The organism is Pseudacidovorax sp. (assembly GCF_017991995.1).
GTDB lineage: Bacteria > Pseudomonadota > Gammaproteobacteria > Burkholderiales > Burkholderiaceae_C > Xenophilus.
The window spans coordinates 1-57,324 of record NZ_JAGOPN010000030.1; the positions used below are offsets into that span (position 1 = coordinate 1).

Consider the following 57,324-nt stretch of genomic DNA (forward strand, 5'->3'; position numbering starts at 1 on the left):
GGTTAGCACCCTTGCCTCTCGTGCGTCCGGCCACGCCCACGCTGGCACCAGCCGCCAGCCGCCAGCCGCCAGCCCCCAGCCACCAGCCACCAGCCACCAGCCACCAGCCACCAGCACCGACGCCGACGCCGACGCCGACGCCGACGCCGACGCCGACGCCATTCACCTCACACCCCCGGCCCATTCATTCCTTGAATCACCCCATGTCGCGAAGCAATTTGCGACCGCCACCCCCGGCGCGGACACTCGGCCCGAGACAACTCCAGCGTCACCGCCCGGCTGCCGCCCATCCGCCCTTGGCGCGGCGCCCGAGCGACCGGTGACCGCCCCACGATGGCCCAGACCCCCACACCGCCCAGCGGCCCCGCACGCGTTCGCAGCGAACGCGTGCTCGCCACCCCCGACGAACTGCGCGACCGACTGCGCCAGCTGGGCCGCGCCCCCGCCGAAGCCGCCGATCCGCGCCTGGCCACGGTCCGCGAGATCGTCGCGCGCCATGCCCTGCAGCGTGGCGGCCTGCTGCCCGCCCTCCACGACGTGCAGGACGCGCTGGGCTTCGTGCCGGCCGAGGTCGTGGGCGAGATCGCGCTGGGCTTCAACCTCTCGCGCGCCGAGGTGCACGGCGTCATCAGCTACTACCACCACTTCCGCAGCGAACCCGCCGGTCGGCATGTGCTGGAGGTCTGCCGCGCCGAGGCCTGCCAGGCCATGGGCGCCGAGGCCCTCTGGCAGCATGCCTGCGAGGGCCTGGGCCTGCCCGAGGCCGGCGGCACGCGGCCCGACGGCAGCATGACGCTGCAGCCCGTCTACTGCCTGGGCCTGTGCGCCCAGTCGCCGGCCGCCATGCTCGATGGCCGTCCCCATGCGCGGCTCTCGCCAGAGCGGCTGGACCGCGTGATCGGCGCCTGCATGGCGACGGAGGTGACGGCATGAACCCCACCACCCTCTACGTGCCGCGCGACAGCGCCGCCCTCGCCGTCGGCGCCGACGAGGTGGCCGCCGCCATCGAGCGCGAGGCCGCAGCCCGCGGCCAGCCGGTGCGCATCGTGCGCAATGGCTCGCGCGGCATGCTCTGGCTCGAAACCCTGGTCGAGGTGCAGACGCCGCAGGGCCGCATGGGCTACGGCCCCGTAGCGCCCGAAGACGTGCCGAAGCTGTTCGAAGCCGGCTGGCTGCAGGGCGGCGTGCACGCGCTCTCGCTGGGCGTGGTCGACGAACTGCCCTGGCTGAAGCGCCAGCAGCGCCTGACCTTCGCCCGCGTGGGCCTCACCGACCCGCTGTCGCTGGCCGACTACGAGGCCCACGGCGGCCTGCTGGGCCTGCGCCGTGCGCTCGCCATGCCCGCCACCGAGGTGGTGCAGCAGGTGACCGATTCGGGCCTGCGCGGACGCGGCGGCGCGGCCTTTCCGGCCGGCATCAAGTGGAGGACGGTGGCCTCGGCCGTCGCCAGCCACAAGTACGTGGTCTGCAATGCCGACGAGGGCGACTCCGGCACCTTCTCCGACCGCATGGTCATGGAGGGCGACCCCTTCGTGCTGGTCGAGGGCATGGCCATCGCCGGCATCAGCACCGGCGCCACGCGCGGCTACATCTACGTGCGCTCCGAATACCCCTTCGCCGTGCGCACGCTGCGCGAGGCGGTGGACATCGCCCGCACCGCCGGCATCCTCGGGCCCGACGTGCTGGGCAGCGGCCGCGCCTTCGACATCGAGGTGCGCATGGCCGCCGGCGCCTACGTCTGCGGCGAAGAGACGGCCCTGCTCGAAAGCCTGGAAGGCAAGCGTGGCATCGTGCGCGCCAAGCCGCCGATCCCGGCGCTGTCGGGCCTGTTCGGCCAGCCGACGGTGATCAACAACGTCATCACCTTCGCCTCGGTGCCCATCATCCTGGCGCGCGGCGCGGCCTTCTACCGCGACTATGGCGTCGGCCGCTCGCACGGCACGCTGCCGATCCAGATCGCGGGCAATGTGCGTCGCGGCGGGCTGGTGGAGCTGGCCTTCGGCGTCACGCTGCGCGAGCTGCTCGTCGACTGGGGCGGCGGCACCGCCTCGGGCCGGCCGGTGAAGGCGGTGCAGGTGGGTGGTCCGCTGGGTGCCTACGTGCCCGAGTCCCGGTGGGACGTGCCGCTGGACTACGAGGCCTACGCCGCCATGGGCGCCGTGGTGGGTCACGGCGGCATCGTGGTGCACGACGACACGGCCGACCTGTCGCGGCTGGCGCGCTACGCCATGGAATTCTGCGCGATCGAATCCTGCGGCAAGTGCACGCCCTGCCGCATCGGCTCCACGCGCGGCGTCGAGGTGATCGACCGCATCACGGCGCGCGCGGGCACGGCCAAGGAAGAGCAGGTCGAGCTGCTGCGCGACCTGTGCGACACCATGCTGGCCGGCTCGCTCTGCGCCATGGGCGGCATGACGCCGTACCCGGTGCTGTCCGCGCTCGACCATTACCCCGAAGACTTCGGGCTGCAGCCGGCCGCCGCCGCGCAGGCCACTGCTGGCGCCGTCGCCTGACGCGCCACCTCCGCACGAAGAACGAACGAGACCCGCAAGGAGCCCCCGATGCTCGACCACCTGAAGACCACCGACCACGGCACGCCGCTGCGCGAGTCCGCGCAGGCAGTCACGCTGGAAATCGACGGCCAGTCCGTCACCGTGCCGCAGGGCACCTCGCTGATGCGTGCCGCCGTCGATGCCGGCGTGCAGGTGCCCAAGCTGTGCGCCACCGACAGCCTGGAGCCCTTCGGCTCCTGCCGGCTGTGCCTGGTCGAGATCGAGGGCCGCAAGGGCTTCCCAGCCTCATGCACCACGCCGGCCGAAGCCGGCATGAAGGTCCGCACCCAGAGCCCGAAGCTGCAGAAGCTGCGCAAGGGCGTGATGGAGCTCTACATCTCCGACCACCCGCTGGACTGCCTCACCTGCTCGGCCAACGGCAACTGCGAGCTGCAGGACATGGCCGGCGTCACCGGCCTGCGCAACGTGCGCTATGGGTTCGACGGCGCCAATCACCTGAAGGCGGCCAAGGACGAATCCAACCCCTACTTCAGCTACGACCCGTCCAAGTGCATCGTCTGCAACCGCTGCGTGCGCGCCTGCGAGGAGACGCAGGGCACCTTCGCGCTCACCATCAGCGGCCGCGGCTTCGACTCGCGCGTCTCGCCGGGGCAGGACCAGCCCTTCATGGAAAGCGAATGCGTGAGCTGCGGCGCCTGCGTCGAGGCTTGTCCCACGGCCACGCTGCAGGAGAAATCGGTCATCGAGCTGGGCCAGCCCGAGCACAGCGTGATCACTACCTGCGCCTACTGCGGTGTGGGCTGCGCGTTCAAGGCAGAAATGAAAGGCACGCAGGTCGTGCGCATGGTCCCCTGGAAGGACGGCAAGGCCAACGAAGGCCACAGCTGCGTCAAGGGCCGCTTTGCCTGGGGTTACGCGACGCACCAGGACCGCATCACGACGCCCATGATCCGGGCCAAGATCACCGACCCGTGGCGCGAGGTCAGCTGGGAAGAGGCCATCGCCCATGCGGCCTCGGAGTTCCGCCGCATCCAGGCCAAGCACGGGCAGGATTCCATCGGCGGCATCACCTCCAGCCGCTGCACCAACGAAGAGACCTACCTGGTGCAGAAGCTCATCCGCGCGGCCTTCGGCAACAACAACGTCGACACCTGCGCGCGCGTGTGCCATTCGCCCACCGGCTACGGCCTGGGCCAGACCTTCGGCACCTCGGCCGGTACGCAGACCTTCAAGTCGGTCGAGAAGAGCGACGTGATCCTGGTGATCGGCGCCAACCCGGCGGCGGCGCATCCGGTGTTCGCCTCGCGCATGAAGAAGCGCATCCGCCAGGGCGCGCGCCTGATCGTCATCGACCCGCGCGAGACCGAGATGGTCCGCGGCCCGCACCTGCAGGCCGACTTCCATCTGGCGCTCAAGCCCGGCACCAACGTGGCGGTGATCAGCGCGCTGGCGCATGTGATCGTCACCGAGGGCCTGCTGGCCGAGGACTACATCGCCGAGCGCTGCGACGAGAAGTCCTTCCGGGCGTGGAAAGATTTCGTGGCGCGCCCGGACAACTCGCCCGAGGCCATGGAGGCCGTCACCGGCGTGCCCGCCGCCGTGGTGCGCGGCGCCGCGCGCCTCTATGCCACCGGCAATGCCGAGGGCGTGAAGACGGGCCGGCCCGTCAACAGCGCCATCTACTACGGCCTGGGCGTGACAGAACATGCGCAGGGCTCGACCATGGTGATGGGCATCGCCAACCTGGCCATGGCCTGCGGCATGGTCGGCCGCGAGGGCGTGGGCGTGAACCCGCTGCGCGGCCAGAACAACGTGCAGGGCAGCTGCGACATGGGCAGCTTTCCGCACGAGCTGCCGGGCTACCGCCACATCAGCGATACCACCACCCGCAGCCAGTTCGAGGCCGCCTGGGGCGTGGAACTGAGCCCCGAGCCGGGCCTGCGCATTCCCAACATGTTCGACGCCGCGCTGGGCGGCAGCTTCAAGGGCCTGTACTGCGAGGGCGAGGACATCGTGCAGTCCGACCCCAACACCCAGCATGTGGCCGCGGCGCTCTCGGCCATGGAATGCATCGTGGTGCAGGACATCTTCCTGAACGAGACGGCCAAGTACGCCCATGTGTTCCTGCCCGGCTCGTCCTTCCTGGAGAAGGACGGCACCTTCACCAACGCCGAGCGCCGCATCTCGCGCGTGCGCAAGGTCATGCCGCCGCTGGCCACGTATGCGGATTGGGAGGTGACGCAGCTGCTGGCCAATGCGCTGGGCTACCCGATGCGCTACACGCATCCGCGCGAGATCATGGCCGAGATCGCGGCGCTGACGCCCTCCTTCGCGGGCGTCAGCTACGACAAGCTCGACCAGCATGGCAGCCTGCAATGGCCCTGCAACGACAGCACGCCCGAGATCGGCACGCCGATCATGCACATCGACAAGTTCGTGCGCGGCAAGGGCCGCTTCATCGTCACGCAGTACGTGGCCACGGACGAGAAGGTCACGCCGCGCTTCCCGCTGCTGCTGACCACCGGTCGCATCCTGTCGCAGTACAACGTCGGCGCGCAGACGCGGCGCACGCCCAACAACCAGTGGCACAGCGAGGACCGGCTGGAGATCCATCCGCACGACGCCGAGGAGCGCGGCATCCACGACGGCGACTGGGTGGGCATCACCAGCCGCGCCGGCGAGACCGTGCTGCGCGCCACCGTCACCGAGCGCATCCAGCCCGGCGTGGTCTACACCACCTTCCACTTCCCGGAGTCGGGCGCCAACGTCATCACCACCGACAGCTCGGACTGGGCCACCAACTGCCCCGAGTACAAGGTGACGGCCGTGCAGGTCGCGCCCGTCACGCAGCCGCAGCAGCGCTCGGCCTGGCAGCGCGACTACGCCCGCTTCAACGCCGAGCAGATCGCCCACCTGGAGGCCGCCACCGATGGACGCTGACAACCTGGTGCGCATGGCCAATCGCATCGGCGACTTCTTCGCCGCGCAGCCCGACCGCGAGGAGGCGCTGGCGGGCATCGCCGAGCACCTGAAGAAGTTCTGGGCGCCGAGGATGCGGGCCGACTTCCTGGCGGCGCTGGATGCAGACGCGCCCGCCTTGCATCCCCTGGTGCGCGAGGCCGTGACGGCGCATCGCGCGCAGCTCGCACCGGTGGCCCGGGTTCAGGGTTAACCCCGGACGCGTGCGATCATCGAACGCTCAGGTGCGTTCAGCGAACAGCTGCGCACGGGCGACGTTGTAGGCGCAGGCCGCGTCTTCTTAAAGTCGCGGCCGTTTCGGCCACTTTGGGCCGACCCTCGACCTTCTTCGTCCCAAGCTCTGCCGCCATGCGCCGTTCCATCGCCACCGTTTCCCTCAGCGGCACGCTGCGCCAGAAGCTGGAGGCTGTGGCGGCGGCCGGATTCGATGGCGTGGAGCTGTTCGAGCCCGACTTCACGCACTTCCCCGGCTCGGCCGCCGACCTGGGCCGCATGGCCGCCGATCTGGGCCTGACGATCGACCTGTTCCAGCCCTTCCGCGACTTCGAGGCCATGCCGCCCGGGCCCTTCGCCCGCAGCCTGGACCGTGCCGAGCGCAAGTTCGACCTCATGCAGGCCATGGGCGTGCCGCTGATGCTGTGCTGCTCCAACACCTCGCCGCTGTGCGTGGACGCACCGGCGCTGGCCGCCGAACAGCTGCGCGCGCTGGCCGACCGCGCCGCGCGCCGCGGCCTGCGCGTGGGCTTCGAGGCCCTGGCCTGGGGCCGCCACACCTCGCTCTACGGCCAGGCCTGGGACATCGTGCGTCGCGCCGACCATCCGGCGCTGGGCCTGATCCTGGACAGCTTCCATACGCTCTCGCTGCGCGACGACCCGGCCGGCATCGCCGCCATCCCGGGCGACAGGATCTTCTTCCTGCAGATGGCCGACGCGCCGCTGATGAGCCTGGACGTGCTGCAGTGGGCGCGCCACCACCGCTCCTTTCCCGGCCAGGGCGACTTCGACGTCGTGGGCTTCTACGAGCAGGTGCTGCTGGCCGGCTACAGCGGCCCGCTGTCGCTGGAGATCTTCAACGACGTGTTCCGCGAGACGCCCAACCGCCGCACCGCGGTGGACGCGATGCGCTCGCTGCTGTACCTGGAAAGCCAGGTGCGCGAACGCCTGGCAGCCCGCGCCGCGGCGTCCGAGCCCGACGCCCGCGCTGCCTCGGCCCTGACGCTGCGCGGCCTGGCCGAGCCGCCGGCCGCGCCGGCCTTCGCGGGCGTTGCCTTCATCGAATTCGCAGCCGACGAGGCCACTGCGCCGCAGCTCGACGTGCAACTGCGCCAGTTGGGCTTCCGCCGCGCGGGCCGCCACCGGTCCAAGGCGGCCACGCTGTACCGGCAAGGCGACATCGCCATGATCGTCAATGCCGAGCCGGCTTCCTTCGCGCGCAGCCGCTTCGAGCTGCACGGGCCTTCGGTCTGCGCCCTCGGACTGCGCGCCGCGCAGCCGCAGGCCGCGCAGGACCGCGCCGTCGCCCTCTGCTCGCAGCGCCATCGCAGCCCGCTCGGGCCGGGTGAGGTGGAGGTGCCGGCCATCGTCTCGCCCGGCGGCAACCTGATGCATTTCGTCGACGCGGCGCTCGGCACCGACGGTCTGTTCGCCGCCGACTTCGTGCTGGACGAGGGGCAGGCGCCCGATGCCGGCCTGCAGCACGTGGACCACGTGGCCCTGGGCCTGAACCTGGACCAGTACGACACCTGGACGCTGTTCACCCGCGCCGTGCTGGGCCTGTCGCTGGCAGAGAGCCAGGAGCTGGCCGATCCCTTCGGCCTGGTGCGCAGCCGCGCTGCGGCCGATGCCGACCGCAGCCTGAGGCTGGTGCTCAATGCCTCGCTCAGCCGGCGCACGCTCACCGCCCGCGCGGTGAACCGACGCGGCGACGGCGGCGTGCACCACATCGCCTTCGCCTGCGAGGATATCTTCGATACGGTGGCCCGGTTGCGCGCGCGCGGCGTCGCCTTCCTGCCGATCTCGCCCAACTACTACGACGACCTGCCCACGCGCTTCGATCTCGACCCGGCATTGCTGGCGCGCATGCGCGAGGCCGGCGTGCTGTTCGACCGCTCCACGCAGGGCGACTTCCTGCACATCTACACGCGCGCCGCGGACGAAGGCCTGTTCTTCGAAGTCGTGCAGCGCATCGGCGCCTACGACGGCTATGGCGCCGCCAACAGCGCCGCCCGCATGGCGGCCCAGGCCCAGGCCTGAGTCAGCCGTCGCCTCTTACCCTCATCCGTTCCACAACCACACGCCACACCACAGCGGAGACCTCGCACCATGTCCACCTCTTCCCACGCGAACGAGCCCGAAGGCCGGCGCCAGTCCAAGAAGGCCGCTGCCAGCGGCTGGATCGGCTCGGCGCTGGAGTACTACGACTTCTTCATCTACGCCACGGCCGCCTCGCTGATCTTTCCCCAGATCTTCTTCCCCAAGGGCGACCCGGCCATCGCCATCATTGCCTCGCTGGCCACCTACGGCGTGGGCTACGTGGCGCGGCCCATCGGCGCCTTCGTGCTGGGCCACATGGGCGACACCCGCGGCCGCAAGCAGGTGCTGGTGCTGTGCATGTTCCTGATGGGCTTCTCGACCATCGCCGTGGGCCTGCTGCCCACCTACGACCAGATCGGCCTGTGGGCGCCCGCGCTGCTGGTGCTGTGCCGCCTGGTGCAGGGCTTCGCCGTCGCCGGTGAGATTTCCGGTGCCAGCTCCATGATCCTGGAGCACGCGCCCTTCGGCCGCCGCGGCTTCTTCGCCAGCTTCACGCTGCAGGGCGTGCAGGCCGGCCAGATCCTGGCCGCTGCCGTCTTCCTGCCGCTGGCGCACTACATGCCCACCGACCAGTTCAACAGCTGGGGCTGGCGCGTGCCCTTCATCCTGAGCTTCATCGTCATCATCATCGGCTGGATCATCCGCCGCGAGGTGGACGAGACGCCCGCCTTCACCCAGGAAGGCGCCGCCAAGCCGCGCTCGCCCGTGACCGAGGCCTTCAAGCACCACGCCCCCGACATGCTGCGCGTGGTGCTGATGTCGCTGATGAACGTGATCCCGGTCGTGGCCACCATCTTCGGCGCCGCCTATGCGGTGCAGCCGGCCTACGGCATCGGCTTCCACAAGGACGTGTACCTGTGGATCCCCGTGCTGGGCAACATCCTGGCCGTGCTGGTGATCCCGCTGGTCGGCAACCTGTCCGACAAGATCGGCCGCCGCCCGCCCATGATCGTGGGCTCGGTGCTGGCCGGCCTGCTGGCCTTCGGCTACCTGTATGCCATCAGCATCGGCAGCGTGCCGCTGGCCATCTGCATGTCGCTGCTGATGTGGGGCATCGTGTACCAGGGCTACAACGCCGTCTTCCCCAGCTTCTACCCGGAGCTGTTCCCCACCCGCACCCGCGTGTCGGCCATGGCCATCTCGCAGAACGTGGGCACCGCCATCACCGCCATGCTGCCGGCCGTCTTCGCCGCCGTGGCGCCTCCCGGCTCCACCAACATCTGGCTGACCGTGGGCGCGCTGGCCTTCGGCATCACCGTGATCTCGGCCGTGGCCTGCTACACGGCCCGCGAGACGTACCGGCTGGCGATGAACGACCTGGGCAAGCCCGAAGCGGCCCCGGTGCCCGAAGGCGAATACATGCGCCTGCGCGACGAGGCGCTGGCCCAGGCGGCGCGCGCCTGATCCGCGCCAAGCCCCCGGCGGCGGTGCGGCGGGTGGATCCTTCCACCACGCCGGCCGTCCCGGCTGGGCACAATCCCGAGGCCGTGGTGCTGCAAGCGCCATGGCCTTTTTTCATGGGCGTGACGCGTGCCGACAGGGCGGCGACGCCTGCCCGCCGTGGCGTCATCCGTCCGCCTCGGTCATCGCGCCAACGACCGCCCGCCTGCTTATCCCCGCCATGTCCGACACCGCCACCGAACCGCTGCTGCCTTCCCTCGTGCGCCTGCCCGTACGCGTGCAGGGCGAGGCCGGGCTGCCGCCCGAAGGCGCGGCGCGCGAGGACGTCCTGGCGGCCGAGGTGCCGGTGGCGCTGGTCTTCAATGGCATTTCGCATGCGGTGATGATGGCCACGCCGCAGGACATCGAGGACTTCGCCCTGGGCTTCGCGCTGAGCGAAGGCATCCTCGACACGGCCGCGGACTGCCGCGGCATCGAGGCCGAGGCCATCGACGCGGTAGCTGCAGGTCTGCCCGAGGGCATGCCCGGCATCGAGGTGCGGCTGGAGATCTCCACGCGCGCCTTCGAGCGCCTGAAGGGCCGCCGTCGCAGCCTGGCGGGGCGCACCGGCTGCGGCGTGTGCGGCGTCGAGAGCTTCGCCGCGCTGGACCTCACGCCTGTGCCGCTGCCCCCGCCCGACTGGCTGCCGCAGGTGGATCTGGCCACCGTGCTGCGCGGCTTCGCGCAGATGCCGCCGCGCCAGTGCCTCAACGCCGAGGCCGGCGCCATCCATGCCGCCGCCTGGGCCGCGGTGGGCGGTACGGTGAGCGACGTGCTGGAGGACGTCGGGCGGCACAACGCGCTCGACAAGCTCATCGGCCGCCTGGCCCGCGAAGGCCGGCTGGGCACGCCGGGCTTCGTGCTGCTGTCCAGCCGCGGCAGCCACGAGTTGGTGCGCAAGTGCGCGCGGGTGGGCATCCATGCGATGGCCACCATCTCTGCGCCGACGGCCATGGGCGTCCAGGTGGCGCGCGCCAGCGGCGTGCGGCTGTGGGGGCTGTGCCGGGCGCCGCGCGGGGTGCTCTACACGCCCTGAGGCGGCTTGGCCGCGGGCCCTGCGCCGGCTTGCTCGTTTTTCGCAGAAGCAGAGACGCAAAGCTTCTTTGTGCGTGGGGCGCGCACTGCCTAGATTCGTTCGTTTGGTCTCGCGGATGTACCGGGGCCGCCGTCCATGGATCAACGCATGATGCAGCCGCCCTTCCTTCCAAACCGTAGAAGCTTTCTTGCCGGCATGGGGGCGCTGGCCGGCAGTGCCGCCACAGGGCTGGCCGTGGCGGCCGAGTCCTGGGCCCCTGGGCCCCGGGTTGAGTTCCTGGTGCCGTCCGGGCCGGGTGCGGCACTGGATGCGGCGGCCCGCAAGCTGTCACGGCTGCTGGAGCAGCAGAACCTCAGCCCGCCGGTGGTCGTCTCCAACCGCTCCAGCGCGCATGGCATCGTGGTCCTTCAGGCGCTGCAGCAGGCCGAGCGCAATCCCAACGTGCTGGCCACGCTCAGCAGCTCCCTGGTCTACAGCGAGGCGCAGGGCGCGCTGCCGGTGCCCTACACCGAGTTCACGCCGCTGGCCACGCTGCTGACCGAATACGTCGTCGTGGCCGTGCGTGCCGATTCGCCGCTGCGCAGCGGCGGCGACCTGATCGCCCGGCTGCGCCAGGATCCGGCCGCGCTCAGCATCGGCATCGCCACCACCCTGGGCAACCACATCCACCTGGGCATCGCCCGGCCGCTCAAGGCAGGGCAGGTGGACGTGACCAGACTGCGGGTCATTCCCTTCAAGTCCTCCGCGGAGTCGCTCAACGCACTGCTGGGCGGGCATCTGGATGTGATCTCCGCCACCACGCCCAATGTGGTCGGCCAGCTCAAGGCCGGCGCCATCCGCCTGCTGGCCGTGGCCTCGCCACAGCGGCTGGGCGGGGTCTTCGCCGGGGTGCCGACCTGGCAGGAGCAGGGCATCGCCGCCGTCGGGCAGTCGGTGCAGGGCGTGATGGCGCCCAAGGGCATCAGCGCGGCGCAGCAGGCCTACTGGACCCGCGCCCTGCGCGAGGTCACGCGCACCGCCGACTGGACGGACTTCCTCGCGCTGAACCAGTGGCAGGACAACTTCCAGGGGCCGAAGGAGACCGCGGCCCAGCTGGCGACGGAATACCGCGAGGTGCGCGCCCTGCTGACGGAGCTGCGCCTCGTGCAGGCCTGACGGGCCGCGCCTGCCAGTCCACCCACCAACAACACCGGAGACCACCCATGAGCGACCGCCCCCCTCTTCATCCCGACAGCGCCGTGCGCGTGCAGCCGCTGTCCGCCCACACCGGCGCGCAGATCCATGGCGTGGACCTGCGCGCCCCGCTGCCGCCGCAGGATGTGGCCGCCATCCGCGCCGCACTGCACCAGTGGAAGGTGGTGTTCTTCCGCGACCAGCCGCTCAGCCATGAGCAGCACATCGCGCTGGCCCGGCAGTTCGGCGATCCGACCGTCGGGCATCCCGTCTTCGGCCACGTGGACGGCTATCCCGAGCTGTATTCGATCGCCAAGTACCGGCGCGCGAACAGCCACGAAGGCCAGCCCGAACTGCGCCCGTGGACGGGTTGGCACACCGACGTCACGGCCGCGCACAACCCGCCTGCGGCCTCGATCCTGCGTGGCGTGACGATCCCGCCCTATGGCGGCGACACGCAGTGGACCAACCTGGTGGCGGCCTATCGTGCGCTGTCTGCGCCCATGCAGCGCTTCGTCGATGGCCTGCGCGGGCTGCACCGCTTCAGCCCGCCGGCCGGCGCCAATGCCTCGCCGGAGTACCTGGCGCTGGTGCAGAGCAAGACGCTGGTGAGCGAGCATCCGCTGGTGCGCGTGCACCCCGAGACCGGTGAGCGGGCCCTGTTCGTCAGCCCCGGCTTCCTCAAGAGCGTGGTCGGCCTCACCCCGCGTGAGAGCCGCCAGCTGCTGGAGCTGCTGTGGGAGCACATCGTGCGGCCCGAATTTACCGTGCGCTTCAAGTGGGAGCCCGGCTCCATCGCCTTCTGGGACAACCGCGCCACCGCCCATGTGGCGCCCTTCGACATCTTCGACCTGGACTTCGACCGGCAGCTCTACCGCATCACGCTGGTGGGCGAGGTGCCTGTGGGCGTGGATGGGCAGCCGTCGACGGCGGTATCGGGCGATCCGCTGCTCGCGGCCCACGGCGCAGCGTACTGACGGCAAACACCCCCATGCCGCTTCGCGGCTCCCCCCTTCTCTTGCGCCTTCGGCTTGGAGGGGGGCGCACCCGGCGGCCTGGCGAAGCCAGTTCCGCGGGTGCCCTGGCATGGCCTGCTCCGCGGCCGTTAGATTCCTGTCGCTGGGGCGGTTTCAAGCCATGCGGGCGGCGCACAGCGCCATGGAAAGCCGACTCGCGGCTGGCCCGACTTCGGCGTTGAGAGGACTCCGCGCAGACGTGGCGCGCGGCAGGCCTGGCCTCAGCCTTCGTTGAGCACCGCCTCGGCGGCGGCATCGATGTCTTGCGGCGCCAATGCGGTCACTTCCACTGAACGTCGCGTGGCCCAGGCATGGAAGTGCTTTGCCTGCGAGCGCTCGTAGTGCGGGTCGTAGTGCAGGGCCATCAGCTCGCCGAAGAGCAGCGGCAGCGCGCCCTCGCGGGCCCACTGCTGCCAGCGCTGCACCGTCTCCTTGCCCTGCATCTCCTTGAGCGCGCCCAGGCGCTCGGCCAGGGCCTCGCGGTCGTCGCCCAGGTAGGCATAGTCGGTGAGCAGGTAGGCGAGGCGCGCCTCGGGCGTGGCGCGGATCTCGATGCAGTCGGCCGCACGCATGCGCTCCACCAGTGGCTGCGGCACGGAAAGACGGCCGATGCGCGGGCTTTCGCCTTCCACGTACAGCGGGCGTGAGGGATCGCAGGCTTCGAGCGCGGCGGCGATGCGGGTCTCGAACTGCTTCTGCGACGGCTGTGGCACACCCGGCCAGGCGCCCAGCAGCGAGCCCTTGTGGCAGGCCGCGGCCTCCAGGTCCAGCACCTGGGCGCCGCGTGCGGCCAGGGCCTGCAGTACGCGGGTCTTGGCGCTGCCGGTGGCGCCCACGATCACGCGCAGCTGCATCGCCGGCACCAGCTGGTCGATCTGCGTGACCACATGCTTGCGGAAGGACTTGTAGCCGCCGGCCAGCTGCTGCGCGTCCCAGCCCACCAGGCGCAGCCACTGCACCATGGAGCCGCTGCGCAGGCCGCCGCGCCAGCAGTAGACCAGCGGCCGCCACTTGATCGGCCGTTCGGCCATGACCGGGCTCTGCAGGTGCCGCGCCAGATTGGCCGCCACCATCGCGCCGCCCACGCGGCGGGCCTCGAAGGCGCCCTGCTGGTGGTAGAGCGTGCCGACGATGCGGCGCTCCTCGTCGTCGAGCACTGGGCAGTTGATGGCGCCGGGAATGTGGTCCAGCGCGAATTCGGAGGGGGAGCGTGCGTCGATGACGGTGTCGAAGGCGTGGCGGTCTTCCGGGCGGACGGGACGGGGCTGGCTCATGGGGCGCGATTGTCGGCGGGCGTCTCAGTGCTGCGGCGCCAAGGGGGATCGGCCATGAGCCGGTCCCGCCAGCGTTGGTCTGGACGGCTGCCGGCGCAGCGCGGCCGTCGTCACTTCAGGCGCCCCAGCGCCGCCGCACCCAGCCGCTGGCGCCGTCCACCCCCGCCACCAGCGCGAACATGCCCAGCAGCACCGTCATCGACTGCGCCTGCTGGAAGATCGACAGGTGGAAGTACAGCATCTGCCCCAGCCCGCCGCCGCCCACGAAGCCGAGCACGGCGGCCATGCGGATGTTCATCTCCCAGCGGTAGAGGCTGTAGGCCAGCCACTGCGGGGCCACCAGCGGCAGGCTGGCGTAGCCGAAGGCGGCGATGCGGCCGGCGCCGGCCTCGCGCAGGGCGCGTTCGGGCGCGGGCGGCGCGTTCTCCAGCGCCTCGGCGAACAGCCGGCCCAGCACGCCGGTGGTGTGCAGCGCCAGCGCCAGCGCGCCGGCGAAGGGGCCGATGCCAGCGGCCAGCACCATCAGCGCGGCCCACACCAACTCGGGCACGCTGCGCAGCAGGTTGAGCACGAAGCGCGCGGCCTGCTGCGCCGGCCAGCCTGCGCGACCGGATGCGGGCAGCGCCAGCATCGCCCCGGCGATCACGGCCAGCACGGTGCCCAGCGCCGACACGGCCAGCGTCTGCAGCGCGCCATGGGCGGTGCGCGCCAGGAAGTCGGGCGACAGGTCGGGCGGGAAGAACTCGGCGACGAAGCGGCCCATGTGGCCCATCGATTCGGCCGAGACCAGCGCCGACAGGTCCAGCCCCAGCCAGACGAAGCTGGCGACGATGGCGGCCAGCACGGACAAAAGCACGCCGCGGCAACGCCAGCAGGGCGCGGGGCGCGGGGGCAGGGTCTTGGCGACATTGCCGTTCATGCCAGCAGCTTCCGCAACCCATTCGACAGCGCATCCGCGAGCAGCACCAGCGCCAGGAAGACCAGCAGGATGCTGCAGGCCTCGCCGCCGTTGAGCATCTTCATCGACTGGTCCATCAGCTGGCCCAGGCCGCCGGCGCCGACGAAACCCATGACCACCGAGGCGCGCACCGCGCATTCCCAGCGGTAGACGGTGTACGAGGCTAGCTCCTGCGCCGCGTTGGGCAGCAGGCCGTAGGCCAGGGCGGCGATGCGGCTGCTGCCCGATTCGAGCAGCGCCTGGGCCGGCCGGTTGTCCACCGACTCCAGGATCTCGGCATACACCTTGCCCAGCATGCCGCCGTAGGTGACGGCCAGGGCCAGCACGCCGGCCGCCGGGCCCAGGCCCAGCGCGCGCACGAAAAGCAGCGCCCACACGATCTCGGGAATGGCGCGCAGGCCCATCAGCAGCAGCCGCGCCGTGCGGCGCACGATGCCACCGCGCAGCCGGCCCGGACCGGGGCCGAGGCGCGACACCGACAGCGCCCGCGTGGCAGCGAAGGCCAGCGGCACCGCGATCACAAAGGCCAGCGTGGTGCCGGCCGTGGCCATGGCCAGCGTCTCCAGCGTGGCGCGGCCGAGCAGGGCCAGGAAGTCGGGGGCCAGCGAGGGCGGCCAGAAGGCGGCGAGGAAGCCGCCGATCACGGCCAGGTTGCCGCTGGTCAGCAACTGCCAGGGCTGGAATTCGGAGAGCTGCAGCACCGGCCAGGCGATGGCGAGGGCCGCCAGTGCGCCGACCAGGCGGCGGCGTGCAGCCGGGTCGCGCAGCGGTGGTGCGTCCGACGGGGCCTGCGCAGCAGTCAGCGTGCGACTGGGCATTGGCGTTCCGAGCGGAAAAAGGTGGGCTGCGGCGTCATCGGAAGTCGGCGCGTATGCCGGTGGAACGCGGGGCCATCGGCCACCCGAAGGCAGGAAAGGCGGGCCGCCCGATCATCGGCAGCCCGAAGGAATGAAGGCCGCGGCCGGCGGCATCACCGCCGTTGCCGTGGCCTCGTCGGCGGCAGGCAGGCCGCCTTCCGCGGCATACAGCGCGCCCAGCCGCTCCGGCGTGACCTCGGCCGCCGGCAGATCGAACAGCACGCGCCCGGCCTGCAGGCCCACCACGCGCGGGAACCAGCGCAGCGCCAGGTCCACCGCATGCAGCGAGGCGCACAGCGTCGCGCCGGTGGCCTCGCTCTGGGCGGCCAGCGCGCGCAGCGTGGTGTCGGCCAGCGTGGGGTCGAGGGCGGAGACGGGCTCGTCGGCCAGCAGCAGGTCGGGCCGCTGGTAGAGCACGCGCGCCACCGCCACGCGCTGGAACTGCCCGCCGGAGAGCCGGTCGCAGCGCTCGAAGAGTCGGTCCTCGATGCCCACCTGTGCCAGTGCGGCATGCGCGCCCTGCAGGTCGCCGGGCCGCAGCAGCGAGCCCAGCGCGTGCAGCGTGGACCACTGACCCAGCCGGCCCGAGAGCACCGCCGTCACGGCCCGCAGACGCGGCGCGATGGGCGGCTGCTGGTGCACGGTGCCGATGCGCGCGCGCAGGGCGCGCAGGCGCCGCGCGTCGGCTTGCCAGGGTGCCTGGTCCAGCAGCGTGACGTGGCCTTCGCTCGGCCGCAGCGCCGCACCCAGGATGCGCAGCAGCGTGGTCTTGCCTGCGCCCGAGGGGCCGATGAAGGCGATGCGCTCGCCCGGCCGCGCGGCCAGCGTCACGCCTTCGAGCGCCCGCTGTCCGTTGGGATGGACCAGGCCCACGCCTTCCAGTGCAAAGCTCACGCTGCGCCTTTCAGGGGGGACTTACTTGATCAGGCCGGCCGACTTGCCGGCGGCCTCGATGCCGTCGTAGTTGGACGACTGCGTGGGCACGAACTTGCTGGCGCGCTGCAGCTGCATGATCTCCTTGTGCTCGGGCTTGGCCGGGTCGAGCTGCAGGAAGGCGTCGGTCAGCTTCTTGGTCAGCGCCGGGTCCAGGCCGGGGCGCACCGTCCAGTTGTAGTCGAAGTAGGGCGGCGTGGTGGCCAGCACGCGCACCTTGGCGGCGTTGGGGTTCTTGGCCTCGACCAGCTTGTCCCACACCGAGGCGTTGAGCACGCCGGCCTCGGCCCGGCCCGCGGCCACGAAGGCCACGGTGGCGTCGTGCGCGCCGGAGTAGGCGACGGTCTTGAAGTCCTTCTCGGGGTTGATGCCGTCCTTCAGCAGGAAGAAGCGCGGCATCAGGCTGCCCGAGGTGGAGGAGGGCGCGCCGAAGGCGAAGGTCTTGCCCTTGAGGTCGGCCAGGGTCTTGGCGGTGCTGTCGGCCGGCACGATGAACTTGCTGGTGAAGGCCTCGTCCTCGGCGCGCTGCACGATGGGCCTGGCACCGCCGTTGGTGCGGATCTTGGCCTGCACGTAGGTGAAGCCGCCCAGCCAGGCCAGGTCGATCTTGTTGGTGGCCAGGCCCTCGACCACGGCGGCGTAGTCGGTCACGGGCGTGAACTGCACGTTCATGCCGGTCTGCTGCTTGAGGTATTCGCCCAGCGGGGCGAACTTGCGCTGCAGCTCCGTGGGCGCTTCGTCGGGAATGGCGGACACGCGCAGGGTGCCGGTCTGGGCATGGGCCGGGAGCGTGGCGACGGCGGCGGTGGCGAGCAGGGCGGCCAGGGTGGCGCGGCGAGAGAAGGTCATGGTATTGGCCTCGTTGAAAAGACAGGATGGCAAGGGCAGGAATGGGGGCGCTTCGATAATCCGACGCTTACCCAATCCGCCTTCAGGAGAACACTGCGATGCAGCAGCAGCGACCGATGAACCCGCTGGCGCCGATGCGCCTGACCAGCTTCTCGCACGGCGGCGGCTGCGGCTGCAAGATCGCACCGGGCGTGCTCAGCGAGATCCTGCGCAGCAGTGGCGCTGGCCTGATTCCGCCGGAACTGATGGTGGGCATCGAGACGGCCGACGATGCAGCGGTCTATCGCCTGAACGACGAGCAGGCGCTGGTGGCGACCACCGATTTTTTCATGCCGATCGTGGACGACCCCTACGAGTTCGGCCGCATCGCCGCAACCAATGCGATCAGCGACGTGTACGCGATGGGCGGCAAGCCGATCCTGGCGCTGGCGCTGGTGGCGATGCCGGTGAACCAGTTGCCCGTCGAAGTGATCGGCGACATCGTGCGCGGCGGGCAGGACGTGTGCCGTGCGGCGGGCATTCCGATCGCGGGCGGCCACACCATCGATTCGGTGGAGCCGATCTACGGCCTGGTGGCGCTGGGGCTGGTGCACCCGGACCGCGTGCGGCGCAATGCCGATGCGCGGCCGGGCGATGTGCTGGTGCTGGGCAAGCCGCTGGGCGTGGGCGTGCTGTCGGCGGCGCTCAAGAAGGAGAAGCTGCCGGAGTCGGGCTACCGGCAGCTGATCGCCAACACGACGAAGCTCAACACGCCGGGGCCGAAGCTGGCGGCGTTGGACGGCGTGCATGCGATCACCGACGTGACGGGCTTCGGTCTGGCCGGCCATGGGCTGGAGCTGGCGCGGGGCGCGGGGCTGCGGGTGGTGATCGAGTGGCCGCGCGTGCCGCTGCTGGAGGGCGTGGCGGCGATGGCGGCCGATGGCTTCGTGACGGGGGCGTCGGGGCGCAACTGGGCGGGCTATGGGGCCTCGGTGTCCTTGTCCGCTGGGCTGCCTGAGGTTGCACAGGCCCTGGTGACCGATCCGCAGACGGCGGGTGGGCTGCTGGTGAGTTGCGCGCCGGAGGCGGTCGATGCGGTGCTGGGCGTGTTCCGCGAGGAGGGCTTCGAGTCGGCGGCTGTGATCGGTCGTTGCGAGGCGGGTTCCGCGGGATTGGCGGTCGAAGGCTGAGTTCTTTGCGCGGCGCTGCGCTGCCGTGGTGTTTGGCGCCACGATTGCCCTGCGTTCGTAGGGCTGGCCTGCTGTCTGGCCTGTGTGGACTGTCTGCGCTGTCTGCGCTGTCTGCGGTCGAGGGGTCGTCTGGCCTGCGCGTTCAGGGAGGTCCGCCTCGTGCGGGGCGCCCGCGGGCGTCACCCACAGGCTGCGCCGCTCGCTGAACGCTCGCGGAACCTGCGGTGCTCGCCGGATGAGCGCGCGGCATAACTCGCTGCGCTGCCGCAGGCAGCTCCGCTCGGACAAATGCCGCGAGTCAGAAGGAACGGCCCGCGGGGACCGCGGGCCTCGCTCATCCGGCTGCGCGCCTCGGCGCATCCTGAGGGCGCCACCCGCGGGCACCCCGCACCAGGCTCTGCGGTGGGCGTGGGACGGGCTCCCCTTCGGGATTGCCCGCCGGGGGCGGCCCTGGGGTGCGTCGGCGGTCTGGCTCCTCTCCCCGCTGGGGAGAGGCTGGGTGAGGGGCCAGCGGCGGTGGATGCGCTGCACGTGAGCCACCGCCCGGGCCCTCACCCCAACCCTCTCCCAGAGGGAGAGGGAGCAAGAGCGCGCCGTCCTCGACGCTTGAACTTGCAGCAAACCTGACTCCGATACGCCTTTCGGGGGATAGCCGCCGTCGCGAGCGGGTCGAGGTTGCGCCGAGAAGCGCAGCCGTACATGGGTACGGCGAGCATCGCAGGTGCAAGATCGACCCGCGCAGCAGGCGGATGCCCCCGAAAGGGCGGAGGGGAGAGGGAGTCGAACCCTCCCAGCGACGCGTGGCGCCACCCACCGGGTTTGAAGCCCGGCCGCCCCACCAGGGACGTTTCCCCTCCGAATGGGCGGCCGCTGCGCGGCGCCCATGGAATGTTGTCTTGCGCGGCCCCGCCGCTGCCCGGTCGCCTGCGGCGCCAACCCTGCCACCTTCGTGGCCGGCATTGCACGGACTCTCATGCGCCCCGCCCCCCGAACATCGCCGTATCCGGCCGCAGCAGGTGCGTGTCCTTCACCCGCCGCGTGTAGCCCACGCGGTCGAAGAACTCCAGGATCTGGATCGCGCGCTTGCGGCCGAGGCCGGTGGCGTCGCGGAAGCTGGCAGCCTGCAGGCCGGCCGGGCCGTTGATGCAGTCGCGGGCCAGGGCCGCCAGCCGCTCGACGGTGGGCAGCGGATAGTACAGGTCTTTGACCACCTGGAAGGCCGCGCCACGCCGGGCCAGGCTGGCCAGCGTCTGGCGCACCATGGCCTCGCTGGCGGCCAGATCCTTGGCCAGATCGCGCACCCAGGGCGGATCGAAACCGCCATTCGCCAGCTTCGGCAGCAGTTGCTGCGCGAGCTTCTCTTCGGCCGCATTGAGGCGGGCCGCATGGTCGGGCAGGTGCAGCCAGTGGGCGCTGCGCATCAGTCGGCCTTCGGCCACCAGCGATTCGACCAGCGCGCGCCACAGCCCATCGTCGGTGCGCGGGCCGGCCAGTCGGCGCAGGCGGCGCGCATCGGGGCCGATCTCGGCGGGCTGGGCCTCGTGGAAGGCGCGCAGGCGTTCGATGGCCTGGGCCTGCAGCGCTTCGAGATGGCGGCGCGTGATCAGCATGCTGTCGATGCGCAGCGCATCGGCGGGCAAGGGCGCCAGTGCGTCGGGGCCAGGCAGGGCCAGGGCGCGGGCCAGGCGGGCGGCATCGAGGCCCAGCGGGGCGGCCTGCAGCAGGCCATCGAGCAAGGCGGCACGGTCCGGCAGCGCCCAGGCTGCCAGTTCGGCCAGGCGTTGGGGCGTGCGGCGGTAGCGCACGGGGGCGAAGGGGTCGAGCACGCGCACGCCGGCCACGGTCCGTGTGGCGCTGGCATCGCGCAGCACGCCGCGGTCGCCGTGCCAGGCGGCGACGGGCTCGCGCAGTACGAGCTGGGCCAGGGCGGTGTCGCCGGGCAGCAGGCTGTCGCGGTCGAGCAGGGCGATGGATGCCATCACGTCGCTGACGCCCAGGTGCACATGCACCGGCACGCCCGAGCGCAGCGCCTGCGCTTCGCCGGGCCACAGCGTGAGCTGCACGTCGATGCGCGTCGTGGCGAGGGCGATGGCCGGGTCGCACAGCCAGTCGCCGCGGCGCACGTCCTCCTTGGCCAAGCCGGCCAGAGCGAGCGCGCAGCGCTGACCGGCGCGCGCTTTGTCAGCGGGCAGGTTCTGCGCGTGGATGCCGCGCAGCCGGGCGCTGCGTTCGCCGGGCACCAGGCGCAGTTCGTCGCCGATGCGGGCGGTGCCGGCGTGGACGGTGCCGGTGGCCACGGTGCCGACACCCGCCAGCGTGAAGGCGCGGTCGGCTGCCAGGCGGAAGGCGAGGGCGTCGTCGTGGGCGCGCACGTCACCTGCGGCCTGCAGCAGGTGCTGGCGCAGCGGCTCCAGGCCCTCGCCGGTCTGGGCCGAGACCGGGAACAGCGGTGACCCAGCCAGCGGTGTACCCGCGAGCAGTTCGGCGATCTCGGCGCGCAGCTGGGCGATGCGGGCCTCGCGCCCGGCAGGATCGATGCGGTCGATCTTGGTCAGGGCCACGCTGCTGCGGTCCAGGCCCAGCAGTGCGACCACGGCCAGGTGCTCGCGGGTCTGGGGCATCACGCCGTCGTCGGCGGCCACCACCAGCAGCGCATGGTCGATGCCGGTGGCGCCGGCCAGCATGGTGTGCAGCAGGCGCTCGTGGCCGGGCACGTCGACGAAGCCCAGGGAGATGTCGCCGGCCTGCAGGTAGGCATAGCCCAGCTCGATGGAGATGCCGCGGCGCTTCTCCTCCGGCAGGCGGTCGGTGTCCACGCCGGTCAAGGCGCGCACCAGCGTGGTCTTGCCGTGGTCGATGTGGCCGGCGGTGCCGATGATCATGCGAGGCGCTCGCGCAGGCGCGGCAACTGGCCGAGCAGATCGGCGGCGTCTTCCAGGCAGCGCAGGTCCAGCAGCAGGCGGTCGTCGGCGATGCGGCCGATCACCGGCAGGGGCAACTGCCGCAGCGCCTGGGCCAGCTGGTCGAGGGCACGGCCGGTGCCTTTCTTGGCGATGCCGGCCGGGGCGAGCGCCAGTCCGGCCGAGGGCAGGCGCTCCACCGGCAGCGAGCCGCTGCCGATCTGGCCCTGCAGCGCGACGGCTTCCACCGTGAAGCGCGGCGCCACGGCCTCGGCCAGCGGGCCGTGCACGGCGCGGGCGGTGGCCTGGATGGCTTCCAGCGGGCGCGTCAGCAGCCGCAGCGTGGGCAGGTCCTGCGCCAGGCGCTCGGGGCGCAGGTAGAGCATCAGCGTGGCCTCCAGCGCGGCCAGCGGCAGCTTGCTCATGCGCAGGGCCCGCTTCATCGGAAACTTGCGGATGCGGCCCACGGCCTCCTTGCTGCCCACGATCAGGCCGGCCTGCGGGCCGCCCAGCAGCTTGTCGCCGGAGAAGGTGACCACGTCGCAGCCCGCGGCCAGCTTCTCCTGCGGCAGCGGCTCGCGCGGCAGGCCGTAGGCGGCCAGGTCCACCAGCGAGCCGCTGCCCAGGTCGGTGGCCATGGGCAGGCCGCGCGCATGGGCGATACCGGCCAGCACCGATTCGTCCACCGACGCGGTGAAGCCCTGCACGGCGTAGTTGCTGGTGTGCACCTTCAAGAGCAGCGCGGTGCGTTCGGTGATGGCCTGCTCGTAGTCGCGCGGATGGGTGCGGTTGGTGGTGCCCACCTCCACCATGTGCGCGCCGGCCGAGGCCATCACGTCGGGCATGCGGAAGGCGCCGCCGATCTCCACCAGCTCGCCGCGCGAGACGATCACTTCGCGGTCGCGTGCCAGCGCGCCCAGCGTGAGCAGCACGGCGGCGGCGTTGTTGTTGACCACTGTGGCGGCCTCGGCGCCGGTGAGCGTCGTCAGCAGTTCTTCCACCACCGTGTCGCGGTCGCCGCGGCCGCCGGTGACGAGGTCGTACTCCAGGTTGTTGGGGCCGGCCATCAGCCGCAGCAGATGAGCCAGGGCCTCGTCGGCCAGCAGCGCGCGGCCGAGGTTGGTGTGGATGACGGTGCCGGTGAGGTTGAGCACCCGCTGCATGCGCGGCGCCAGGCGGGCCTGCACGCGCTGCAGCAGTGTGGCCTGCAGCGCGGCAGGCTGCACGTCGGTGATGGGCAATTGGCCGGCGATGGCGCGCGGGCGCAGGGCATCGAGCAGGGCGCGCGCCGCGCCGGCCACCAGCGTGTGGCCGTGGGCGGCGATCAGGGATTGCGTGTCCGGGGCACGCAGCAGCCGGTCGACGGCGGGCAGATCCTGGGGACTTGCCTTGGAGCCGTGGACCACGGACTCGTCGGGCATGGCCATCAGCCGCCTCCGCCGTCGTCAGGGGGTGGATTCGCCGAGGTCGCCTCGGGCTCGGGGTCGCCGAAGAGCAGCATCAGGTTGTGGCCGATGCGCTCGTGTCCGGCTTCGGTCACCAGCAGGTCCAGCGGCAGGCTGGCCAGGTCGTCGGCCACGGGCTCGACCTCGGGGTCGCGGTCCATGGCCACGAGCTTGAGGTAGTGGCCGCATTCGTCGCAGCACTCGGCGCGCACCGCGCCGGGCTTGAGGCCCACCGGCCGCTCGGGCGCGGCCTCGCCCTCGGGCTCCAGCGACTGGTAGTGGATGCCCTTGGTGCTTTCGCAGTGGGCGCATTTGATGCGCACGTAGTGCCACTGGGTGCTGCACAGCGCGCAGTGCAGGTAGCGCACGCCGGCATCGTCGGCGCCGATGCGGATCACGCCGGCGGTGGGCGCGCTGCCGCAGCAGGGGCAGCGCGTGAGCGGCTCGGTCACGCCGAAGGCACGCAGCAGCCCATGCTGCTCGGCCGTGGCGAGGGTCATGTGCGTGAAGTAGACCTGCAGGCCGGCGGCCACCAGCGGCGCAGTGCCGAGGTCCAGGCCGAACATGATGCCCTGCGTGATCAGGCCGGCCTGGCGTTCCAGCCAGTCGCTGTCGGCATCGAGCACGCGCTGCACCGTCTCGCGTGCGGGGCCTTCGGGCAGGCGGCCTCGCAGCGGTGTCAGCACCTGGCGCAGCACGGCGCGCCAGGCCGGGTCGCGCGGCCACAGATCGGCCGGCAGGGGCGGGCGCATCGCCTGCGAGGCCGCCTCGATGGCGGCCAGGTCGGGCAGTTTCACGTCGGGATGGTGCTGCAGCGCCTCGTGCTGGGCCTGCGCGATGTCAGCCACGAAGAGCAGGTAGTCGCGCATCGGATGGCCGGCCGCCAATTGGCGAAGGCGCAGGCTGCGGTCGGCGAACACGGAGGCGCGCTGCGGCAGCCGCAGGAAGGGCACCCGCTGGCCGGCCTGCATCGCGATCTGCTCGGGTTCGAGCACCCGCGTGCTGGCGAAGAAGGCGGCGGGGTTGCTGGGTTCGGTCATCGGGCGCAGATGCTAGGGCAAAGGGGTGACAGGGCACAGGCCAGGGGTATCCCGGCCCTCGCCACAAACACGAACCCCACGGTCCGCATTCGGCACCGTGGGGCGGTGGGCTCGCACGCCACAGGGGCGTGCAGGAACGCGTGGCCGGCTCAATCGCGCCCGGTCATCTCGCGGTGCCACACCGGATGATTGAGCCGCGCCCAGCCTTCGGTGACGGTGCCGCGCGTCATGGCCCGCATGGTGCCCTTGACCCAGATGGCGGCATACACATGCATGATCACCGACAGCACCAGGAACACGGCCGAGGCCGCATGCAGCACCACGGCGATGCGCCGCAGCGTGATCGGGAAGTAGTGCACGAACCACGGGCTCCAGAACAGGAAGCCCGTCGCCAGCAGCACCAGCAGCGACAGCGCCATGACCCAGAACACCAGTTTCTGGCCGGCGTTGTACTTGCCCACCGGCGGCATGTGCTCCTTGTGGCCGGCCAGCATCTGGCCCGAGCGCTTCATCCATTCCACGTCGTTGCGGTCGATCAGGTTCTCGCGCCAGAGGCCGAAGAACATGAAGACGAAGCCCAGCACCATCAGGAGGCCCATGAAGGGATGCAGGATGCGCGTCCACTGCCCGCCGCCGAACAGGTTGGTCAGCGGAAACAGCGCCGGATGGAAGAAGGCCAGTCCCGAGAGGGCGGCGCAGAAGAACATGACGACGATGAACCAGTGGTTCATCCGCGTGCCGTCCTTGTAGCGGCGCAGGTAGACACGGCTCATGGCTGGGCTCCTTCACGGCGGTCTGCGACGGGTTTCTCGATCACGACGACCTCGTGGTCATCCGCCACGCCATCGGCGTCCTGGTCGTCCTTGGCCTCGACCGGCCCCACCTTCATGTAGTGGAAGAAGCCGCCGATCACCGCGCCCGCCATGGCCAGCAGGCCCAGCGGCTTGGCGATGCCCTTCCAGAGCGAGACCAGCGGGCTGATCGTCGGGTCCTTGGGCAGGCCATGGTAGAGCTCGGGCCGGTCGGCATGCTGCAGCACGTACATGACGTGCGTGCCGCCCACGCCCTGCGGGTCGTAGACGCCGGCGTTGGCATAGCCGCGCTCCTTGAGGTCGACGAGGCGCTCGGCGGCGTACTCGTGCATGTCCTCCTTGGTGCCAAACTGGATGGCGCCGGTGGGGCAGACCTTGGCGCAGGCCGGCTCCAGGCCCACGCCCACGCGGTCGGAGCACAGCGAGCACTTGTAGGCCCGGTTATCCGCCTTGTTGATGCGCGGCACATTGAAGGGGCAGCCCGTGACGCAGTTGCCGCAGCCCACGCAATGCTCGCTGATGAAGTCGACGATGCCGTTGGTGTACTTGACGATGGCGCCGGGCGCCGGGCACGCCTTGAGGCAGCCCGGGTCCTCGCAGTGCATGCAGCCGTCCTTGCGGATCAGCCACTCCAGCTTGCCCTCTTCGGGCTCGACTTCCGAGAAGCGCATCACCGTCCAGGAGGCCGGCGAGAGGTCCATCGGGTTGTCGTAGGTGCCGTGGGTGGTGCCGACCTCGTCGCGCAGGTCGTTCCACTGCATGCAGGCCACCTGGCAGGCCTTGCAGCCGATGCAGGCCGACACGTCGATCAGCTTGGCCACCGGCTGCACCTGCGGCTGGTGGCGCACCACGGGCGGCTGCACCGTGGTGGCCGAGCGCTTGGCGATGTCCAGGGATTGGAGTGAAGACATGGGTGCGCTCCTTCCCTAGGCTTTCTCGATGTTCACGGTGAAGGACTTGTATTCGGGCGTCTGCGTGTTCGCATCCCCCACGAACGGCGTCAGCGTGTTCACCAGGTAACCCGGCTTGGCCACGCCCACGAATCCCCAGTGGTTCGGCAGGCCGACGGTGTGCACCGTCTTGCCGTCCACCTGCAGCACCGAGATGCGCTTGGAGACCAGCGCGACGGCCTTGATGTAGCCGCGCTTGCTCGACACCTTGACCCAGTCGCCATTGGCGATGCCCTTTTCCTTTGCCAGCACATCGCTGATCTCCACGAACTGCTGCGGTTGGATGATGGCCGAGGTCATGACGTTCTTCGTCCAGTAGTGGAAGTGCTCCGTCAAACGGTAGCTGGTCGCCACGTACGGGAAGTCCTTGGGCACGCCCAGGCGCTCCAGGTCACCCTTGAAGATGCGCGCCGCCGGGTTGGCCCGCGCCACCTTGTTGTTGGGGTGCAGCGGGTTGTTCGGCAGCGGCGACTCGAAGGGCTCGTAGTGCTCCGGCAGCGGCCCTTCGGCCATGCCGGTGGGCGCGAACAGGCGCGCCACGCCCTCGGCGGTCATGATGAAGGGGCGCACCGCGTCCGGGTCGGCCGGGTTGGCGTCGGGGCGGATGTCCGGCACGTCGGCGCCGGTCCACTTGGCACCGTCCCAGAACACCAGCGGGCGCTTGGTCACCCAGGGCTTGCCGGTCTTGGGGTCGGTGGAGGCGGCGTTGTAGAGAACGCGACGGTTGGCCGGCCAGGCCCAGGCCCAGTCCTGCACCATGCCGATGCCGTAGGGGTCGGCATTGCCGCGGCGCGCCATCTGGTTGCCGGCCTGGGTCCAGGCGCCGGCATAGATCCAGCAGCCACTGGCCGTGGAGCCGTCGTCGCGCAGCAGGCCGAAGCCGGCCAACTGCTCGCCGGCCTTGGCCAGCACCTTGGTCGGGTCCTTCGGGTCGGTCAGGTCCGACAGCGCCTTGCCGTTGTATTCCATCGCCAGCTCCTCGGGGGAGGGCGAGGTCGGAATCTTGTAGTTCCAGGCCAGGTTGACGATCGGATCGGGGAACGCACCGCCTTCCTTGGTGTAGGCCGCGCGCAAGCGCGTGAACAGCTGGCCCACGATCTCGGTGTCGGCCAGCGCCTCGCCCGGGGGCTCGGCGCCCTTCCAGTGCCACTGCAGCCAGCGGCTGGAGTTGGTGACCGAGCCGTTCTCCTCCGCGAAGCAGGTGGAGGGCAGGCGGAACACCGTGGTCTGGATCTGCTTGGGGTCGACGTCGTTGTGCTCGCCGAAGTTGCGCCAGAACTCGCTGGTCTCGGTCATCAGCGGATCGATGGTGACCAGGAACTTGAGCTTGGACAGGCTGCGCACGATCTTGTGCTTGTCCGGGAACGAGCCGACGGGGTTGAAGCCCTGGCAGATGTAGCCGTTGAGCTTGCCCTGGTCCATCAGCTCGAAGGCCTGGAGCACGTCGTAGAGCTTGTCGATCTTGGGCAGGTAGTGGAAGGCCCAGTCGTTCTCGGCCGTGGCCGCCTTGCCGAACCAGGCCTTCTGCATGCTGACGAAGAACTTGGGGTAGTTCTGCCAGTAGCTCATCTGGTTGGGCCGCAGCGGCTTGAGGGCGCGGGGCCTGTAGTAGTCGTCCAGCGTCTGCTCGGTGTCGCGGGCCAGCGAGAGATAGCCGGGCAGCGAGTTCGACAGCAGGCCCAGGTCCGTCAGGCCCTGGATGTTGCTGTGACCGCGCAGCGCGTTCATGCCGCCGCCGGGCGCGCCGATGTTGCCGAGCAGCAGCTGCACGATGGCGCCGGTGCGGATCATCTGCGAGCCCTGGCTGTGCTGCGTCCAGCCCAGCGCATACATGATGGTCATGGTGCGACCGGGCACGCTGGTGCTTGCGATGTACTCGCAGACCTTCAGGAACTTGTCCTGGGGCGTGCCCGTGATGCGGCTGACCATCTCGGGCGTGTAGCGCGAATAGTGGCGCTTCATGACCTGCAGCACGCAGTTCGGGTCCTGCATGGTCATGTCGACCTTCGCATGGCCCTGCTCGTCGAGCGCGTAGCCCCAGCTCTTGTTGTCGTAGCTGCGCTTTTCGGCGTTGTAGCCGCTGAACAGACCGTCCTCGAACTTGTAGTCCGGGCCCACGATGAAGGGGGCGTTGGTGTAGTTGCGGACGTACTCGGTCTGGATCTTGTCCTGGCTCAGCAGGTAGTGGATGACGCCGCCCAGGAAGGCGATGTCGGAGCCCGCGCGGATGGGGGCGTAGTAGTCCGCCACGGCGGCCGAGCGCGTGAAGCGCGGGTCCACCACGACGAGGCGTGCCTTGTTGTGCTTCTTGGCCTCGATGACCCACTTGAAGCCGCACGGATGCGCTTCTGCGGCATTGCCGCCCATGATCAGGACCAGATCAGCGTTCTGGATGTCCTGCCAATGGTTGGTCATCGCACCGCGGCCGAACGTCGGGGCCAGACTGGCCACCGTCGGTCCGTGTCAAACGCGGGCCTGGTTGTCGAAGACGAGCATTCCGAGCGAGCGGAATGCCTTGTGCGTGAGATAGCCGGTTTCGTTGGAGGAGGCCGAGGCACACAGCATGCCCGACGAGGTCCAGCGGTTGACCACCTGGCCCGCGGTGTTGGTGGCCTGGAAGTTGGCGTCGCGGTCGGCCTTGAGCAGCTTGGCGATGCGGCCGAAGGCTTCGTCCCAGCTCACGCGCTTCCATTCGGTGCTGCCGGGCTCGCGCACCTCGGGGTACTTCAGCCGCATGGGGCTGTGCACGAAGTCGAGCAGGCCGGCGCCCTTGGGGCACAGCGTGCCGCGGTTGACGGGATGGTCCGGGTCGCCCTCGATGTGAAGGATGGATGCCTTCACGTTCTTGGCCTTGTCGCCCAGGCTGTACATCAGAAGGCCACAGCCCACGGAGCAGTAGGTGCAGGTCTGGCGCGTCTCGGTGGTGCGGGCCAGCTTGAACTGGCGGGTCTCGGCCAGCGCGGCGGTGGGCGAGAAGCCCAGCGCCACCAGGCTGGAGCCGACCAGGCCGGCACCGCTGACGCGGAAGAAATGGCGGCGGTTCATGTCCATGACCGAACCTCCTGCAATGACACGGGTTTCGTGGGCTTCATCGTGGGTCGCGCTGTGATGCGTCTGTCGTGGGAATTCTTCGGGCCGCCGCCGGGGTGCTCGTCAGTTCTTGGGCGCCGCACCGTCGCCGCTGGACGGTGCCGGTGCGGGGCCATCGACGGTGTGGCCGCCGGCCGCCTGGCCTGCCGCCACCCCACCGATGGCCGAACTGCCTTCGGCCGGGCCCTTGTGGGCGCCGGAGTCTACGCCCGCATGGGAGGGCGCGGGGTTGATGCCCTGGGGTGTCCCACTGGCGCCGGAGGTTGATGCGGCGGTGGGCGTCTCGGCCTTGGGTTTGGGGTCGCAGCCGGCCAGCATGCCGCCGGCGGCGACCAGGGTGGCGATGGCAAGGGCGGATCGGGCGAGGGCGTTCATGGGCTTCCTTGGACGTCGTATCGGTTGGGCCGCCATGGTTGCAGCGCCCGCCGCATGGCAGCGTCGGAAGACGCCGCGTCCGCCAGACCATCATGGCCGCCGGCCGCCCGGATGCGCATGCGGGAAATCCCTTCGGGATTGCCCCGCATTCCCGCGCGGCCGGAAGCGCTCGGCTATCGTGCGCCACTCCTATGAAAGACGCTCTCTTCCTCGGCTGGCGCACGCTGCGCCGCGACCTGCGTGCGGGCGAACTGCGCCTGCTGATCGTGGCCGTGCTGCTGGCCGTGGCGGCGTTGACGGCGGTGGGCTTCTTCGCCGACCGGCTCAAGGGCGGTCTGGCGCGCGACGCCCGCCAGTTGCTGGGCGGTGACGCAGTGCTGGTCACGGACAACCCGCCGCCCCAGGCGCAGGTGGACGCGGCGCACGGGCAGGGCCTGCAGTCGGCCATGACGTACGACTTTCCGACCATGGCCCGGGCGCCCGACGACCGCGGCGGCGCCAGCCGGCTGGTGGCGCTCAAGGCCGTGGCGGCCGGCTATCCGCTGCGGGGCAGCCTGCGCGTGGCCGATGCCGCCGGCGCGCCGGACGCCGCCACCCGCGAGGTGCCCGCGCCCGGCGATGTCTGGGTCGATGCCAGCCTGCTCGAAGCCCTGGACCTGAAGGTGGGCGACACCCTGCTGCTGGGCGACGCCTCGCTCACGATCCGCCGCGTGCTGGTGATCGAGCCCGACCGCGGTGCCGGCTTCCTCAACTTCGCGCCGCGGGTCATGATGAACCAGGCCGACGTGGCCCGCACCGCGCTCGTGCAGCCGGCCAGCCGCGTGCGCTACCGGCTTGCCGTGGCGGGCGAGGCACCGGCGGTCAAGCGCTTCTCGGACCAGGTGCAGCAGCGCCTGGACGCCGGCGAGCTGCGCGGTGCCCGGCTGGAGTCGCTGGACAGCGGCCGGCCCGAGATGCGCCAGACGCTGGACCGGGCCGAGAAATTCCTGAACCTCGTGGCCCTTCTGGCCGCGTTGCTGTCGGCCGTCGCCGTGGCGCTGGCGGCGCGCGGCTTCGCGGCCCGGCACCTGGACGGCGCCGCCATGCTGCGTGTGCTGGGCCAGCGTCAGCGCACCATCGCCGGTGCCTACGCGGTCGAGTTCGGCGTCATCGGCCTGGGCGCCAGCCTGGCGGGCGTGGCCATCGGCTATGCGGTTCACCATGTGTTCGTGCGCCTGCTGGCCGGGCTGGTCGACGGCGACCTGCCCGCGGCGACGGCCTGGCCCGCGCTATTCGGCGTGGGCATGGGGCTGACGCTGCTCTTCGCCTTCGGTCTGCCGCCGGTGCTGCAACTGGCCCAGGTGCCGCCGTTGCGCGTGATCCGCCGCGAGCTGGGCGCACTGCGGCCGGCGTCGGCGGCGGTGCTCGGGCTGGGCGTGGCCGGCTTCGCGGCCCTGCTGCTGGCCGCCAGCAGCGACCTCAAGCTCGGCCTGATCGCGGTCGGTGGTTTCGCCGGAGCGGTGGCGGTGTTCGCCGTGCTGGCCTGGCTGGCCGTGCTGATGCTGCGTCGCGTGGTCCGCGAAGGCAGCGCCCCGCGCTGGCTGGTGCTGGCCACGCGGCAGGTGTCGGCGCGGCCGGTGTATGCGGTGCTTCAGGTCAGCAGCCTGGCCGTGGGCCTGCTGGCGCTGATGCTGCTCGTGCTGCTGCGCACCGACCTGGTGGACAGCTGGCGCAAGGCCACGCCGCCCGATGCGCCCAACCGCTTCGTCATCAACGTCATGCCCGATCAGGCGCAGGCCTTCCAGGACGCGCTGCGCCAGGGCGGCGTGGCGCAGTACGACTGGTACCCGATGTTCCGGGGCCGGCTGGTGGCCATCAACGACAAGCCGGTCACGCCCGACGACTACAGCGAGGACCGCGCCAAGCGCCTGGTGGACCGCGAGTTCAACCTCAGCAACGCCGCCGACCGGCCCGGCCACAACAGCATCGTGCAGGGCGCGTGGACCTCGGGTGAGGCCGATGCCGTGAGCGTGGAGGAGGGCCTGATGGAGACGCTGGGCCTGAAGCTCGGCGACCGGCTGCGCTTCGACATCGGCGGCGTGACCAGCGAGGGCCGCATCACCTCGACGCGCAAGGTGGACTGGGGATCGCTGCATGCGAACTTCTTCGTGATGTACCCGCTGGCGGCGATGCCCGCGGAGGTGCCCGTGACCTACCTGGCGGCCTTTCGGGCCCCAGAGCAACGGGGCTTCGACAACGCGCTGGTGCGCCAGTTTCCGAACGTGACCAACGTCGACATGAGCAGCACCATCGCCCAGGTGCAGCGCGTGCTGGACCAGGTGATCCGCGCGGTGGAGTTCCTGTTCGGCTTCACGCTCGCGGCGGGCCTGGTGGTGCTGTTCGCCGCGGTGAGCGCCACGCGCGAGGAGCGGGCGCGCGAGTTCGCCGTGATGCGCGCGCTGGGCGCCCGCGCCGCGCTGCTGCGCCAGGTGCAGCGCGCGGAGCTGGCCGGCACCGGACTGCTCGCCGGCCTGCTGGCGAGCATCGTGGCCTCGGCCATCGGCTGGGCGCTGGCGCGCTGGGTGTTCGACTTCCGCTGGACCGCCTCGCCCTTCGTGCCGCTGGGCGGCGCGATCGTGGGCGCGCTGCTGGCCCTGGGTGCCGGCTGGTGGAGCCTGCGCGAGGTGCTGCGCCGGCCGGTGGCCGCCACGCTGCGGCAGGCGGCCGAGTGAATGCCGGGCGGCTGGCACGCCGGGTGCTAAAGTCCTTGCGCCGTTGGCCGGGGTGCACTCGCGATGGCCCATCCGCTCGCCCATCGTGACTGCCTCCTCCCCCCAGCCCGACGCCCCTTCCGAAGATTCCAAGCAGGTGCGCGCCGCGCGCCGCGCCCTCGACATCATCGAGCTGGTGGCCGAGGCCCGGCTGCTCAAGCATTCCGACATCGCCGCGCGGCTGGGCATTCCCAAGAGCACCACCACGCTCATCCTCGACACGCTGGTGCGCTCCGGCTACCTGCGCCGCGACGCCTTCAGCCGTGCCTATTCGCTGGGCTCGCGCATCCTCGGCATTGCCGGACGCTATCTCTCCGAAGCCGACATCGTGCAGATCAGCCAGCCGGTGCTCAGCCGGCTGGTGCTCGATGTCGATGAAAGCTGCTTCCTGGTGCAGGCGGAAGGCGACGAGGTGCTGGTGATGTGGCGCGAGGTCTGCCGGCGGCGCCTGACCTACATGTTCTCGCTGGGTGAGCGGGCCTCGATCACGGACACCGCCGGCGGCCTGGCGATGCTGGCGCTGCGCGGCATGGCGCAATGGGCGCCCACGCTGGCGCGCTGCGGCGTGCACGCGGGGGCAGAGGCCGATGCGCTGCTTGCGCACCTGCGCGAGGTGGCCGATGGCGCCATCGCGTTCCGCGCGCCGGGCCGCATTCCGGAGGTCGCCTCGCTGGCCTTGCCGATCGTCAATGCCATGGGCGTGCCGCTGGCGGCGGTGTCGGTGGCGGTGCCGGCCCATCGACTCGATGCACCGCTGCGACAGCGTGTGGAGGCCGCGCTGCGCATCGCGCAGGAGGACATCGCAGGCCAGGCCCGCGCACTGGGGCCTCAGCAGCCCAGCGCGTAGAGGCCGGCGAGCACGGCGCCGGCGACCAGTCCGCTGCGCAGCACGAAGCCCCGGTTCCATCCCAGCGCGATCTCCCGCGGCGGCACGCCGGTCATGGCGCCTGCCAGCAGCAGCGTGGCGCTCACCGGCGAAACCGTGATGGCCAGCGACCAGCCCAGCGTGAGCGCCAGCGCATGCGTGAGCGGCGCTGCCAGGGCCGAGGCGGTGCCCGCGAAGACCTGGGCCCAGATCAGCACGGCGATGGTGGGCGCCACGGAGAGCGAGGCCACCAGCGGAATGGACACCAGGCACAGCAGCGGCAGCAGCCAGCCGGGCAGGCCACCGCCGCCCGCGCCCAGGCCCGCCGCATGCGCGACGGCCAGCACGCCCTGGCCGATGAAGATGGCGGCCGAGAAGATGAAGATCTCGCTGCGGGTCTCGGTGAGGACCTCGAAGAAGTGCGACAGCGCTGCACGCGCGCCGGCGCGGCCGTTCCGTCCGGCCGTGCGTGGGGCGGGGGATTGCGCCAGCGCCCACGCGAGGCTGAGCGCCGGAATGGTCAGGGTGGCGCAGGCCATGAAGCTCCAGCCGGTCGAGCCGTGCAGCAGCAGCGTGGCCAGGAAGAGCAGCACGCTCATGCCCAGGATGAGCCAGAGGGCGCGCCGGTCCGAGCGCGATGCCGCCACCGGCGCGGCGTCCGCGTCGGCGCCGGCGGGCGCGGCGCGGCGCTCGCTCCAGGCCTCCGCGCCCAGCACGAGTGCGGCCACCAGCATTCCGGTGCCGACGAAGGGCAGCACGCCCAGCTTGGGAAAGACCGCGCTCACGATGGCGAAGCTGATCGCCATGGGCGACCAGGTGGTGGTCATGGCCAGGCCGCGGATCACGGCCGCCAGCATGCCGCGGGCGACGGGGCTCGTGCGCACATGCAGGCCTGCGCGCTCCAGCAGTTCACCCATCATGGGCACCACGCCGAAGCTGAACATCAGACTCAGCCAGTGGCTGCCGAACAGCACGGTGCCGTGCCGCGCACCGGGGCTGGCGGCGAGCAGGGACGCGGCGGCGCGGCCCATCAGCGGCGAGCGGCGCATCGGCAGGCGCAGCGTCGCCAGGGCGGCCAGCAGCGCGGCGAACTGCGTGCTCTGCGCCACCGCGGCTTGCAGCACAGGGGCCGGCGCGGGCGCCAGCAGCCACACCAGCAACGCGCCGGGCACGGCGAGGCCGGCGAACAGCCGCGCCTGTCTGCTGACGCGCGGCCAGGCCGCCGCAATGAACACCGCCAGACCCAGCGCGGCGGCCACCTGCCAGGCACGGCCGCCCAGCACGGTCTGCAGGATGGTGCAGGCCGCCGTGATGGCCAGGCCGGCCTGGGCCAGGCGCTCGTGTGCCTTGGCGGGGCGCGCGAGCACGGTTGAACCTCCGGCTTCGCCTGCGACGCGGGAGCGCTCGGGAATGGCTGCGCCGCCGCTCACGCCGCTTCGAGGATGTTCACGGCCAGCGGCGGCCAATGCGCCCACACCTCGGTGCCGACGGAAAGCGGGGCCTGGCCGGCGCTCTCCTGCCGCACCAGCAACTGCTGCCCGTCGGGCAGCTGCACGGTGTAGTCCGAGGCATGGCCGTGGTAGATCGCCTGGGTCAGGCGGCCGCACACGCGGGCCGAGGTGTCCTGGGCCTGCGGGGCCAGCCGGATGCGCTCGGGCCGCACGGCGATCTCCACCTCGCTGCCCGCGGGCAGCGCGCTGGCCGGCGCCTCGAAGCGCTGGCCGAAGGCACTGAGCACGCTGCCCTGCGGGCCAGCCTGCTCCAGCCGCGCGCGCACGAAGTTGCCCAGGCCCATGAACTCCGCGACGAAGCGGTTGCGCGGCTGTTCGTACAGCTCGGCCGGCGGGCCGACCTGCTCGATGCGGCCGCGGTTCATCACGGCCACGCTGTCGCTGAGCATCAGCGCCTCTTCCTGGTCATGGGTCACGAACAGGGCGGTGATGCCCAGCTCGCGCGTGATGCCGTAGAGCTCGGTCTGCATGGCCTCGCGCAGCTTGCGGTCGAGCGCGCCGAAAGGCTCGTCGAGGATCAGGATGCTCGGCTCTACCACCAGCGCGCGGGCGATGGCCACGCGCTGCTGCTGGCCGCCCGAGAGCTGCTGCGGAAAACGCTCGCCGAAGTCCTCCAGCCGCACCTGCGCCAGGGCACGCCGCACGCGGCGCTGCTGTTCGGCGCCGGAGACCTTGCGCATGCGCAGGCCGAAGGCCACGTTCTCGTTCACCGACATGTGCGGGAACAGCGCGTGGCTCTGGAACACCATGCCGATGTTGCGCTTCTGCACCTCCAGCCGGGTGACGTCGCGCTCGTCGATCAGGATGCGGCCGGCATCGGGCGAAGAGAGCCCGGCCACGATGCGCAGCGTCGAGCTCTTGCCGCAGCCGCTCGGGCCCAGCAGCGTGAGGAACCGGCCGCTGGGGATGTCCAGCGAGATGTCGTCGAGCACCAGCTGGCTGCCGTGGCTCTTGCGCAGGCGTTCGGCGCGGACATGGGCCATGCTCAGCTCCCCAGGATCTTCTTGAGGCCGAACACGCGCTCGACGCCCAGGGCGATGGCCAGCGTGGCGAGGATCAGCATGGCGGAGATCGCCGCGATGGACGGGTCGAAGTTGTATTGCATGTAGGACATGATGGCGATGGGCAGTGTGGTGTGCTGGGCGCTGCCGAGGAAGAGCGAGACCGAGACGTCGTCGAAGGAGAGGATGAAGCTCAGGATGGCGCCGGCCGCGATGGCGCCACGCAGCTGCGGCAGCAGGATGTGGCGCAGCACCTGCCAGCGCGAGGCGCCGAACACCATGCCGGCTTCCTCCAGCGTCGGGTCCATGCGGGCGAGCGTGGCCAGCACGGTGCGCAGCGTGTAGGGCAGCACGATCAGCGCATGGCCCAGCAGCAGCCGCAGCGGCGCGTTGCCGATGCCCAGGCCCGCCATGGCCACCAGCACCGCGATGCCGATCACGATGCCCGGCACGATCAGCGGCGACAGGAACAGCGACTCCACCAGCGTGCGACCGGGCCAGCGCCCGCGCGCGATGGCGAAGGCTGCGGCCACGCCGACCGGCAGCACCACCAGCGTGGCCGCCGCGGCCAGCCAGAGGCTGGTGACCAGGCCGCCCATGAAGTTGTCCGAGGCCAGGGCCTCGCCATACCAGCGCAGCGACAGGTCGGTGGGCGGAAAGCTGGGCACCGGCCCGCCGTTGAAGGACACGATCACCACCATCGCCAGCGGCGCGAGAAGGAAGACGTAGAGCAGCACGGTCAATGCGCGCATGCCGGCAGAGAGAAGGCAGTTCATCGGGCCAGGCTCCATTGGCGCGTGTACCAGCGGCTCCAGCCCACCACGGCCAGCAGCAGGGCCAGCGTGGCGGCCAGCAGCACGGCCACCATGGTGGCGCCGAAATGCCAGTTCATCGTGACCGAGAACTGCTGGTAGATGAAGGTGGTCATCAGCCCCGAGCGGCTGCCGCCCATGAGCGCCGGCGTCACGTACGAGGACATCGACAGGCTGAACACGATGATCGTGCCGCTGGCCAGGCCCGGCACCGACAGGGGAAGGATCACATGCCGGAAGACATGCCAGCGCGAGGCGCCGAGCGTGGCCGCGGCCTCGGTGAGCGAGGGGTCGATGCGGTCCAGCGCACCCAGCAGCGAGAGCACCATGAAGGGCAGGAACACATGCACCAGCCCGATGAGCACGGCGGGCTGGGTGTACATGATGCGCAGCGGTTCGTCCGTGAGGCCGAGCGCCATGAGCGTGGTGTTGAGCGCGCCCCTGTCGCCCAGCAGCACGACCCAGCCGTAGGTGCGCGCGACGATGCTCACCAGCAGGGGCGCCAGGATCATCACCAGCAGCATGCCCCGCACCGACGGCCGTGCCCGCCAGACCGACAGGCCGAGCACCATGCCGAACACGGCCGTGAGCAGGGTGGTCAGCGCCGACAGCCACAGCGTGCGGCCGACGATGCCCAGGTAGAAGTCGCTGCGCATCAGCCGGGCGTAGTTGGCGAGCGTCAGCTCGCCAACCGGCGCGATGACGCCGGGCTCGGCCGGATTCAGGCTCATCCACAGCACCTGGCCCAGCGGCAGGAAGAGGCCGAGCACCAGCAGGGCCAGGCCCGGCAGCACCAGCAGGCCCACCGGCGGCGCGCGCCGGGCCGGCGCGACGACGGTCAGGGAGTCGGGCGCCAGCACGGCGGCGTGGGCACTCATGGACTGGCCTCTGCCGGCAGTGCGTGGCTCTGCAGCGCCTGCGCGATGCGGGCCACGGGTTCGACCCGCGCGAAGTAGGTGCGCATCTGCTCGAGCGACGCCTCGTGCAGCGCCACCACCGAGTTCTTCACGCCCACGGCGTCCTCCGCGACCACCACGTGGAAGTCCAGCATGGAGGCATCGCGCACCGTGGACTCCACGCAGCAGTTGGTGGTCACGCCGGCCACGATCAGCGTGCGGATGCCGCGGGCGCGCAGCATCACCTCCAGCGGCGTGTCGACGAAGGCGCTGAAGCGGTGCTTGGTGATCTGCAGCTCTCCGGGCTGCGGCGCCACCACTTCCAAGGCGCGGCCGCCCCAGCTGCCGGGCAGGCAGACCTCGACCTCGCCGGGCGCGAACTGGTGCGCGTCGTCCACCTCGGCGGCCGACAGGCTCCAGACGGCGCCCTCGCGCGTCAGCGCGCTCGGAAAGCGGTAGGGCGAGCCGACGTGGCGCACGTGCTGGCCGTACTCGGCATGCACATGCACGACGGTGCAGCCGGCGGTGCGCGCCGCCTCCAGCAGGGCGGGCATCCGCGCCACGGCGGCCTGCACCAGCGGCATGGCCTCGCGTCGCCCGGTGGCGCCCTCGGGGCTCACGAAGTCGTTCTGCACATCGATCAGCAGCAGGGCGGTGTGGGCGGGGGCCAGGCGCTGCTCCAGCGTGCGCAGCCAGCGCGCATGCTTGACCTGCGGCTGCCAGCTGCGCGGGGCATCCGATCCTGCAGGCCATCGCTGCACGATGGCATGCATCGTCGGGACGTCCACAGCGGCCTGCGCCTGGAGGCCTCGCGCGCGGGCATCGCGCAGCAGGCTGGCCAGGGCCAGGTCCAGCTGCAGGCCCGCCACCACCAACTGCTCGATCGCGTTGGCGCGCAGCAGCAGGTTGAGCGTGCTGGCGCCGAAGGCGCCGGTATCGGGCGCGCGGACCACGAACTCGTGCGGCCCGGGCTGCGGGGCCAGCGTCGGCGGCCAGGCGAAGGCCTGCTCCACCGGGGCGATGAACACGGTGAAGACCTGGGCGGCACGCGCGGCCTCCAGGAGCCCTGCCAGGTCCGCCAGCGCGGCCGGCTGCGCGTCGCGCAGCGTGGCCGTGGCGGGAATCACCAGTGCCGTGGCGAAGGGTGCGGCGTCCTGCACCACCTCTTGCGTGAGTTGCGCGGCGATCAACCTGCGATCTCCTGGTTCCAGCGGTCGGTGATCTCCGACATCTGCGGAATGACCTTGCCCCAGTCGAAGAGCTTGAGCTGCTCCAGCGCCGGCACGCGCTCGGCCGCCTTGCCGCTCAGGCGGGCCAGGCGGTTGGTGGGGCCGGCGATCACGGCGTTGCAGAAGGCCTCCTGCGCCTCCTTGCTCAGCGCATGGTCGATGAATTGCATGCACAGCTCGGCATTGGCCGTGTTGCGGGCCACGTGGTAAGAGACCATGCCCACCATCGAGCCGTCCTTGGGAAAGACGAACTTGACGGGTTTGCCGCTGTCGATGAGTGCGTAGGCCGGGATGTTGGTGGTCATCGCCACCACCGAGACCTCGCCGGTGTCGAGCATCTGCATCGCGTCGGTGGAGCCGCTGAAGAAGCGCCGGATGTTGGGACGCAGCTCGCGCAGGGCCTTGAAGCCAGGGTCGAGGTTGCTCTCGTCGCCGCCGCGCGTGCGGGCGGCGGCGACCAGCATCTCCCAGCTGCCCCAGACGCCGATGTGGGGCACCGTGACCCGGCCCTTGAGGGCCGGGTCCCACAGGTCGCTCCAGGCTTCGGGCGGCTTCTTCACCAGGTCGGTGCGGTAGGCGATGCCGTAGGCCACGTAGTCCAGGCCCACCGCCTCCTTGCGGAACTGGTCGAACCACATCGGGTGCACGTTGCGGATGTTGGGGATCTTGTCGGGCGACAGCGGCATGCCGATGCCCGCACGCACCGCCTTGATGCTGTCTGGATAGGGCAGCAGCAGCATGTCGATCTCCGGCCTGGCCCGGTTGACCATGCCGTTGGTCAGCCATTCGCTGGCGGTGCCCAGCTTGAGCGCGACCTTCACGCCCAGCTTCTTCTCGAAGCTGTCGACGATGGCGGCGCGGTAGTTCTTCTCCCAGACGCCGCCGAAGACGGTGGAGGTGAAGCCTCCCGCGGCCCGCGCCGGCAGGGCAAGACCCACCGTCAGCGAGGAGGCGGCGCCAAGGAAATGGCGTCGGGAGAAAGCGTCGCTCATGGTCATGCTCATCACTCCTTGTTCAATATATTGAACTGATTTCAATATGAAGAACTAAAACGAGCAAAACATGTGCCAGTGGCCAGCGGCGTTGGGGGCGTACGCGCGCACTGAATCTGGGCATTTGGCTGGGCGGCCGACAATCCACCGATGCAGATTCAGGAAAAGCCGCCCTACGACACCGTCTTCGAGTGGATCGGCGGCGAAGACAAGATCCGCGCCATGGTCGAGCGCTTCTACGACCTGATGGAACTGGAGCCCGGGTACGCCGATCTGCGCGCCGCCCACGGACCCAGCCTGGACAACGCCCGGCAGCGGCTGACGTGGTTCCTCACGGGATGGATGGGCGGGCCGCAGCACTACACCGAGCGCTTCGGCCACCCGCGCCTGCGGGCGCGGCACATGCCCTTTCCCATCGGCATCAAGGAGCGCGACCAGTGGCTCGCCTGCATGGACCAGGCGATGGGCGAGACCGCCGTGCCCGAGGCCCTGCGCGCGCGCCTGCGCGACTCCTTCTTCCAGACGGCGGACTGGATGCGCAACAAGGGCGTGTGAGCGCCCCGCCTTCCTTCAGCGCCCCGCCGGCGCCAGCAGCACCACCAGTGCGCCGGCGCCGCCTTCGGCCGGCTTGGCCTGCACGAAGGCCAGCACTTCCTTCTTCTGGATCAGCCAGCGCTGCGCCTTGGTCTTGAGCACCGGCTGCTTGCCGGGCGAGCCCAGGCCCTTGCCGTGCACCACGCGGACGCAGCGCACGCCGTGGCGGTGGGCCTCGCGGATGAAGCCCCCCAACGCCTCGCGCGCTTCGTCGCTGCGCAGGCCATGCAGGTCCAGCTGGCGCTGGATGGACCAGTCGCCCGAACGCAGCCGGCGCGTCACGTCCAGGCCCACGCCGGGGCGGCGGAAGCTCATCTGGTCGTCGGCGTCCAGCAGCGTCGTCACGTCGAACTCGTCGCTGATCGCTTCGCGCAGCGCCTTGGCCTCGTCCAGGTGGAACTGCGTGGCCACCGGCGCCGGCCGCTCCTTGGCCAGCACGACCATGGGCTTGTGCTTGAGCGGCTTGGTGGCGCCCGTGTCGGCGCCGATGGCGCGGGCAAAGAGGTTCTGGCGCGCCTGGCGCTGCTCTTCCAGCTGCTTCTGGCGCAGGGCCTCGGCCGCCTCGCGCGCGCGGTCCTCGGCCAGCTGGCGCTGGACCTGCTTGAGGTCGGCCAAGCTCTTCAGGGCCGGGGTCTTTGGGGGCATCGGGGCAGTGTCTCACGGCCCCGCGGCAGGGGCGCCGCGGGTCAGACGAGTCCCTGCTGCGCCATCGACAGGAAGCGGCCCGGGCCCACGATCACATGGTCCAGCACGCGGATGTCGAGCAGGGCCAGCGCGGCCTTGAGCGCGTCGGTGAGCTGCTGGTCGGCCCGCGAGGGCTGCACGTCGCCGCTGGGGTGGTTGTGGGCCAGCACGACGGCCGCGGCGCCATGGTGCAGGGCGCGCTGCACCACCTCGCGCGGGTAGACGCTGGTCTGTGCCAGCGTGCCGCGGAACAGCTCCTCCATCGCCAGCAGGTGATGGCGGGTGTCGAGAAACAGCACCGCGAACACCTCGTGCGGCTTGTGGGCCAGGTGCAGCTGCAGGTACTGCGCGACGGCGTCGGGCGTCTCGAAGGCCGGGCGCTCGGCCAGCCGCTGCGCCATGGCGCGGCGGGCCAGCTCCATCACCGCCAGCAGCTCGGCCCGCTTGGCGGTGCCGCCCAGGCCGCGGATCCTGCGCAGCGCCTCGCCGTCGGCATGCAGCAGGCCGGCAATGCCGCCGCAGGCGTCGAGCACGTCCTGCGCAAGCTGCAGCACATGCCGGCCCGCCAGGCCGGTGCGCAGCAGCAGCGCCAGCAGTTCGGTGTCGCTCAGGGCGGCGGGCCCGCGCGCGAGCAGCTTTTCCCGCGGGCGCGCATCGGCCGGCAGGTCGTGGAATGCCATGAGGTTCCTCCCTTGGGGGTTGCGGCGTCGACGGCCCTACGGCACGGCGGCCCAACCCCCCTCCTTTAAACTCGCGGGCCAGTTTATCGGGGGCCTCCCTTGTCTTCGTCCACCCAAATCCCCGTGGTGCAGCCCGGCTCCTTCCTCACGCTGCACTACCGCCTGGCCGGCCCGGCCGGCGACATCATCAACACCTTCAACGACAAGCCTGCCACGCTGTCGCTGGGCGCAGGCGAACTCTCGCCTGCCGTCGAACAGCGCCTGCTGGGCCTGGAAGAAGGCACGCACACCACCTTCGATCTGCCGGCCGGCGAGGCCTTCGGCGAGCGCAATGCCGAGATGCAGCAATGGGTGGCGCGCACGCTGCTCGCGCAGCTGGGCGACCCCGACGAGCAGTACACCGTCGGCGACGTGGTGCAGTTCCCCACGCCCGATGGCGCGGGCAGCTATGCGGGCGCCGTGATCGCGCTGTCGGACAGCGCGGTGCAGTTCGACTTCAACCATCCGCTGGCAGGCCAGCCGGTGACTTTCGAGGTGCGCCTGATCGGCGTCCTGTGATGACCACCGGTACCGCGCTCAACGAAATCCTCCTGGCCGAGCCGCGCGGCTTCTGCGCCGGCGTGGACCGCGCCATCGAGATCGTGGAGCGGGCCCTCGCCAAGTTCGGCGCGCCGATCTATGTGCGTCACGAGATCGTGCACAACACCTATGTGGTGAACGAGCTCAAGGCCAAGGGCGCGATCTTCATCGAGGAGCTCGACGAGGTGCCGCCCGGCGCCACGCTGGTCTTCAGCGCCCACGGCGTGAGCAAGGCGGTGGAGAACGAGGCCCGCGCGCGCGGCTTCTCGATCTTCGACGCCACCTGCCCGCTGGTGACCAAGGTGCATGTCGAGGTGGCCAAGTTGGCGAAGGAAGGCTACGAGTTCATCATGATCGGCCACAAGGGGCACCCCGAGGTCGAGGGCACGATGGGCCAGCTCTCCAGCGGTATCCATCTCGTCGAAGACGTGGAGGACGTCGGCCGCGTGCAGCCGGGCCAGACCGACAAGCTCGCCGTGGTCACCCAGACCACGCTGAGCGTGGACGACGCCGCCGAAATCGCCGCTGCCGTGCGCGCGCGCTTTCCCAAGGTGCGCGAGCCCAAGCAGCAGGACATCTGCTACGCCACGCAGAACCGGCAGGACGCGGTCAAGCTGCTGTCGCCGCAGGTCGACGTGGTGATCGTGGTGGGCAGCCCCACCAGCTCCAACAGCAACCGCCTGCGCGAGCTGGCCGAACGGCTGGGCACCGCGGCCTACATGGTCGATTCCGCCGCCGAGCTGAAGGCCGAATGGTTCGAGGACCGGACGCGCGTGGGCCTCACGGCCGGTGCCTCGGCGCCCGAGGTGCTGGTGCGCGAGGTGATCGACCGCATCAGGTCGCTGGGCGCCGTGTCGGTGCGCAGCCTGCCGGGCGTGGAGGAGCACCTCAAGTTCCCGCTGCCCAAGGGCCTCAAGCTGGACGACCAGCCGCCGCCGCAGCACATCTCCTGATCCTTCCCGGACGCCATCCGCAGCGCGCAGGCGCGCGGCGCGAGGTCTCCCGCCAGCCGGCCGCATGATGCGGCCGGTGCCACTTATGGACCACCCATGACGACTTCGACCTCTTCTTCGCACGATTCGCCCGACTCCGTGAGCTGGCGCGCCGACATCGAGGCGGCCGCCCAGCGCCTGCAGCGGCAGGGCCGCGGCTTCGTGCGCGAGACGCCGCTGTGGCGACTGCCCGCCTCGGCCCTGGGCCTGGACGCGCCCGGCGCCGAGGTCTGGCTCAAGCTGGAGCACCTGCAGTCCGGCGGCAGCTTCAAGGCCCGCGGCATGATGAACCGCCTGCTGGCCAACCCCATTCCCGAGGCGGGTGTGATCGTCGCTTCCGGCGGCAATGCCGGCATCGCCACCGCGGGTGCGGCGCGCGCGCTGGGCGTGCCCTGCGAGGTCTTCCTGCCCGGCGTCTCGCCCGAAGCCAAGCGCCAGAAGCTGCGCGACCTGGGTGCCACGGTCAACGTGGTCGGCCAGCTGTATGCCGATGCGCTCGAAGCCTGCCTGGCCCGCCAGCAGGCCACGGGCGCGCTGCTCACCCATGCCTACGACCAGGCCGAAGTGGTGGCGGGCGCCGGCACGCTGGGCCGCGAGATCGAAGCGCAGGCTGGCGGCGTGCCCGATGCGGTGCTGGTCAGCGTGGGCGGCGGCGGCCTGATCGGCGGCCTGGTCGGCTGGTTCGAGAACCGCACGCGCGTGATCGCACTGGAGCCCGAGGGCTCGCCCACGCTCTACCGTGCCCGAGAAGCCGGCGAGCCGGTCGACGTGGCCGTGGGCGGCCTGGCCGCCGATTCGCTGGGCGCGGGCCGCATCGGCCGCATCGCCTGGGAGATCGCGAAGCAACATGTGCCCGAGGCGCTGCTGTTGACCGAGACCGCCATCCGCGACGCGCAGCAATGGCTGTGGAAGGAGATGAAGCTGGCCGTCGAGGCCGCCGCCGCGCTGCCGCTGGCGGCGCTGCACAGTGGCGCCGTGCGCCTGCAGCCCGGCCAGCGCGTGTGCCTGATCGTGTGCGGCGCCAACGTCGATCCGGCGACGGTCGCCTGAGTCCGGCGCCCGCACCATGAGCCTGCCTTCCTGGCGACTGCTGCTGCGCCGCACGGCGCGGCGCATCTGGTTCCGCTCGGTCGTCTTCAGCCTGGTGGCCGTGCTGCTGGCGGTGGCGGCGCGCTACCTGGCGCCCTGGCTGCCGGAGCACTTCGAGGGCAACATCGGCCAGGACTCGGTGGGCGGCATCCTGCAGATCCTGGCCTCGTCGATGCTGGCGGTGACCACCTTCTCGCTCACGGCCATGGTGTCGGCTTATTCCTCCGCCACCACGCTGGCCACGCCGCGCGCCACGCAGCTGCTGATCCAGGACCCGACCTCGCAGAACGCGCTCTCGACCTTTCTGGGCGCCTTCCTGTTCTCCATCGTCGGGATCATTGCCCTCTCGACCGGCTTCTACGGCGACCGCGGCCGGGTGATCCTGTTCGTGGGCACGCTGGCCGTGGTGGCGCTGATCGTGTTCACGCTGCTGCGCTGGATCGCGCACCTCACGGCCTTCGGCCGCATGTCCGACGTGATCGACCGCGTGGAGCGCGCGGCCATTGACGCCATCCGCGACTGGCGCGAAGCGCCGCACCTGGGTGGGCATCCGGCCGTGGTGGTGCCGGCCGAAGCCTGGCCGGTCTTCGGCGAGCGGACCGGCTACGTCACCCATGTGGACGTGGGCGCGCTGCAGCGCATCGCCGCGCAGGCCGACCTGCGCCTGCACGTGGCCGTGCTGCCCGGTACGCTGGTGCATCCACAGCGGCCGCTGCTGCGGGCCGAAGGCGCTGGCGACGACGACTGCCGCGCCGCGCTGGCCCGTGCCTTCACCGTCGAGCGCCACCGCAGCTTCGACCACGACCCGCGGCTGGGCCTGGTCACCCTGGCCGAGATCGGCAGCCGCGCGCTGTCGGCGGCGGTCAACGACGCGGGCACCGCCATCGAAGTGATCGATGCGCAGCACCGCGCCTTCCGGGCGGTGCTCGAGCGCACTGACGATGCATCGGACGCGACCGAGTGCGACCGCGTCTTCGTGCCGCTGCCCACCACGGCCGACCTGCTGGAAGACGCATTCCGCCCGCTGGCGCGCGACGGCACCGGCGCCATCGAGGTATCGATCCGCCTGCAGAAGACGCTGGCCGCGCTGGCCGGGGCCGCGCCCGCTCACGCCCAGGCCATCGACGCCATGGCCCGCCAGGCCTTCGAGCGGGCCAGCGCCGCCTTTGCCAGCGACGCCGACCGCGATGCGCTTACGCAGGCGACGCAGGGCCGTTTCCTACAATGAGCCGATGCTCGACATCACTCTCCTGCGCAAGGACCTGCCTTCGGTCGTCGCGCGCCTCGAATCCCGCAAGAAGAACCAGCCCTACCTCGACGTCGCGCGCTTTTCCGCCCTGGAAGCCGAGCGCAAGCAACTGCAGACGCGCACCGAGGAGATCCAGGCCCGCCGCAACGCGCTGAACAAGCAGATCGGCCCGCTCAAGGCCAAGGGCGAGTCGGTCGATGCGCTGATGGCCGAGGTCAACGCGCTCAAGGCCGAGATGGAGTCGTCCGCCGTGCGCCTCGACGCGCTGCAGCCCGAACTGCAGACCCTGCTGCTGGCCGTGCCCAACCTGCCGCACGACAGCGTGCCGCAGGGCGAGGACGAAGCCGGCAACGTCGAGGTGCGGCGCTGGAGCCCGCAGGGTGGGGAGGGCGGCAACGCGCCCCAGCTCGGCTTTACGCCGCGGGACCATGTGGAACTGGGCGAACCGCTGGGCCTGGACTTCGAGATGGGCGTCAAGCTGGCCGGCTCGCGCTTCACCGTCATGAAGGGGGCCATCGCCCGCCTGCACCGTGCGCTGGCGCAGTTCATGATCGACCTGCAGACCGAGCAGCACGGCTACACCGAGTGCTACGTGCCCTACATCGTCAACGGCGAGACGCTGCGCGGCACGGGCCAACTGCCCAAGTTCGAGGGCGACCTCTTCGCCGCCAAAAAGGGCGGCCAGGATGGCGAGCCGGTGCCCGACCTGTCCGCGCTCTACCTCATTCCCACCAGCGAGGTGCCGCTGACCAACTTCGTGCGCGACACCGTCGTGCCCGAGTCGCAACTGCCGATCCGCCTGACGGCGCATACGCCCTGCTTCCGCTCCGAAGCGGGCAGCGCTGGCCGCGACACGCGCGGCATGATCCGCCAGCACCAGTTCGACAAGGTCGAGATGGTGCAGATCGTGCACCCCGAGAAGAGCTACGACGCGCTGGAAGAAATGACCCGCCATGCCGAGGCGGTGCTACAGGCGCTGGATCTGCCCTACCGCGTGGTGCTGCTGTGCACGGGCGACATGGGCTTCGGTTCGTCCAAGACCTACGACCTGGAAGTGTGGATCCCGGCGCAGGCCACCTACCGCGAGATCAGCTCGGTCTCCAACTGCGAGGCCTTCCAGGCGCGCCGGCTGCAGGCCCGCTTCAAGAACGCGCAAGGCAAGAACGAGCTGCTGCACACCCTCAACGGCTCCGGCCTGGCCGTGGGCCGTGCGCTGGTCGCGGTGCTGGAGAACCACCAGCAGGCCGACGGCAGCATCGCCATTCCGAAGGCGCTGCGCCCCTACCTTGGCAACCAGGCCGTGCTGCGCGCTTGATCGAATCGCTGCGGCCCGCTTCCCTGCGGGCCAAAAGCCTGGCTATAATGCAAGGCTTCGACTGAATCGCACAGCTTGTGGAGAGGTGGCAGAGTGGTCGAATGTACCTGACTCGAAATCAGGCGTACGGTTTCCCCGTACCGTGGGTTCGAATCCCACCCTCTCCGCCAGTATCTATTTAAAAACAATCACTTGGGTGAGGACTCAGCAATCTGTCCCACAAAAAGTCCCACAAAATGCAAAGCCGCAAACCGCAAGGTTGCGGCTTTTTTTTGGTGCGCCCAGCATGGGCGCACTCTTGCGGGTGCAAGTCCCGCCGTAAGTTGATCACAGCGAACGAAGCGAAGCGCAACTGCATGAGGGCGACCGAGTGTGGAGAGGAAGCGCGGAGCGAAGCTGCGAGCCGATGAACAAGAACCGGATAGAAGGCGAAGCCGACCAGGGCGAGCGGGCCATGAACCGCGAAGCTCTCGTGATCAAGGGTCAGGCGGCGTAGATCCGGCGGTTGTGCAGTGAAGGAGTGCGTTCTTACCTGGGGAGATCTCGCCTCACGCCTGAAAGGGCGACGGCTGTGCCGCAGCGAGAAGTCAGCAGAGGTCGTAGTAGCCGGGTAGCGGGGCCGCCGAGGCCGCCAGCGAGAAGCGAAGGACCGAACGAGAGCGAGTGACCGAGGATCGCGGGAATGTCGAAGGCCATGCGTCAGATGCCGCAGCGATGCGGGCGGGTGGGCAGCGCGTGCGGTGAAGCCGGGCGAGAACCTGCCAGCGACGAAGCCTGCGGCCCGTCCCATGAACACCAGGGCACAGGGTCGGCAATGCCGATGGCAGGGGCTGGCCCCCTGCTGGAGGCGGCGCTGACCAGAGAGAACCTGCGGGTGGCCTGGAGGCGGGTCAAGGCCAACAAGGGCGCGGCGGGCGTGGACGGGCTCGACATCGAGCAGACCCATCGTCTGCTGCAAACGACGTGGCCGCGAATCCGCCAGGAGTTGCTGGCAGGCAAATACCGGCCACAGCCGGTGCGCAGGGTCACGATCCCCAAACCCGGGGGCAGCCAGCGCGAGCTGGGCATCCCGACGGTGACGGACCGACTGATCCAGCAGGCACTGCTGCAAGTGCTGCAGCCGCTGATCGACCCCACCTTCAGCGACCACAGCCACGGGTTCCGACCGGGCAGGAATGCGCACGACGCGGTCAAAGCCGCGCGGGCTTACGTCCAGTCCGGCAAGCGTGTGGTCGTGGACGTGGACCTGGCGAAATTCTTCGACCGGGTCAACCACGACATTCTGATGGGGCGGCTCGGCAAGCGCATCGCGGATACAGCCGTGCTGCGGCTGATCCGTGCGTACCTGGATGCCGGGATCATGGATGGTGGAGTCAAGGTGGAGCGAGAACAGGGCACGCCGCAAGGTGGGCCGCTGAGCCCGCTGCTGGCCAACGTGCTGCTCGACGAAGTGGACAAGGCACTAGAGGCGCGGGGCTACTGCTTCGCACGCTATGCCGACGACTGCAACGTCTACGTGGGCAGCAAACGGGCCGGTGATGCTGAAGGGCGCGTCCATGATGGCGGTGTTGCCCAGGATCCCGAGTCGCGCGCCCTTGGCGACTTGGCCGCCGGCGTACACCGGCGGTGCACCACTGACCGAGGTGGCGGTCACGGTGATGGCGCCCAGCGTGGGGGCACCGCCCGTCAGGATCTCGTTCGCAGCAGCGGGGGCAGGCCGCACTTCCCAACCCCCATCGGCCCGCGCATGGGCTTGCCAGCCGGACCCGGCCAAGAGGCGGGCCAAGGCTTGATCGATTGGAAGCTTGCCGTGCACGGCAGGGGCTCGCAGTGCGCTCGCCGTGTCGGCTGGAAAATCGATGCGCTGTCCGGTTTGGCGCGCTAACGTGGCGAGCGAGGCGCCCAGCGTCTGCTCGGGCAGGTCAATGATGGCCGTGGACAAAGCCTGAGGCTGCGCATGCAACGCCCCAGCCGCAATGAGACCGGCAAGCAGCACGCCGAGGCGAACCGGCATGGACTGCTTCTGCAAGTCCGGCGAAGTATGGACGGCACGGACGTGTTGACGCGCACGGCGACGATCAGCCGCGGACAACGGATGGTGGTGGCTCAAAGCCTTCTCCTCAGACAGGTGATGTGAGGTGCCGGCTTCTGGCTACGTCGCTCATTGCGCGCGACAGCACCTCTTGGTTGTTGTTGAGAATCATTCAAATTTAGGCCGAGAATCCGGTCTCGGCGATTCCCGACTGCCAACCTGGAGGTACACGATGTCTCCCAGACGTTCCCAGTTCGCCGCCTCGCACCGTCGGCCCCGGCCGTCTTTGTTCAACCATCCTCTGTCGCTCGCGGCGGATCGCGCCTCCAGCACTCGGCCTCGCAGTCGCGAGGCATCCTCGGCAGGCGCGCTCAGCAATTTTGCTCAGATGCCCATCTCCCGTTTGCCTGACCTCGCGCAACCCATCTCCATTGCCGACTCATCGGGCACCGCATCCCCGACGAACATCCGACGGCAACTCCTGCTGGCGGGCCTGGGGGCACTGGCGGGCCCAGGCCTGCCGATGACCGCCTTCGCCCAATCTACGGCGATGCCGCTGGAAACTCCAGCGACAGCCTCCCCGGCCCCGGCCAAGTTCGATCCGAATCAGCGCCTCGGCCCCACGCCGTGGGATCGCCAGGACAGCGCGCACTACCGGTTCGAGCGACTTTCGTTGGCCGCGGCCGACGGCCAGCGCTATCGTCTGTGGCTCGCCCAGCCCCGCCGAGCGGCAGCAATTACGCATCCGCTGCTTTGCCTGCTGGACGGCAATGCTGTGGCCGACACGATCACGGCCCCGATGCTCGACGCGCTGGCGGAAGGTGGGCAGGCCGTGGCGCTGGTGACCATCGGCCCAGACAGCGACCTGCGCTTCGATGTCGAGCGGCGGGCCTACGACTACACACCGCCCGTGCGCACGGATGGCCCTACCTGGGACGACGAGGCCCGCGGTCGGCGCGGCGGTGGCGCGGATGCCTTCCTCGGGTTCATCGCGGACCGGGTCCTCCCTGCAGCGGCGCAGGTGTTGGGACCGACTGATCCGGCCCGGCGCACGCTCTGGGGGCACTCATACGGCGGACTGTTTGCGCTGCATGCGCTGCTGCGCCGGCCGGACATCTTCACGCGCTACGCCGCCGCAGACCCCTCGCTATGGTGGCAAGGCGGCTTCGTGCTGCGCGAAGCTGAATCGCCTGCGCCGTTGCCGACAGACCGTGCAACCACACGGCTGCTGATCATGCAGGGCGACTCGATTGCAGATCAACGACCAAGGGTGCAAGGACCGACCGATGTCGACGCCGCACTATTGGCCAGCCGCCAGAAGGCTCGCGCCTCTGTGGCTGCAGACAGCGGTTTTCGGCTTGCCGCGACGTTGAATCGCCGTCGTGGCATGGAGGTGGAGCATCGGAGCTATCCCGGCGTAACCCACGGGCCCATGCTCGCAGCATCACTTCCGGCAACTTTTCTGTTGGCAACCCGCGCATGAACGCGTGCTCACGCGGTGTGGGGCATAGGCGGTTCTGGGGAGGCCAAGGCGTCCGGTTTACTTGTCCGTTTTATCGGCCGACGCTCGACGCCAACTCCCCAGTTCGATTATTTGCGCGGTTCCACGGGGTGCCGGTTGGTATTCGGCACAGGGCGAGGCATGACCCCAGGCTCGACGGCGTTTGCAGCCACCCCTGTATCGGCGCGCCGACGTCATATTCACATCGGCGAGTCCCCAGTTCCCATTGTCGGCGCGCGCACTAATTAGCGGCGACCGGGGAGATCGCAGAAATCTCAATATTACATATTTGTAATCTGGCCGTTAGGAAGGCTGCGGGCAGTTTTCCTACGATCTCCATCCCCAGGCTCCAAAAGGCCCGGAATCTGCCGATCCACCACCTGTAGTGGACCGCAGCAGTCGTCAGACAAATTCACATTCCAACACCCTCTGACTATGTCCAGTGGCCACGCCCATTCCCACGCACCAGCGGCGATTGAACCCGGCAAGGAGAGGCCGCTGTGGATCGCTTTGGTGCTCACCAGTACCTTTCTCGTGGCAGAGGTCATCGGTGGCATCGTCACCGGCAGCCTCGCGCTCATCTCCGACGCGGCCCACATGTTCACCGACGCAGCAGCACTCGCCATCGCCTTGGCTGCCATCCGCGTGGGCAGGCGGGTGGCTGATGCCAAGCGGACATTCGGGTACCACCGCTTCGAGATTCTGGCCGCCGCCTTCAACGCGCTGCTGCTGTTCGGCGTTGCGATCTACATCCTGTTCGAGGCTTACCAGCGCATCAAGTCGCCGCCGACCATCGAGTCGACGGGAATGCTAGTCATTGCGACGCTGGGCTTGGTCATCAACCTCGTCAGCATGAAGCTGCTGGCAGCAGCCAAGGACGGGAGCCTGAACGTCAAGGGCGCCTACCTGGAAGTCTGGAGCGACATGCTCGGCTCCTTGGGCGTGATCGTTGGCGCCATCGTGATCCGCTTCACTGGCTGGGCATGGGTGGATTCCGCCATCGCGGTGTTGATCGGCCTGTGGGTGTTGCCCCGCACTTGGGTGCTGTTGCGCGACAGCGTGAACATCCTGCTGGAAGGCGTACCCAGCGGCATCGACCTGACGCAGGTGCGCCAAGCACTCGCCGCCATGCCCCGCGTCGATTCCGTCCACGACCTGCATCTGTGGTCGCTGACCAGCGGCAAGACCAGCCTGAGCGCCCATCTGGTGAGCGCCAAGGGCAATGCCGACGAGATCACCCGTACCGCCACCAAGATGCTGGAAGACAAATTCGGCCTGCACCACACGACGCTTCAGGTCGAAAAGGTGCCATGCAAGATGGCTTCCGGCGACCACCGGTTCTGATCTCTGGAACGTCCCGGACACACCATGCGCCGCTTGCTCCTCATCCTGCTGCTCGCCATTCTGCCAGTCCAGTTCGGCTGGGCGTCGGTGGGGCAGTACGACGGCCACGAGGTGACGTCAATCCAGGCCGGGGTCGGCGGCAACGAGGCTGAGTCCATCGACCATGTGGCCGTGTCGGTAAATGGATGTGTACCCGGCGACGCCCACTGCCATGCACCGGCTCTGGCGCCGGCCTTCGCGTGGATGCATCTTGGCCAACTGACCGACCGCAACGCCTATCCGCCTCGCACCGAGCAGGTCGCCTGGGGCCGGGCTGCTCCGGCCATCGACCGGCCCAAATGGCCCAGGAATCACTGACGTGGAGCCCGGCGGCCGCCTGACGCCACTCGTCTGAATTTTTTTCAGGTTGCCCGCTCCGGGCAGCCCCTTCCCCTTGGAGATTATTAATGCGTAGGTCTATTGCGCCGATTGGGCTGGCGATCCTGGCGTTTGCCAGCGGCTCAGCGCTGTCTCAGTCTTCTCCGCCGGCGTCGGTGCCGGGCGCCACGGCGTCCGCCACTCCTGCGCTGACCTTGGCCGCGGCTTGGAGGCTGGCACTGGATGGCAACCCGGAGCTGGCCGCCGCACGCAACGAGACGCTGGCGGCCGAGGGTGCACGCGTCCAGGCCGGCGCATTTCCGAACCCGACGCTGGAGGCGCAGATCGAGGATCAACGGCGCGAGACGCGCACCTCGACCGTCACGCTGTCGCAGCCCATCGAGCTGGGCGGCAAGCGCTCCGCACGGATCGCAGCCGCCGACCGGGCCATTGACATCACGAAGTCGCAACTTGAGGCCAAGCGGGTAGACGTGAAAGCGAACGTCACGGCTGCGTTCTTCGCCGTATTGGTGGCGCAGGAGCGGGTGACGCTTGCACAGGCGTCGCTCGATCTTGCACGCCGCGGCTCCGATGCGGCGAATAAGCGCGTCACCGCCGGCAAGGTTTCGCCCGTGGAAGAGACCAAGGCGAAAGTTGCCGAGGCCGGCGTGCGCCTGGAACTCGTGCAGGCCCAGGGCGAGTTGCGCACCAGCCTGGCGCAGCTTCGCGGCGCCATCGGACCGGGCCCCGCAATCGGTGCCGTGGATGGCAATGCGCTACAGACGCCGCGACCGGTTTCTGCGGACGAGGTTACGGCTCGCATCGACGCGGCGCCGGCCGTGCGTGAGGCGCGGCTGGAGATCCGTCGCTTCGAGGCACTGGCCGACTTGGAGCGCGCCAAGCGGATCCCCGATATCACGTTGACGCTGGGTGCGACGCGGCCCACCGAACTGGCCCGCAACCAGGCCATCGTCGGCATCTCAATTCCGCTGCCCATCTTCGATACCAACCGCGGCAACATCCAAGAGGCGCTGCGCCGCCAGGACAAGGCCGAAGACACGGCCCGCGCGACCGAACTGCGCGTGCGCACCGAGGCACTGGCTGCGCGCCAGCGCATCGAGACCACCCTGGCCGAGGTGACGACGCTGCGCGACGAGGTGCTGCCTGGCGCCCAAAGCGCCTTCGATGCGGCCACCAAGGGCTTCGAGCTGGGCAAGTTCAGCTACCTCGAGGCGCTGGACGCGCAGCGGACCTTGCTGCAGGCGCGCGCGCAGTATCTGCGTGCCCTCTCCGAGACCCACCGATCAGTCGCCGAGCTTCAGCGTCTGCTGGGCATCGACGAAGCCACCGCATCTTCTTCCTCATCTCCCCAGACCCAGGAACGTCCATGAACTCCACCCCTCAACCCCCGTCGCGCCGGGGCCAGAAGCTCATCATCGCCTTGCTCGTGGCGGCCGGTGTGATTGGCGGCGTGTTCATCATGACCAAGCCCGACAGCAAGAAGCCGGCGGCCGAAAGCCACAGCGGCCACGGCGACGAATCGGGCAAGAAGGGCGATGACGGCCATGGCCATGGAAGCGAGGGCGAGGCTGGCCACAGCGAAGAAGCCGTCGCTAAGGGCCCCAACGGCGGCCAACTTTTCGTCGATGGCGAATTCTCGGTCGAGATGTTGCTGTCCGAGGAGGGTGGCGAGCCGCGTTTCAAGGCTTGGACCTACGAGAAGAAGCAGCCTGCCACGCCCGCGGGCACGCGTATGGCGGTATCGCTCACGCGTCCTAACGGCGAGAAGCAGGCACTGAAATTTGTGCTGACCAACGGCGTTTGGAGCAGCGACCAGCCGGTGGCGGAACCGCACATCTTCGAGGCCACCCTCGAAGTACAGACGCCTCAGGAGTCCTTTCTCTTTGCTTTCAACAAGGACGAGGGCAAGGTCACCATGAGCGACGCCCAGATCCAGTCCGCCGGCATCACGCTGGACGCCAGTTCGCCGGCCAGCATTCGCAGTGGCCTGCAGTTCCCTGGCGAGATCCGCTTCAACGACGACCGCACCGCGCACATCGTTCCGCGCGTGACCGGCGTGGTCGACAGCGTGAGCGCCAACCTGGGGCAGCAGGTAAAGAAGGGGCAAGTGCTGGCCGTCATCTCCAGCACCGCAGTCTCGGAAACACGCTCGGAGCTGCAGTCCGCACTGCAACGCCGCCAGTTGGCCAAGACCACCTACGAGCGCGAGAAGAAGCTGTGGGAGGAGAAGATCTCGCCAGAGCAGGACGTGCTGCAGGCGCAGCAGGCGCTGCGCGAAGCCGAGATCGCCGCCGCCAATGCCAACCAGAAGCTGCTGGCACTGGGCGCCACGCCGACTGCCGGCGCGTTGGGGCGCTTCGAACTGCGCGCACCTTTCGACGGCATTGTGGTCGAGAAGCACATCGCATTGGGCGAGGCGGTGCGCGAGGACACGCAGGTGTTCATCGTTTCCGATCTATCTTCCGTGTGGGCGGAGATGAGCGTGCCGGCGCGTGACCTGCCCCGTGTGCGCGTGGGCGAGAAGGTGCTGGTGCGTTCGGGCGCCTTCGACGCCACCGCCAACGGCACGGTGGCCTATGTGGGCTCGCTCATCGGCGAGCAGACGCGCACGGCGCGCGCCCGCGTGACGCTGCCCAACCCACAAGGGGCCTGGCGCCCGGGCCTCTTTGTCAACGTCGAGGTGGTGGCCGAAGAAGTGGCCGTGCCGGTCAGCGTGGCCTCGTCGGCGATCCAGACCATCGACGACAAGCCGGTCGTGTTCCTCAAAGTGCCCGGTGGCTTCGTCCCGCAGCCCGTGCAATTGGGTCGCACGGACGGCAAACGCGTCGAGATCGTTGAAGGCCTGAAGCCAGGGAGCAGCTATGCAGCCGCCGGAAGCTTTGTCGTCAAGTCCGAGCAGGGCAAGGGCTCTGCCACCCACACGCACTGAGGCGCGCCGCACGACCATGTTCGAAAAAATCATCCGCTTTGCCATCGAGCAGCGATGGCTGGTGCTGCTCGCCGTGCTGGCGATGGCCGGCCTGGGGGTTTACAACTACCAGAAGCTGCCCATCGACGCTGTGCCGGACATCACCAATGTTCAGGTGCAGATCAACACGGCGGCACCGGGCTACTCGCCCTTGGAGACCGAGCAGCGCGTCACCTTCCCCATCGAGACGGTCATGGCCGGGTTGCCCGGCTTGCAGGAAACGCGTTCGCTGTCTCGCTACGGCCTGTCCCAAGTGACGGTGATCTTCCGCGACGGCACCGACATCTACTTCGCGCGGCAGTTGGTCAACGAGCGACTGCAGTCCACGACCGGCCAGTTGCCCGACGGCATCCACCCGGTCGCAGGTCCGATCTCCACCGGCCTCGGTGAGATCTATCTGTGGACCGTCGAAGCCAAAGAGGGTGCGAAGAAGGTGGACGGCTCGCCGTACACCGCCACCGATCTGCGCGAGATCCAGGACTGGATCATCAAACCGCAGCTCCGGAACGTGCCGGGCGTCACCGAGATCAACACGATCGGCGGCTATGCCAAGCAATACCAGATCGCACCGCTGCCCGAGCGGCTGGCGGCCTACGGCCTGTCGTTGGCCGACGTGGTGAAGGCGCTGGAGCGCAACAACACCAACGTGGGTGCTGGCTACATCGAGCGCCGCGGCGAGCAGTACCTGATTCGTGCGCCGGGCCAGGTGCGCAGCATCGAGGACATCAACAACGTCATTCTTTCCAGCGCGGGCAGCACGCCGGTGCGCGTGCGCGACGTGGCCCAGGTCGAGCTAGGCCAGGAGCTGCGCACGGGCGCAGCGACTGACAACGGCCGCGAGGTCGTCCTGGGCACGGTCTTCATGCTCATCGGCGAGAACAGCCGCACCGTCTCGCAAGCGGTCGCCAGGAAGATGGAGGAGATCAACAAGAACCTCCCGGCAGGCGTCGAGGCTGTGACGGTCTATGACCGCACGGTGCTGGTCGACAAGGCCATCGCCACGGTCAAGAAGAACCTGCTCGAAGGCGCGATCCTGGTCATTGCCGTGCTGTTCGCCTTTCTCGGCAACCTGCGTGCCGCGGTCATCACGGCGATGGTCATTCCACTGTCCATGCTTTTCACCTTCACCGGCATGGTTAACCAGAAAGTCAGCGCCAACCTAATGAGCCTCGGAGCGCTGGACTTCGGCATCATCATCGACGGGGCGGTGGTGATCGTCGAGAACTGCGTGCGGCGCCTTGCCCACGCGCAACAGCACCACGGGCGGCCCCTGACGCGCAGCGAACGCTTCCACGAGGTGTTTGCCGCTTCGAAGGAGGCGCGCCGCGCACTGCTCTTCGGCCAGTTGATCATCATGATCGTCTACCTGCCGATCTTTGCGCTCACCGGGGTCGAAGGAAAGATGTTCCACCCGATGGCGCTGACGGTGGTCATCGCACTGCTCGGCGCCATGATCCTCTCGGTGACGTTCATCCCTGCTGCCGTGGCCTTGTTCATTGGCAAGAAGGTGACCGAGAAGGAAAACCGATTGATGCAATGGGCCAAGCGCGGCTACGAACCGTTGCTCGCACGCGCCCTCGGGGCCAAGGCCGTCGTGCTCACGGCGGCGGGCATTTCGGTGGTGCTGTGCGGCCTGCTGGCCACCCGCCTGGGCAGTGAGTTCATACCGAGCCTGAACGAGGGTGACTTCGCCATCCAGGCGCTGCGCATCCCTGGCACCAGCCTCACGCAATCGGTGCAGATGCAGCAGCGGCTGGAGTCGCGGCTGAAGGAGAAATTCCCGGAGATCGAGCGCATCTTCGCGCGCACGGGCACCGCCGAGATCGCGTCGGACGCCATGCCGCCGAACATCTCCGACGGCTACGTCATGCTGAAGCCGGAAAAGGACTGGCCGGAGCCCAGGCGCAGCCGCCAGGAGCTGCTGGAGGCCGTGCAGGAGGAAGCCGGCAAGATTCCAGGCAACAGCTACGAGTTCTCACAGCCCATCCAGTTGCGCTTCAACGAACTGGTCTCAGGCGTGCGCAGCGACGTGGCCGTCAAGATCTTCGGTGACGACATGGACGTGCTGAACAAGACGGCGGGCGAGATCGAGAAGGTGCTCAATGCCATTCCGGGCGCGGCCGAGGTCAAGGTCGAGCAGACCACCGGCCTGCCGATGCTGACCGTGGCCATCGATCGCGACAAAGCGACCCGCTACGGCCTGAACATCGCGGATGTCCAAGACACGCTGGCCACCGCCATTGGCGGCCGCGAAGCCGGCACCATGTTCGAGGGCGACCGTCGCTTCGACATCATCGTGCGCCTGCCCGAGAGCGTGCGCGGCAACATCGAAGCCATCCGTCGCCTGCCGATACCGTTGCCGGCGTCCACGGCGGCGGGCAGTGCCAACCGCGTCAGCTTCATTCCTCTGTCGGAAGTGGCAACGCTGGAGCTGGCGCCGGGCCCCAACCAGGTCAGCCGCGAGAATGGCAAACGCCGCATCGTCGTGAGCGCCAACGTGCGCGGGCGCGACCTCGGCGGTTTCGTCTCCGAGGCTTCAGCTGCCTTGGAAGAGCGCGTGAAGATCCCGACCGGCTACTGGACCACTTGGGGTGGCCAGTTCGAGAACCTGCAATCGGCCACGCAGCGACTGCAAGTCGTCGTGCCGGTGGCGCTGCTGCTGGTGTTCACGCTGCTCTTCGCCATGTTTGGGAACATCAAGGACGGGCTGATCGTCTTCACGGGTATTCCTTTCGCCCTGA

The 57,324-nt window shown here is 69.8% G+C and carries 47 protein-coding genes, 2 tRNA genes and 1 pseudogene (1 of these 50 only partly in view); 27 read left to right on the forward strand and 23 right to left on the reverse strand.

What is annotated here, in order from left to right; translation table 11 throughout:
* A partial coding sequence (locus tag KBC94_RS27595) for a hypothetical protein (protein WP_294378350.1) occupies positions 1-184 on the reverse strand: 184 nt, incomplete at its 3' end.
* Between the two features lie 149 nt (positions 185-333).
* Here KBC94_RS27595 and KBC94_RS27600 point away from each other — a divergent pair.
* From KBC94_RS27600 to KBC94_RS27640, 9 genes are all read left to right on the forward strand, one after another.
* Positions 334-933, forward strand: coding sequence for a formate dehydrogenase subunit gamma (locus KBC94_RS27600; protein WP_294378352.1), 600 nt, complete (start codon positions 334-336; stop codon positions 931-933).
* On the forward strand, positions 930-2,513 hold the full coding sequence (locus KBC94_RS27605) for an NADH-quinone oxidoreductase subunit NuoF (RefSeq protein WP_294378354.1): 1,584 nt from the start codon (positions 930-932) through the stop codon (positions 2,511-2,513). Before KBC94_RS27600 ends, KBC94_RS27605 begins: the two co-directional genes overlap by 4 nt.
* Before the next feature lie 48 nt (positions 2,514-2,561).
* The gene (gene fdhF, locus KBC94_RS27610) at positions 2,562-5,453 is read left to right on the forward strand and encodes a formate dehydrogenase subunit alpha (protein ID WP_294378357.1); all 2,892 of its coding nucleotides are present in this window, start codon (positions 2,562-2,564) and stop codon (positions 5,451-5,453) included.
* Positions 5,443-5,685, forward strand: a complete 243-nt coding sequence (locus tag KBC94_RS27615; RefSeq protein ID WP_294378360.1) for a formate dehydrogenase subunit delta — start codon at positions 5,443-5,445, stop codon at positions 5,683-5,685. Before fdhF ends, KBC94_RS27615 begins: the two co-directional genes overlap by 11 nt.
* Positions 5,686-5,840: 155 nt before the next feature.
* Positions 5,841-7,745: a sugar phosphate isomerase/epimerase and 4-hydroxyphenylpyruvate domain-containing protein gene (locus tag KBC94_RS27620; RefSeq protein WP_294378363.1), complete on the forward strand. Its 1,905-nt coding sequence runs from the start codon at positions 5,841-5,843 to the stop codon at positions 7,743-7,745.
* Positions 7,746-7,814: 69 nt separating this feature from the next.
* Positions 7,815-9,209, forward strand: coding sequence for an MFS transporter (locus tag KBC94_RS27625; RefSeq protein ID WP_294378366.1), 1,395 nt, complete (start codon positions 7,815-7,817; stop codon positions 9,207-9,209).
* Between the two features lie 217 nt (positions 9,210-9,426).
* Positions 9,427-10,281, forward strand: a complete 855-nt coding sequence (gene fdhD / locus KBC94_RS27630; RefSeq protein WP_294378372.1) for a formate dehydrogenase accessory sulfurtransferase FdhD — start codon at positions 9,427-9,429, stop codon at positions 10,279-10,281.
* A 147-nt stretch (positions 10,282-10,428) separates the two neighbouring features.
* Positions 10,429-11,436, forward strand: coding sequence for a tripartite tricarboxylate transporter substrate binding protein (locus tag KBC94_RS27635; protein WP_294378376.1), 1,008 nt, complete (start codon positions 10,429-10,431; stop codon positions 11,434-11,436).
* Between the two features lie 47 nt (positions 11,437-11,483).
* A complete protein-coding gene (locus tag KBC94_RS27640) occupies positions 11,484-12,431 on the forward strand; it encodes a TauD/TfdA family dioxygenase (RefSeq protein WP_294378378.1) in 948 nt (315 codons plus the stop codon).
* Between the two features lie 260 nt (positions 12,432-12,691).
* Here KBC94_RS27640 and mnmH read toward each other — a convergent pair whose 3' ends face one another.
* The 5 genes from mnmH to KBC94_RS27665 form a co-directional block, all read right to left on the reverse strand.
* Positions 12,692-13,744, reverse strand: coding sequence for a tRNA 2-selenouridine(34) synthase MnmH (gene mnmH / locus KBC94_RS27645; RefSeq protein WP_294378381.1), 1,053 nt, complete (start codon positions 13,742-13,744; stop codon positions 12,692-12,694).
* A gap of 115 nt (positions 13,745-13,859) precedes the next feature.
* On the reverse strand, positions 13,860-14,663 hold the full coding sequence (phnE, locus tag KBC94_RS27650) for a phosphonate ABC transporter, permease protein PhnE (protein ID WP_294378383.1): 804 nt from the start codon (positions 14,661-14,663) through the stop codon (positions 13,860-13,862).
* Entirely contained in the window at positions 14,660-15,520 is an 861-nt protein-coding gene (locus KBC94_RS27655; RefSeq protein ID WP_294378385.1) for an ABC transporter permease, read from the reverse strand. Before KBC94_RS27655 ends, phnE begins: the two co-directional genes overlap by 4 nt.
* 111 nt (positions 15,521-15,631) lie before the next feature.
* Positions 15,632-16,453: an ATP-binding cassette domain-containing protein gene (locus tag KBC94_RS27660; RefSeq protein ID WP_294378387.1), complete on the reverse strand. Its 822-nt coding sequence runs from the start codon at positions 16,451-16,453 to the stop codon at positions 15,632-15,634.
* A gap of 21 nt (positions 16,454-16,474) precedes the next feature.
* Complete coding sequence (locus KBC94_RS27665; protein ID WP_294378389.1) at positions 16,475-17,341, reverse strand: putative selenate ABC transporter substrate-binding protein; 867 nt, start codon at positions 17,339-17,341, stop codon at positions 16,475-16,477.
* 116 nt (positions 17,342-17,457) lie between these two features.
* On the opposite strand from KBC94_RS27665, the gene selD reads away from it, so the two are divergent.
* On the forward strand, positions 17,458-18,510 hold the full coding sequence (selD, locus tag KBC94_RS27670; protein WP_294378479.1) for a selenide, water dikinase SelD: 1,053 nt from the start codon (positions 17,458-17,460) through the stop codon (positions 18,508-18,510).
* A gap of 764 nt (positions 18,511-19,274) precedes the next feature.
* On the opposite strand, the gene KBC94_RS27675 is transcribed toward selD, so the two are convergent.
* The 8 genes from KBC94_RS27675 to KBC94_RS27710 all read right to left on the reverse strand — a co-directional run bounded on the left by KBC94_RS27675 (position 19,275) and on the right by KBC94_RS27710 (position 29,122).
* Positions 19,275-19,367 (reverse strand) — tRNA-Sec (locus KBC94_RS27675).
* A 114-nt stretch (positions 19,368-19,481) separates the two neighbouring features.
* The gene (selB, locus tag KBC94_RS27680; RefSeq protein ID WP_294378392.1) at positions 19,482-21,392 is read right to left on the reverse strand and encodes a selenocysteine-specific translation elongation factor; all 1,911 of its coding nucleotides are present in this window, start codon (positions 21,390-21,392) and stop codon (positions 19,482-19,484) included.
* On the reverse strand, positions 21,389-22,837 hold the full coding sequence (gene selA / locus KBC94_RS27685; RefSeq protein WP_294378396.1) for an L-seryl-tRNA(Sec) selenium transferase: 1,449 nt from the start codon (positions 22,835-22,837) through the stop codon (positions 21,389-21,391). Before selA ends, selB begins: the two co-directional genes overlap by 4 nt.
* Positions 22,837-23,895, reverse strand: a complete 1,059-nt coding sequence (gene fdhE / locus KBC94_RS27690) for a formate dehydrogenase accessory protein FdhE (protein ID WP_294378397.1) — start codon at positions 23,893-23,895, stop codon at positions 22,837-22,839. Before fdhE ends, selA begins: the two co-directional genes overlap by 1 nt.
* Before the next feature lie 149 nt (positions 23,896-24,044).
* Complete coding sequence (locus KBC94_RS27695) at positions 24,045-24,668, reverse strand: formate dehydrogenase subunit gamma (RefSeq protein ID WP_294378400.1); 624 nt, start codon at positions 24,666-24,668, stop codon at positions 24,045-24,047.
* A complete protein-coding gene (gene fdxH, locus KBC94_RS27700) occupies positions 24,665-25,618 on the reverse strand; it encodes a formate dehydrogenase subunit beta (protein WP_294378403.1) in 954 nt (317 codons plus the stop codon). The genes KBC94_RS27695 and fdxH overlap by 4 nt, the downstream gene beginning before the upstream one ends.
* 15 nt (positions 25,619-25,633) lie before the next feature.
* The gene (gene fdnG, locus KBC94_RS27705; protein ID WP_294378405.1) at positions 25,634-28,708 is read right to left on the reverse strand and encodes a formate dehydrogenase-N subunit alpha; all 3,075 of its coding nucleotides are present in this window, start codon (positions 28,706-28,708) and stop codon (positions 25,634-25,636) included.
* A 102-nt stretch (positions 28,709-28,810) separates the two neighbouring features.
* The gene (locus tag KBC94_RS27710) at positions 28,811-29,122 is read right to left on the reverse strand and encodes a hypothetical protein (protein ID WP_294378408.1); all 312 of its coding nucleotides are present in this window, start codon (positions 29,120-29,122) and stop codon (positions 28,811-28,813) included.
* A 191-nt stretch (positions 29,123-29,313) separates the two neighbouring features.
* Here KBC94_RS27710 and KBC94_RS27715 point away from each other — a divergent pair, with 191 nt between their 5' ends.
* A complete protein-coding gene (locus tag KBC94_RS27715) occupies positions 29,314-31,833 on the forward strand; it encodes an FtsX-like permease family protein (protein ID WP_294378411.1) in 2,520 nt (839 codons plus the stop codon).
* Between the two features lie 85 nt (positions 31,834-31,918).
* Positions 31,919-32,719: an IclR family transcriptional regulator gene (locus KBC94_RS27720; protein ID WP_294378413.1), complete on the forward strand. Its 801-nt coding sequence runs from the start codon at positions 31,919-31,921 to the stop codon at positions 32,717-32,719.
* On the opposite strand, the gene KBC94_RS27725 is transcribed toward KBC94_RS27720, so the two are convergent.
* Genes KBC94_RS27725 through KBC94_RS27750 form a run of 6 tightly spaced genes read right to left on the reverse strand, consistent with a single transcriptional unit; the run spans position 32,701 to position 39,178 of the window.
* On the reverse strand, positions 32,701-34,104 hold the full coding sequence (locus KBC94_RS27725; RefSeq protein WP_294378414.1) for a hypothetical protein: 1,404 nt from the start codon (positions 34,102-34,104) through the stop codon (positions 32,701-32,703). The genes KBC94_RS27720 and KBC94_RS27725 overlap by 19 nt on opposite strands.
* Before the next feature lie 59 nt (positions 34,105-34,163).
* Complete coding sequence (locus KBC94_RS27730) at positions 34,164-35,231, reverse strand: ABC transporter ATP-binding protein (protein ID WP_294378417.1); 1,068 nt, start codon at positions 35,229-35,231, stop codon at positions 34,164-34,166.
* A gap of 2 nt (positions 35,232-35,233) precedes the next feature.
* Positions 35,234-36,025: an ABC transporter permease gene (locus KBC94_RS27735; protein WP_294378419.1), complete on the reverse strand. Its 792-nt coding sequence runs from the start codon at positions 36,023-36,025 to the stop codon at positions 35,234-35,236.
* Positions 36,022-36,939 (reverse strand): ABC transporter permease, encoded by a 918-nt coding sequence (locus KBC94_RS27740; RefSeq protein WP_294378422.1) that lies wholly within the window; start codon positions 36,937-36,939, stop codon positions 36,022-36,024. Before KBC94_RS27740 ends, KBC94_RS27735 begins: the two co-directional genes overlap by 4 nt.
* Positions 36,936-38,147: an isochorismatase family protein gene (locus tag KBC94_RS27745; protein ID WP_294378424.1), complete on the reverse strand. Its 1,212-nt coding sequence runs from the start codon at positions 38,145-38,147 to the stop codon at positions 36,936-36,938. Before KBC94_RS27745 ends, KBC94_RS27740 begins: the two co-directional genes overlap by 4 nt.
* Positions 38,144-39,178 carry an ABC transporter substrate-binding protein gene (locus KBC94_RS27750; RefSeq protein WP_294378427.1) on the reverse strand — a complete coding sequence of 345 codons (1,035 nt, stop codon included), beginning with the start codon at positions 39,176-39,178 and terminating at the stop codon, positions 38,144-38,146. Before KBC94_RS27750 ends, KBC94_RS27745 begins: the two co-directional genes overlap by 4 nt.
* A gap of 150 nt (positions 39,179-39,328) precedes the next feature.
* Here KBC94_RS27750 and KBC94_RS27755 point away from each other — a divergent pair, with 150 nt between their 5' ends.
* Positions 39,329-39,733 (forward strand): group II truncated hemoglobin, encoded by a 405-nt coding sequence (locus KBC94_RS27755; RefSeq protein ID WP_294378429.1) that lies wholly within the window; start codon positions 39,329-39,331, stop codon positions 39,731-39,733.
* A 15-nt stretch (positions 39,734-39,748) separates the two neighbouring features.
* Here KBC94_RS27755 and KBC94_RS27760 read toward each other — a convergent pair whose 3' ends face one another.
* Both KBC94_RS27760 and radC read right to left on the reverse strand, forming a co-directional pair.
* Positions 39,749-40,417: a Smr/MutS family protein gene (locus tag KBC94_RS27760; RefSeq protein WP_294378432.1), complete on the reverse strand. Its 669-nt coding sequence runs from the start codon at positions 40,415-40,417 to the stop codon at positions 39,749-39,751.
* Positions 40,418-40,458: 41 nt separating this feature from the next.
* Positions 40,459-41,136, reverse strand: a complete 678-nt coding sequence (gene radC / locus KBC94_RS27765) for a DNA repair protein RadC (RefSeq protein ID WP_294378435.1) — start codon at positions 41,134-41,136, stop codon at positions 40,459-40,461.
* A gap of 99 nt (positions 41,137-41,235) precedes the next feature.
* Here radC and KBC94_RS27770 point away from each other — a divergent pair, with 99 nt between their 5' ends.
* The 7 genes from KBC94_RS27770 to ltrA all read left to right on the forward strand — a co-directional run bounded on the left by KBC94_RS27770 (position 41,236) and on the right by ltrA (position 48,245).
* Positions 41,236-41,694 (forward strand): FKBP-type peptidyl-prolyl cis-trans isomerase, encoded by a 459-nt coding sequence (locus tag KBC94_RS27770; protein WP_294378438.1) that lies wholly within the window; start codon positions 41,236-41,238, stop codon positions 41,692-41,694.
* Positions 41,694-42,668: a 4-hydroxy-3-methylbut-2-enyl diphosphate reductase gene (ispH, locus tag KBC94_RS27775; protein WP_294378440.1), complete on the forward strand. Its 975-nt coding sequence runs from the start codon at positions 41,694-41,696 to the stop codon at positions 42,666-42,668. The genes KBC94_RS27770 and ispH overlap by 1 nt, the downstream gene beginning before the upstream one ends.
* A gap of 96 nt (positions 42,669-42,764) precedes the next feature.
* Positions 42,765-43,757, forward strand: coding sequence for a threonine/serine dehydratase (locus KBC94_RS27780; protein WP_294378443.1), 993 nt, complete (start codon positions 42,765-42,767; stop codon positions 43,755-43,757).
* 16 nt (positions 43,758-43,773) lie between these two features.
* The gene (locus KBC94_RS27785; RefSeq protein WP_294378445.1) at positions 43,774-45,024 is read left to right on the forward strand and encodes a DUF2254 domain-containing protein; all 1,251 of its coding nucleotides are present in this window, start codon (positions 43,774-43,776) and stop codon (positions 45,022-45,024) included.
* Between the two features lie 4 nt (positions 45,025-45,028).
* Positions 45,029-46,360 (forward strand): serine--tRNA ligase, encoded by a 1,332-nt coding sequence (gene serS / locus KBC94_RS27790; protein ID WP_294378448.1) that lies wholly within the window; start codon positions 45,029-45,031, stop codon positions 46,358-46,360.
* Between the two features lie 79 nt (positions 46,361-46,439).
* Positions 46,440-46,530: transfer RNA gene (locus KBC94_RS27795), tRNA-Ser, on the forward strand.
* Positions 46,531-47,042: 512 nt separating this feature from the next.
* Entirely contained in the window at positions 47,043-48,245 is a 1,203-nt protein-coding gene (gene ltrA / locus KBC94_RS27800; RefSeq protein WP_294378451.1) for a group II intron reverse transcriptase/maturase, read from the forward strand.
* On the opposite strand, the pseudogene KBC94_RS28900 reads toward ltrA, so the two are convergent.
* A pseudogene (locus KBC94_RS28900) lies at positions 48,156-48,374 on the reverse strand (hypothetical protein); the annotation flags it as partial. The gene ltrA and the pseudogene KBC94_RS28900 sit on opposite strands and share 90 nt — an antisense overlap.
* Between KBC94_RS28900 and KBC94_RS27805 the strand changes: the two are divergent.
* The 7 genes from KBC94_RS27805 to KBC94_RS27835 form a co-directional block, all read left to right on the forward strand.
* On the forward strand, positions 48,318-48,497 hold the full coding sequence (locus tag KBC94_RS27805) for a hypothetical protein (RefSeq protein ID WP_294378453.1): 180 nt from the start codon (positions 48,318-48,320) through the stop codon (positions 48,495-48,497). The pseudogene KBC94_RS28900 and the gene KBC94_RS27805 sit on opposite strands and share 57 nt — an antisense overlap.
* Before the next feature lie 283 nt (positions 48,498-48,780).
* Positions 48,781-49,875, forward strand: a complete 1,095-nt coding sequence (locus KBC94_RS27810) for an alpha/beta hydrolase-fold protein (protein ID WP_294378455.1) — start codon at positions 48,781-48,783, stop codon at positions 49,873-49,875.
* Between the two features lie 453 nt (positions 49,876-50,328).
* Positions 50,329-51,237 (forward strand): cation diffusion facilitator family transporter, encoded by a 909-nt coding sequence (locus KBC94_RS27815; RefSeq protein WP_294378459.1) that lies wholly within the window; start codon positions 50,329-50,331, stop codon positions 51,235-51,237.
* Between the two features lie 24 nt (positions 51,238-51,261).
* Positions 51,262-51,594 (forward strand): hypothetical protein, encoded by a 333-nt coding sequence (locus KBC94_RS27820; protein ID WP_294378462.1) that lies wholly within the window; start codon positions 51,262-51,264, stop codon positions 51,592-51,594.
* A 215-nt stretch (positions 51,595-51,809) separates the two neighbouring features.
* Positions 51,810-52,985, forward strand: coding sequence for a TolC family protein (locus KBC94_RS27825; protein WP_294378465.1), 1,176 nt, complete (start codon positions 51,810-51,812; stop codon positions 52,983-52,985).
* Positions 52,982-54,544 (forward strand): efflux RND transporter periplasmic adaptor subunit, encoded by a 1,563-nt coding sequence (locus KBC94_RS27830; RefSeq protein WP_294378468.1) that lies wholly within the window; start codon positions 52,982-52,984, stop codon positions 54,542-54,544. The genes KBC94_RS27825 and KBC94_RS27830 overlap by 4 nt, the downstream gene beginning before the upstream one ends.
* Positions 54,545-54,560: 16 nt before the next feature.
* A protein-coding gene (locus tag KBC94_RS27835; protein WP_294378482.1) for a CusA/CzcA family heavy metal efflux RND transporter crosses the window boundary here: on the forward strand, positions 54,561-57,324 show its 5' portion. 440 nt of this gene lie beyond the right edge of the window; 2,764 of the gene's 3,204 nt are visible here — the first part of the coding sequence; its start codon is at positions 54,561-54,563; the stop codon falls past the right edge of the window.

Bases quoted from the DNA above. Each gene is read 5' to 3' on its own strand.
- KBC94_RS27760 (WP_294378432.1), bottom strand. From the start codon at position 40,417: ATGCCCCCAAAGACCCCGGCCCTGAAGAGCTTGGCCGACCTCAAGCAG.
- KBC94_RS27635 (WP_294378376.1), top strand. From the start codon at position 10,429: ATGATGCAGCCGCCCTTCCTTCCAAACCGTAGAAGCTTTCTTGCCGGC.
- serS (WP_294378448.1), top strand. From the start codon at position 45,029: ATGCTCGACATCACTCTCCTGCGCAAGGACCTGCCTTCGGTCGTCGCG.
- KBC94_RS27655 (WP_294378385.1), bottom strand. From the start codon at position 15,520: ATGCCCAGTCGCACGCTGACTGCTGCGCAGGCCCCGTCGGACGCACCA.
- KBC94_RS27710 (WP_294378408.1), bottom strand. From the start codon at position 29,122: ATGAACGCCCTCGCCCGATCCGCCCTTGCCATCGCCACCCTGGTCGCC.
- KBC94_RS27805 (WP_294378453.1), top strand. From the start codon at position 48,318: ATGCAACGCCCCAGCCGCAATGAGACCGGCAAGCAGCACGCCGAGGCG.
- KBC94_RS27620 (WP_294378363.1), top strand. From the start codon at position 5,841: ATGCGCCGTTCCATCGCCACCGTTTCCCTCAGCGGCACGCTGCGCCAG.
- mnmH (WP_294378381.1), bottom strand. From the start codon at position 13,744: ATGAGCCAGCCCCGTCCCGTCCGCCCGGAAGACCGCCACGCCTTCGAC.
- fdhD (WP_294378372.1), top strand. From the start codon at position 9,427: ATGTCCGACACCGCCACCGAACCGCTGCTGCCTTCCCTCGTGCGCCTG.
- KBC94_RS27715 (WP_294378411.1), top strand. From the start codon at position 29,314: ATGAAAGACGCTCTCTTCCTCGGCTGGCGCACGCTGCGCCGCGACCTG.
- selB (WP_294378392.1), bottom strand. From the start codon at position 21,392: ATGATCATCGGCACCGCCGGCCACATCGACCACGGCAAGACCACGCTG.
- KBC94_RS27665 (WP_294378389.1), bottom strand. From the start codon at position 17,341: ATGACCTTCTCTCGCCGCGCCACCCTGGCCGCCCTGCTCGCCACCGCC.
- KBC94_RS27820 (WP_294378462.1), top strand. From the start codon at position 51,262: ATGCGCCGCTTGCTCCTCATCCTGCTGCTCGCCATTCTGCCAGTCCAG.
- KBC94_RS27600 (WP_294378352.1), top strand. From the start codon at position 334: ATGGCCCAGACCCCCACACCGCCCAGCGGCCCCGCACGCGTTCGCAGC.
- fdxH (WP_294378403.1), bottom strand. From the start codon at position 25,618: ATGTCTTCACTCCAATCCCTGGACATCGCCAAGCGCTCGGCCACCACG.
- phnE (WP_294378383.1), bottom strand. From the start codon at position 14,663: ATGAACGGCAATGTCGCCAAGACCCTGCCCCCGCGCCCCGCGCCCTGC.
- KBC94_RS27640 (WP_294378378.1), top strand. From the start codon at position 11,484: ATGAGCGACCGCCCCCCTCTTCATCCCGACAGCGCCGTGCGCGTGCAG.
- KBC94_RS27615 (WP_294378360.1), top strand. From the start codon at position 5,443: ATGGACGCTGACAACCTGGTGCGCATGGCCAATCGCATCGGCGACTTC.
- fdhE (WP_294378397.1), bottom strand. From the start codon at position 23,895: ATGACCGAACCCAGCAACCCCGCCGCCTTCTTCGCCAGCACGCGGGTG.
- KBC94_RS27810 (WP_294378455.1), top strand. From the start codon at position 48,781: ATGCCCATCTCCCGTTTGCCTGACCTCGCGCAACCCATCTCCATTGCC.
- KBC94_RS27755 (WP_294378429.1), top strand. From the start codon at position 39,329: ATGCAGATTCAGGAAAAGCCGCCCTACGACACCGTCTTCGAGTGGATC.
- KBC94_RS27780 (WP_294378443.1), top strand. From the start codon at position 42,765: ATGACGACTTCGACCTCTTCTTCGCACGATTCGCCCGACTCCGTGAGC.
- KBC94_RS27625 (WP_294378366.1), top strand. From the start codon at position 7,815: ATGTCCACCTCTTCCCACGCGAACGAGCCCGAAGGCCGGCGCCAGTCC.
- KBC94_RS27740 (WP_294378422.1), bottom strand. From the start codon at position 36,939: ATGAGTGCCCACGCCGCCGTGCTGGCGCCCGACTCCCTGACCGTCGTC.
- fdhF (WP_294378357.1), top strand. From the start codon at position 2,562: ATGCTCGACCACCTGAAGACCACCGACCACGGCACGCCGCTGCGCGAG.
- selA (WP_294378396.1), bottom strand. From the start codon at position 22,837: ATGGCCATGCCCGACGAGTCCGTGGTCCACGGCTCCAAGGCAAGTCCC.
- KBC94_RS27830 (WP_294378468.1), top strand. From the start codon at position 52,982: ATGAACTCCACCCCTCAACCCCCGTCGCGCCGGGGCCAGAAGCTCATC.
- KBC94_RS27605 (WP_294378354.1), top strand. From the start codon at position 930: ATGAACCCCACCACCCTCTACGTGCCGCGCGACAGCGCCGCCCTCGCC.
- ltrA (WP_294378451.1), top strand. From the start codon at position 47,043: ATGTCGAAGGCCATGCGTCAGATGCCGCAGCGATGCGGGCGGGTGGGC.
- KBC94_RS27750 (WP_294378427.1), bottom strand. From the start codon at position 39,178: ATGAGCGACGCTTTCTCCCGACGCCATTTCCTTGGCGCCGCCTCCTCG.
- KBC94_RS27730 (WP_294378417.1), bottom strand. From the start codon at position 35,231: ATGGCCCATGTCCGCGCCGAACGCCTGCGCAAGAGCCACGGCAGCCAG.
- radC (WP_294378435.1), bottom strand. From the start codon at position 41,136: ATGGCATTCCACGACCTGCCGGCCGATGCGCGCCCGCGGGAAAAGCTG.
- KBC94_RS27815 (WP_294378459.1), top strand. From the start codon at position 50,329: ATGTCCAGTGGCCACGCCCATTCCCACGCACCAGCGGCGATTGAACCC.
- KBC94_RS27695 (WP_294378400.1), bottom strand. From the start codon at position 24,668: ATGAGCCGTGTCTACCTGCGCCGCTACAAGGACGGCACGCGGATGAAC.
- KBC94_RS27785 (WP_294378445.1), top strand. From the start codon at position 43,774: ATGAGCCTGCCTTCCTGGCGACTGCTGCTGCGCCGCACGGCGCGGCGC.
- KBC94_RS27735 (WP_294378419.1), bottom strand. From the start codon at position 36,025: ATGAACTGCCTTCTCTCTGCCGGCATGCGCGCATTGACCGTGCTGCTC.
- ispH (WP_294378440.1), top strand. From the start codon at position 41,694: ATGACCACCGGTACCGCGCTCAACGAAATCCTCCTGGCCGAGCCGCGC.
- selD (WP_294378479.1), top strand. From the start codon at position 17,458: ATGAACCCGCTGGCGCCGATGCGCCTGACCAGCTTCTCGCACGGCGGC.